This is a genomic window from Pedobacter suwonensis (assembly GCF_007833675.1).
In the GTDB taxonomy this organism is placed as follows: domain Bacteria; phylum Bacteroidota; class Bacteroidia; order Sphingobacteriales; family Sphingobacteriaceae; genus Pedobacter; species Pedobacter suwonensis.
In genome coordinates, this window is the sequence record NZ_CP031708.1 from 1902926 (window position 1) to 1960596 (window position 57671).

Annotated in this window: 30 protein-coding genes (2 of these 30 running past the window's edge); 24 read left to right on the forward strand and 6 right to left on the reverse strand. The window is 41.3% G+C overall.

The annotated features are described in order from the left end of the window. Together DV942_RS07770 and DV942_RS07775 are read right to left on the reverse strand one after the other, a co-directional pair. Positions 1 to 2648, reverse strand: partial view of a hybrid sensor histidine kinase/response regulator transcription factor gene (locus tag DV942_RS07770; protein WP_145856579.1) — the 5' portion only. Its footprint begins 1528 nt before the window's first position; 2648 of the gene's 4176 nt are visible here — the first part of the coding sequence; it begins with the start codon at positions 2646 to 2648; its stop codon lies off the left edge, out of view. Positions 2649 to 2857: 209 nt separating this feature from the next. Beyond that, the gene (locus DV942_RS07775) at positions 2858 to 3958 is read right to left on the reverse strand and encodes an endo-1,4-beta-xylanase (protein WP_145856582.1); all 1101 of its coding nucleotides are present in this window, start codon (positions 3956 to 3958) and stop codon (positions 2858 to 2860) included. A gap of 294 nt (positions 3959 to 4252) precedes the next feature. Between DV942_RS07775 and DV942_RS07780 the strand changes: the two genes are divergently transcribed. The 4 genes from DV942_RS07780 (at position 4253) to DV942_RS07795 (ending at position 11766) form a co-directional block, all read left to right on the forward strand. Continuing rightward, positions 4253 to 5341, forward strand: a complete 1089-nt coding sequence (locus DV942_RS07780) for an endo-1,4-beta-xylanase (protein ID WP_145856584.1) — start codon at positions 4253 to 4255, stop codon at positions 5339 to 5341. Between the two features lie 206 nt (positions 5342 to 5547). Then, positions 5548 to 8175, forward strand: a complete 2628-nt coding sequence (locus tag DV942_RS07785) for a glycoside hydrolase family 3 protein (protein ID WP_145856586.1) — start codon at positions 5548 to 5550, stop codon at positions 8173 to 8175. A 62-nt stretch (positions 8176 to 8237) separates the two neighbouring features. Then, a complete protein-coding gene (locus DV942_RS07790; protein WP_222431172.1) occupies positions 8238 to 9617 on the forward strand; it encodes a glycoside hydrolase family 43 protein in 1380 nt (459 codons plus the stop codon). Positions 9618 to 9693: 76 nt separating this feature from the next. Then, positions 9694 to 11766: an alpha-glucuronidase gene (locus DV942_RS07795; RefSeq protein WP_222431173.1), complete on the forward strand. Its 2073-nt coding sequence runs from the start codon at positions 9694 to 9696 to the stop codon at positions 11764 to 11766. Between the two features lie 409 nt (positions 11767 to 12175). Here DV942_RS07795 and DV942_RS07800 read toward each other — a convergent pair whose 3' ends face one another. Then, positions 12176 to 14638 carry a glycoside hydrolase family 95 protein gene (locus DV942_RS07800; protein ID WP_145856589.1) on the reverse strand — a complete coding sequence of 821 codons (2463 nt, stop codon included), beginning with the start codon at positions 14636 to 14638 and terminating at the stop codon, positions 12176 to 12178. Between the two features lie 19 nt (positions 14639 to 14657). Then, complete coding sequence (locus tag DV942_RS07805) at positions 14658 to 15533, reverse strand: alpha/beta hydrolase (RefSeq protein ID WP_145856591.1); 876 nt, start codon at positions 15531 to 15533, stop codon at positions 14658 to 14660. 477 nt (positions 15534 to 16010) lie between these two features. Here DV942_RS07805 and uxuA point away from each other — a divergent pair, with 477 nt between their 5' ends. Together uxuA and DV942_RS07815 are read left to right on the forward strand one after the other, a co-directional pair. Further along, positions 16011 to 17195, forward strand: coding sequence for a mannonate dehydratase (gene uxuA, locus DV942_RS07810; RefSeq protein ID WP_145856593.1), 1185 nt, complete (start codon positions 16011 to 16013; stop codon positions 17193 to 17195). A gap of 74 nt (positions 17196 to 17269) precedes the next feature. Next, entirely contained in the window at positions 17270 to 18934 is a 1665-nt protein-coding gene (locus DV942_RS07815) for a glycoside hydrolase family 43 protein (RefSeq protein WP_145856595.1), read from the forward strand. Between the two features lie 764 nt (positions 18935 to 19698). On the opposite strand, the gene DV942_RS07820 is transcribed toward DV942_RS07815, so the two are convergent. Beyond that, positions 19699 to 20799: a glycoside hydrolase family 43 protein gene (locus DV942_RS07820; protein ID WP_145856597.1), complete on the reverse strand. Its 1101-nt coding sequence runs from the start codon at positions 20797 to 20799 to the stop codon at positions 19699 to 19701. Positions 20800 to 21400: 601 nt separating this feature from the next. Here DV942_RS07820 and DV942_RS07825 point away from each other — a divergent pair. The 12 genes from DV942_RS07825 to DV942_RS07880 all read left to right on the forward strand — a co-directional run bounded on the left by DV942_RS07825 (position 21401) and on the right by DV942_RS07880 (position 40122). Then, complete coding sequence (locus tag DV942_RS07825) at positions 21401 to 22288, forward strand: sialate O-acetylesterase (RefSeq protein ID WP_145856600.1); 888 nt, start codon at positions 21401 to 21403, stop codon at positions 22286 to 22288. Between the two features lie 10 nt (positions 22289 to 22298). Beyond that, entirely contained in the window at positions 22299 to 23672 is a 1374-nt protein-coding gene (locus DV942_RS07830; protein ID WP_145856602.1) for a glycoside hydrolase family 43 protein, read from the forward strand. Between the two features lie 261 nt (positions 23673 to 23933). Then, positions 23934 to 25886 carry a glycoside hydrolase family 97 protein gene (locus tag DV942_RS07835; RefSeq protein WP_222431174.1) on the forward strand — a complete coding sequence of 651 codons (1953 nt, stop codon included), beginning with the start codon at positions 23934 to 23936 and terminating at the stop codon, positions 25884 to 25886. Positions 25887 to 25911: 25 nt separating this feature from the next. Continuing rightward, positions 25912 to 27669 carry a ligand-binding sensor domain-containing protein gene (locus DV942_RS07840; protein WP_186462446.1) on the forward strand — a complete coding sequence of 586 codons (1758 nt, stop codon included), beginning with the start codon at positions 25912 to 25914 and terminating at the stop codon, positions 27667 to 27669. Positions 27670 to 27851: 182 nt separating this feature from the next. Next, entirely contained in the window at positions 27852 to 29948 is a 2097-nt protein-coding gene (locus DV942_RS07845) for a hybrid sensor histidine kinase/response regulator transcription factor (RefSeq protein ID WP_145856606.1), read from the forward strand. A gap of 271 nt (positions 29949 to 30219) precedes the next feature. Then, a complete protein-coding gene (locus tag DV942_RS07850) occupies positions 30220 to 33351 on the forward strand; it encodes a SusC/RagA family TonB-linked outer membrane protein (protein WP_145856608.1) in 3132 nt (1043 codons plus the stop codon). 61 nt (positions 33352 to 33412) lie between these two features. Next, positions 33413 to 35245, forward strand: coding sequence for a RagB/SusD family nutrient uptake outer membrane protein (locus tag DV942_RS07855; protein WP_186462447.1), 1833 nt, complete (start codon positions 33413 to 33415; stop codon positions 35243 to 35245). An 8-nt stretch (positions 35246 to 35253) separates the two neighbouring features. Beyond that, positions 35254 to 35934: a DUF3823 domain-containing protein gene (locus tag DV942_RS07860; protein ID WP_090981682.1), complete on the forward strand. Its 681-nt coding sequence runs from the start codon at positions 35254 to 35256 to the stop codon at positions 35932 to 35934. Positions 35935 to 36007: 73 nt separating this feature from the next. Further along, positions 36008 to 37927, forward strand: coding sequence for a family 43 glycosylhydrolase (locus DV942_RS07865; protein ID WP_145856610.1), 1920 nt, complete (start codon positions 36008 to 36010; stop codon positions 37925 to 37927). An 852-nt stretch (positions 37928 to 38779) separates the two neighbouring features. After that, positions 38780 to 39361, forward strand: coding sequence for a hypothetical protein (locus DV942_RS07870; protein WP_145856612.1), 582 nt, complete (start codon positions 38780 to 38782; stop codon positions 39359 to 39361). A gap of 129 nt (positions 39362 to 39490) precedes the next feature. Next, complete coding sequence (locus DV942_RS07875) at positions 39491 to 39880, forward strand: hypothetical protein (protein ID WP_134204089.1); 390 nt, start codon at positions 39491 to 39493, stop codon at positions 39878 to 39880. A gap of 56 nt (positions 39881 to 39936) precedes the next feature. After that, a complete protein-coding gene (locus tag DV942_RS07880; RefSeq protein WP_134204090.1) occupies positions 39937 to 40122 on the forward strand; it encodes a CsbD family protein in 186 nt (61 codons plus the stop codon). A 326-nt stretch (positions 40123 to 40448) separates the two neighbouring features. Here the strand turns inward: DV942_RS07880 and DV942_RS07885 are convergent, their stop codons facing one another. After that, a complete protein-coding gene (locus tag DV942_RS07885) occupies positions 40449 to 43979 on the reverse strand; it encodes a family 43 glycosylhydrolase (RefSeq protein WP_145856614.1) in 3531 nt (1176 codons plus the stop codon). A 333-nt stretch (positions 43980 to 44312) separates the two neighbouring features. On the opposite strand from DV942_RS07885, the gene DV942_RS07890 reads away from it, so the two are divergent. The 6 genes from DV942_RS07890 to DV942_RS07915 all read left to right on the forward strand — a co-directional run. Then, positions 44313 to 47396: a beta-L-arabinofuranosidase domain-containing protein gene (locus DV942_RS07890; protein ID WP_145856616.1), complete on the forward strand. Its 3084-nt coding sequence runs from the start codon at positions 44313 to 44315 to the stop codon at positions 47394 to 47396. Between the two features lie 943 nt (positions 47397 to 48339). Continuing rightward, positions 48340 to 48951, forward strand: coding sequence for an RNA polymerase sigma factor (locus DV942_RS07895; RefSeq protein ID WP_090981668.1), 612 nt, complete (start codon positions 48340 to 48342; stop codon positions 48949 to 48951). Positions 48952 to 48990: 39 nt separating this feature from the next. Then, positions 48991 to 50181, forward strand: coding sequence for a FecR family protein (locus DV942_RS07900; RefSeq protein ID WP_145856618.1), 1191 nt, complete (start codon positions 48991 to 48993; stop codon positions 50179 to 50181). Between the two features lie 193 nt (positions 50182 to 50374). Beyond that, positions 50375 to 53608: a SusC/RagA family TonB-linked outer membrane protein gene (locus tag DV942_RS07905; protein WP_244950850.1), complete on the forward strand. Its 3234-nt coding sequence runs from the start codon at positions 50375 to 50377 to the stop codon at positions 53606 to 53608. A gap of 9 nt (positions 53609 to 53617) precedes the next feature. Next, positions 53618 to 55255, forward strand: coding sequence for a RagB/SusD family nutrient uptake outer membrane protein (locus DV942_RS07910; protein WP_145856621.1), 1638 nt, complete (start codon positions 53618 to 53620; stop codon positions 55253 to 55255). 226 nt (positions 55256 to 55481) lie between these two features. After that, positions 55482 to 57671: the 5' portion of a glycoside hydrolase family 31 protein gene (locus DV942_RS07915; RefSeq protein WP_244950851.1), read on the forward strand. The gene runs 144 nt beyond the window's last position; 2190 of the gene's 2334 nt are visible here — the first part of the coding sequence; it begins with the start codon at positions 55482 to 55484; its stop codon lies off the right edge, out of view.

Here is a 57671-nt window from a genome sequence, read left to right on the forward strand (position 1 = left end):
AGTGGTGTACGGAACTCATGGCTCAGGTTGGTCAGGAATTTAATTTTTAGCGAATCCAGCTCATGCAATCGCTCGGCCTCTTTTCTATCCTGCAAAATCTGCTGTTCAATTTTTGTTTTTTCCTGCACCAGCGCGAACTTTCTCTCCAAGTTTTTGATGCCCCGGTGACGGATATAAAGTAAAGTACTGGCAATAGCAACCAGGTAAAAAATATAAGCATAGATGGTTCTCCACCACGGTGGATGAACAATTATCTTTATCGAAGATTCGGTTGTATTCCAAACGCCATCATTGTTGCTTGCCCGTACATGGAAGATATATTCTCCCGGATCGAGATTGGTATAAGAAACCGTTTTAGCTGTACCGGCATCAATCCATTCCTTATTAAAACCTTCAAGCTTATAACTATAACGGTTTTGTTCCGGAGCCGTGTAGTTTACACTTACAAAGCTCAGTGAAAAATTCTGCTTATAATCCAGGTCGATTTTTTTGGCAACCGAAATATGGTCGGTTATCGGTCCGTCCTCGCTCGCCTCGATCACATTATTGGAAATTTTTAGCTCGGTAAAAAGTACAGCGGGAACATTTTTGTTTTTTCTGAATCCGGCCGGGTTGAAGTAATTCATCCCTTCTGCCCCACCAAAAAATATTTCACCGTCTTTGCATTTTAAGGCTGCTCCCCTGATAAAGCTATTGTTTTGCACGCCATTGTATATGCCGTAATTGCTAAATTTTTGTGTCTTTGGGTCGAAACGGCTGATCCCTTTGCTGGTACTCAACCAAATATTATGATTGTCGTCTTCAACAATGGCATCGATAACATCATTTGCCAAACCATTACGTTCGGTAAAATTGATGAACTTATTTGTCCTTTTATCCAATAGGTTTAAGCCGCCTCCAGCTGTACCGATCCAGATCCGCCCCTTTGAATCTTCCAGAAAGGCCTGAACAATATCGCCCTTAAGGCCTGAGTTAAGTTCGTTGTAATGTTTAATACTGGTCTTATCAGCACTAATCATGGCTACACCAGAACCATGAGAGCCTACCCAAATGTTTGCAAAACGGTCTTCTTTAATAAAACGGATATAATTATTAAGTGGAAATTTGCGGTCTGTGGGCGACTGTACCTTATCAACATACCTAAAAACAACCTTATGGTTAGCATCCATCACATTAATTCCCCCTCCATTGGTGCCAACCCATATCAGCCCGTTTTTATCCTGGGTAATGCAAAATACATCATCAGAATTAAGACCGGAATCCGTATTGCTTTTCCGGTAAGAGGCCGCTTTGCTTAGCGTTGAATCCAGCACGATCAAACCATAGCCAAAAGTACCCAGATAGAGTTTCTTGGCTGAACTGACAAATAGCGACATCAGGGTTAGACGCGGCGGCAAACCCAACTTTTCTAAATTAACTTTGTGGAACAGACCAGTATTTCTGTTGAAAATACTCAGTCCGCCGCCCTCTGTAGCTACATATATCTCCGTAAGGTTTTTCGGTGCAAATGAAGTTACTACAGGCGCGTTTAAACCATATACATCGAACACATTGCTCTTAATGAGGTTAAAGAGATTGAGGTTGCTATCAAATTTATTGATTCCCTCGCGGTATAAACCTAACCAGTATATACCCTCTTTATCTATATATACATATTTTACACTGGTGCCCCTTAAGCTGTAGGGATTGCGGGGATTTGGCCGGTATACCCTCACTTTTTTGGTACGGAGATCAAAAACGTTAAGACCATCTTCGGTACCCAGCCATAAGTGACCGTTTGGCGATACCGCAATACTTTGAACATTATTATCACTCAGTGAATTGGGATCGCCAGGAACGTGCTGATAGTTTTCAAATCCCATACCATCCGATTTGAGCATACTTAAGCCTGAGGTAGTACCAACCCAGATATTGCCATCACCATCTTCGGCTAAAGACTTCACTATAGTTCCTGCCAGTTGTACGGGTTTATCTGCTGCAGATCCGATCCGGATAAAAGAAGCATTTTTCCGGTTAAAAAGAAATAATCCATCCTCTGTTCCCACCCACATCCGATGTTTGCTATCTTCCATCAGGATGTTGATTATGGTTGGCGGAAGTTTACCCAACTGGCCGGCTGCAATTGGGAATTTAGACACTTTTTTGGTATCCGGATCAAAAAGATCAAGTCCGGTAAAGGTGGCCACCCATATTTTACCCAAATAATCACTGGTAATATACCTGATCAGGCTGTGACTGAAACCTGTTGGGCCATTTGAAGCACGATAATTAATGAAAGAATTTTTTCTTCTATCAAAAAGGGCCAGTGAACCTCCACTGGTACCAAACCAAAGGTTTCCCCTGCGGTCTTCATGAATGGCCTTAACCTCGTTAGCCTGAATACTTGTAGAATCGTTTGCCTGATATTTATAAGTGGTAAAGTTGGTACCGTCAAATTTATTTAATCCATCTTCTGTACCAAACCACATCAATCCGTACCGATCTTTAAAAATTACAGTTACATTGTTAGATGATAACCCGTTTTTAGAGGTCAGAGAGGTGAAACGCAATTCAGGCTGTTGCGTTTTAGGCTGTGCTATAATATCGCCCGCATTAAAAAGCAGGTAAACAAGTAGAACGAAGGATAGATAAGCAGAACCCCTGAGCATATTTAATGATTTTGCTGTATTAATAAAATTTCAACTTCAAAAGGTGTAGAAAAGCTAAACAATGCGCTAAAATCTAAGGAAGATTCAAAATTATCTGGATACATGATCTATTTGGCTTAGTGGCGGTAAGATAAAAAAACTAATTTAGTTCATTGCATCATTACCGCTTTCACAGTATTATTTTCTTCATTATCAGCTTAAAAAACTGATTATTTTCTGAAATCAACCACACTCCAATAGGCTTTTTTTCTTTGCAGGTTTTGATCAAAAAGCAAGGGATAGTTTTTTCTTCCGGGTACGGGGTATTGATCGAGCCATGTAGAACGATCAGAAAGATTCCAAAAAGTTACACTGCTGATTTCCTTTTTAAAACTTCTGAAAATAGAAAAAATCCGGGTGTATCGGTCAATTTGCTTTTTTTCGAGCGCTGCTGTGAAACGGTCCTGCTCATCTGGTTTCTTAGCCCTTAAGTTTTTCTCCCATGGATAGATGGACAGATCCAGTTCTGTGATCTGAATTTGCAGGCCAAGAGATGCATATAATTTTAATGACTCCCGTAATTCTGTATCACCAGGCTCAAAAACAGACCAATGCCCCTGCAGCCCTACCCCGTGAATAGGGACCTTGTTATCGACGAGTTTTTTCAGCATTTTATAAATCTTGGCTCTTTTTACAGGTCTCTCAGAATTATAGTCATTATAAAAAAGCAATGCATCAGGATCAGCCTCATGCGCATATTCGAAAGCCCTGGCAATAAACTCTTCTCCACAGATCTCATTCCATAAAGAAGGCCTTAAATACTGGTCATCTTCGTCGCCGATCACTTCATTAACAACGTCCCATGCATATACCTTTCCCTTATAACGGCCCACCACGGTTTTAATATGATCTTTAAGCCTTTTGAGCAATAGGGCTTTATCTACCCGGCCTCCGGAACTGTTTTTAAAAATCCATGCCGGCACCTGCTCATGCCAGCATAAGGTATGCCCCCTTATTTTAAGTCGGTTATCATGTGCAAAATTAACCAGCGCATCGGCATCCGCCCAGTTATAAACATCTTCGCGCGGATGAATAGGTTGCATCTTCATGGCGTTCTCCGGCGTTATGCTATTGAATTCCTTTAAAAGCAATGCGCCCTGCTCCCCTTTAATGGTTTGGGGCGAAACCGCTACGCCAATGTTGAAGTAAGACTGATAATAATCTTTCAGGCCTTGATTACTTTTTTTAACTTTAGGGTAACTGCCGCAACTGGCAAAAACCGCGAAAACAGCAATAGTAAAAATGGCAATATGAAATTTAGTTGTACGCATTTATATTTGGTTGAATGGCAAGGTCGATTTTATCCTCATCAGGGTAGCGGAAAAATCAAGTAAATTTAGACCTAAGTAAATACACCGGCAGTCATATTTGTCAAAACAATAAGAACAGATGTTCAAAAAAGCATCAAATCGCTCACAATTGGTTAAATTAATAACCCAATAAGCAGCGAGGCCATCATGTCATAAATTCATTACATGACATTTGTTTCCTTAAATTGACGATAAGAAGCTTGGTCAGCACAAAAAACCTGCGATTTTGCAACTTTATCGCTTACCTGATCAAATATGAGAAAACCGAAAATCTTCCCTTACCTGGCCGTTTTACTTTTGGTTACTGGCATCATGTTCAGTGCATATAAAACCAAGGAGTTTAACACCAAAGGATTAAAAGACTATTACCGAAAATATTTTCCCATAGGTGTGGCGGTTACCCCATGGGACCTTAGCGGTGATAAGCGGAATTTAATTCTTAACCAGTTCAACAGCATCACAGCTGAAAATGCAATGAAAATGGGACCGATCCATCCTATGGAAAACACCTATAACTGGAAAATGGCAGATTCTATCGCATCCTTCGCCAGGATAAATGGACTGAAGCTGCGTGGGCATTGTTTGGTATGGCATAATCAAACCCCTCGCTGGTTATTTAAAAATGAAGATGGAAGTGTGGTATCCAAAGAAACTTTGTTAAAAAGAATTCAAACGCACATTAACACTGTTGTAAGCAGATACAAAAAAGATATATATGCCTGGGATGTGGTTAACGAGGTTATAGCAGATGATTCTGCCTATTTCCGCAAATCGCCGCTATACCAGATCGCAGGCGAGGATTTTGTAGAAATGGCTTTCAGGTATGCCCACCAGGCTGATCCCAATGCCCAGTTGTTTTACAACGACTATAACACAGAACAGCCATCTAAACGTGAGAAAATTTACAAAATGCTAAAAGGTTTGCTGGCTAAGGGTGTGCCAATCCATGGTGTTGGATTACAGGGCCATTGGTCTGTAAATAATCCAAGTCGTTCTGAACTGGAAAAATCCATTGCCCTATTTTCCTCATTAGGACTTAAAATTCAGATTACAGAGCTGGATGTATCGGTTTATAGCGGCAATCAGGGCGGACGTTTAATCCAGGGCAATAAAAGTAGCAATACCGAACAGTTTACACCTGAAATGGAAGAAAAGCAGCGCCAGCAATATAAAATGATTTTTGAAGTGCTGCGTAAATATAAAGCTAACATCACGGGTGTAACTTTCTGGAATTTATCAGATCAATACAGCTGGCTGGACAACCGGGGCCGGAAAAATTTTCCGCTGTTATTTGATCAAAATCTGATGCCCAAAAAAGCATTTTATGAGGTGGTAAAATTTTAACTAACAGTTTTACCTTGAGGTGTTTGAACAAATAAAAAAAATGATTTTTACAGTCACACTGATAATATAAAATTTTAATTTAAAAACGCTTTACGTCTATATACAGGCACTATTAACCAGATCAATCTAAATCATCGAATCTTTTAATCTGCAATAACAAACAGATACAAAAAAATTCTTAGCAGTAAGCTTTTAGCAGCACAATTATGAGAAAACACAAGGACCTTAAAAAATTATTTCTTGCAATCTTGCTCTGCAGTTTCTGCGGTTTCGCCGACGCCCAGGAGTATCCATTTCAAGACTACAAACTTCCGTTTGAAAAGCGGGTAGATGATCTGGTTTCAAGACTTAGCCTGGATGAAAAGGTTATGCAAATGCTTAACTCGGCACCGGCAATTCCCCGTTTTAAGATTCCGGCATACGACTGGTGGAACGAAACTTTACATGGAGTGGCCAGAACGCCTTTCAAAGTCACTGTTTTTCCTCAGGCCATTGCCATGGCTGCAACTTTTGATCCATCTGCACTTTATAAAATGGCCGATTATTCTGCTTTAGAAGGTAGGGCTATTTACAATAAAGCGTTAGCACTGGGAAGAACAAATGAACGTTATCTTGGCCTGACCTACTGGACTCCGAACATTAATATTTTCCGTGATCCGCGCTGGGGAAGAGGCCAGGAAACCTACGGTGAAGATCCTTACCTGACAGGCACGCTCGGCGACGCTTTTGTAAGAGGCCTGCAAGGTGATGATCCAAAATACCTTAAAGCTGCTGCTTGCGCCAAGCATTATGCGGTACACAGCGGTCCGGAACCACTTCGGCATGTTTTTAATACCACAGTAAGCGCTTTCGATTTATGGGATACCTACCTGCCCGCATTTGAAAAACTGGTTACACAATCTAAAGTTGCGGGTGTAATGTGCGCTTATAACGCCTTTCAAGGTCAGCCTTGTTGCGCCAATGATCTTTTAATGACCGATATTCTACGCAGAAAATGGAACTTTAAAGGTTATGTTACCTCTGATTGCTGGGCGATAGACGACTTTTATAAAAACCATAAAACCCATCCAAATGCAGCATCGGCGGCAGCTGACGCTGTTTTTCACGGAACGGATCTGGATTGCGGTACCGAGGCCTACAAGGCGTTGATCACCGCAGTAAAAACGGGCATTATTAAAGAAAAAGACATTGATGTTTCGGTGAAAAGATTATTTATGATCCGATTCCGGTTGGGCATGTTTGATCCGCCTTCCATGGTTAAATATGCCAATACCCCTGCTACTGTGCTTGAAAATAGCGAACATAAAGCACATGCCCTTAAAATGGCCCGCGAATCGATGGTGTTACTCCGGAATGAATCACATACGCTGCCATTAAAAAAGAACCTCAGAAAAATTGTTGTATTGGGCCCTAATGCTGATAATTCAATTTCAGTATTGGGTAATTACAATGGAATTCCTTCAAAAATTACCACAGTTTTAGCGGGAATCAGGGAAAAGGTTGGCCAGCATACCAATGTAGTTTACCAGCAGGCCATTTCATTCACCAATGATACGCTTTTAAGTTACATTGATTTAGACAACGAATACAGAATAAACGGTGTTCAGGGATTTAAGTCAGAATATTTTAACAACACTACGCTTGAAGGAGAACCAGTATTAACCCGTACAGAACCCAGAATTGAAAACAATTGGCAGGAAGGTGAAAAAATTGCCGATAAATTAACAGCCAACCATTTTTCTGCCAGATACAGTACCACATTTAAACCATCCGCTTCAGGTTCGATCACTTTTGAATTGAATGCTGATGACGGCTATCGTTTTATGATTAACGGTAAAAATGTAATTGATGCCTGGTCGAGGAACCGATGGGGCGCTAAAACCTATAAACTAGAGACCGTAAAAGATTCGGTTTACAATCTGGTTGTAGAATACTGGCAAGGGGAAGGAAGTGCAAACATCCGCTTTAAGGCTGGCACCTTTGTAAAAACCGATTTCAATGCACTGACCAAAAGCCATGCAGATGCTGATGCCTTCGTATTTGTAGGCGGAATTTCTCCACAACTTGAAGGAGAGGAAATGAAAGTGGATTATCCTGGATTTAGCGGAGGGGACAGAACTTCTATCATGCTGCCTGCCGTTCAAACAGCCTTAATGAAATCGCTTAAAGAGACTGGAAAACCAGTTGCTTTCGTGATGATGACCGGTAGTGCCATCGCCATACCATGGGAAGCTGAAAACATTCCGGCTATTCTGAATGCGTGGTATGGTGGTCAGGCAACAGGTGAAGCCGTAGCGGATATTCTGTTCGGCGACTACAGCCCATCCGGGCGATTACCGGTTACCTTTTACGCAAGTGATCAGGACCTTGGTGATTTCAGCGATTACAGCATGAGCAACCGAACTTACCGTTATTTTAAAGGTAAACCACTCTATGGATTTGGCTATGGACTTAGCTATTCTTCTTTTTTATATGAAAATTGTGTTGCTCCTGCGGTATTAAAAGCTGGAAAAGGTATGGAGATATCGGTTCAGGTTAGTAATAAAGGAAGTTTCAAGAGCGACGAAGTTGTTCAATTGTACCAACTCAATAACCAAAAATCAATCAAATCAGCAGCTAAAGCTTTAAAAGGCTTCAAGCGGATCAGCCTTGAACCCGGAGAAAGTAAGCTGGTTAAATTCAGCTTAAAAGCCAATGATCTTGCTTATGTTGACCAGAATGGATCGAAACAATTTTACAAAGGCGGTATTACATTGGCAATCGGTGGTAGCCAACCAGATGAGCTAGCTGCCAAAAGCGGAAATATCATCAAAAAAGTTATCCGCGTAAACTAATCTGTACCTAAGATAACTCATTAATCCTTGCAATAAACCATTAACAATCTACAACAATGATAATGAAACAAGCAAACCAAAAATACCCTAAACTCACGCTCCTATTTTGTCTATTATTCATGCTGGCTAAAAATTCTTTTGCTGATGACCATCTTGCCAGCCATCGTCACCTTGCAGACCCGGCCACGCTGGTTTATAACGGAAGGGTTTACCTGTATGCCTCAAGCGATGATGACAATACCGATGATAAGGATAGTGGTTATAAAATGAAATCTATTGTTTGTATTTCCAGCAGTGATATGAAAAACTGGACCGACCATGGTGTGGTGTTTGAGGCGCCACGTGATGTAACCTGGGCCAGCAGAACCTGGGCGCCTTCAGTTATTGCCAGAAATGGTAAAATTTACCTGTATTTTGGTAATGGCGGCTCAGGAATTGGTGTAGCTACCTCCTCCTCCCCTATCGGACCATTTAAAGACCCATTGGGCAAAAAGTTAATTGATAATGAGACGCCTGGTGTACAGCCGGCAAAAAATATGTGGTTATTCGATCCGATGGCCTTTTTGGATGATGACGGACAGGCCTATCTATATTTCGGAGGCAATGGCGAAGACAATATGCGCGTAATTAAATTAAATGAAGATATGATCAGCGTGAATGGGCGCGCAACCTCATTTCATGTGCCTGCTTTTTTCGAAGCTTCATGGATGCACAAGCGAAACGGCAATTACTATTTTTCATATTCCTCTAATCCTAAGGCAGAAATGAGGATTGATTATATGATGAGTACAAATCCGACCACCGGATTTGTTTACAAAGGTGTTATTGGCGCACAACCACCCAACAATAACAATAATAATCACCATGGCATATTTGAATTTAAAGGAAAATGGTACCATGCTTATCATAACAGAGTTGTGGCTATTAAAAAAGGTATTCCTCCGGTTTACAAACGGAATCTGGCAATTGAAGAGTTAAATTATAAGCCGGATGGTTCGATTGTTCAAATCAATTATACTGCAAATGGCGTAACGCAAATTGGCGCAGTAAATCCTTACCAACGTAACGAAGCCGAAACCCTGCAGGATCAGGAGGGGATCATGACTAAAAATACAGCTGATGGCGGAATGCAGATTTCGGGCATGAAGAATAATAACTGGATCAAAATTCAAGGTGTAGACTTTGGCAAAAAAGGTCCAAAGTTATTTAGCGCACAAATCAGCGGCCTCTCACCGGGCACAAGCCTTGAGGTGCGCACAGGCAGTTTAGATGGAAAACCGATTGCAAAACTGGTTTCGACCGGAAAACAGGCAGCTGGCTTACAACTGCATACCGGAAAAGCAGAACTTATCAAGGGGAAACAAGATCTGTATCTGGTAGTATCTGGGGTTGATTCGGCTAACGGAATTGATATAGACTGGTGGCGTTTTCAACAGCGTTAAACATTCCGGCATTTATCTCAATAAAAGAAAAAGATTCGGCCTGAGCAGCTGAAAATTAGATCAAATATATCATAGCATGATTGTAAAAGGAAAAATGGCATATATTAAAAGGATCATTATCGTTGCATTGCTGATGCTAAACCAGGCCACAGTATTAAAAGCTGAAGATGGCCACGCCTTATGGCTTAGAAACCATACTGCTATCAAAGTTAATATTTCAAGCACAGTACGCTCCGCTACTGTAGATCTTGCCATAGCTGAGCTTAAAAATGGCTGGTTGGGTAAGGAAAATATGACCATTAAACTTAATTTAAGTAAAAATCCGTCGATCAAGCGTGATGGATTTCAATTGGAGGAAACAGCAATCAACGCCCGCACAGAACTGGGTTTATTATATGGCACCTACGAATTGTTAAGGCGCCAATACCTTAACCTGCCGCAACGCAACGTTATTTCAAATCCATCCTACTCCAGAAGAATCCTGAACCATTGGGATAACCTGGATGGCAGCATTGAAAGAGGTTATGCCGGAAGTTCGATATTTTGGGGCAATACGGCGAATGGATTAAATATTACAAATCAGGACCGAGAAAAATGGAAAGCTTATGCCAGGGCAAATGCATCAATTGGCATTAACGGTGCGGTTTTAAACAATGTAAATGCTTCTGCAAAAATCCTGTCTCCGGCTTACCTGGAAAAGGTAAAAGCCATTGCAGAAAGTTTGCGTCCTTATGGAATAAAAACCTATTTATCAGTTAATTTTTCATCACCGGTGCTTATTGGCAAATTAAAAAAGGCAGATCCATTGGATCCTTTGGTTAAACAATGGTGGAAAGATAAAGCAGCTGAAATTTATAAACTCATCCCTGATTTTGGAGGATTTCTGGTTAAAGCCAACAGTGAGGGGCAACCTGGTCCGCAGGATTACGGAAGAACCCATGTGGATGGTGCAAATATGCTGGCCGACGCCCTGGCTCCTTTTAACGGAATCGTGATGTGGCGTGCCTTTGTTTACAACCCATCACCAGAAGACAGGACCAAACAGGCTTATAAAGAATTTTTACCACTGGATGGAGCCTTTAAGAAAAATGTAATTTTGCAGGTAAAAAACGGACCGCTTGATTTTCAGCCCAGAGAACCCTTTAGCCCATTATTTGGCGCCATGTCGAACACGCCGGTGATGCCTGAATTCCAAATCACCCAGGAGTACCTGGGCGCTTCCAGGCAACTCGTTTTCCTCTCTACCTTATGGGAAGAATGTTTAAATAGCGACACTTACAAAAACGGAAAAGGCAGTACAGTAGCCGCCTGCACCGATGGCTCATTAAGCAAAACAGATTTTACCGCCATTGCTGGTGTGGCCAATATTGGCAACGATGTAAACTGGACCGGACATACTTTTGCCCAGGCAAACTGGTATGCTTTCGGACGCCTGGCCTGGAACAACAAACTCGAAAGCAAAACAATTGCTGAAGAATGGATAAAAGAGACTTTTCTGGATAATAAAGAAAATAAAACCGACGCCAACTTCATTAAAACCATCCAGGAAATCATGCTTGACAGCAGAGAAGCAGCCGTTGATTATATGATGCCATTAGGTTTACACCATATTTTTGCGGAAGGTCATCATTATGGACCGGCACCTTGGTTTTCCAATGATAAAATCCGCCCCGACTGGACCTCTGTTTATTACCATAAGGCAGATACAGCAGGAATAGGTTTTGACAGGACCAGAAGCGGAAGTGATGCGGTTGATCAGTATCATGAGCCATTAAGCTCAACCTTTAATAACCTTTCCAGCTGCCCGGAAATTTACCTGCTGTGGTTTCATCATGTACCCTGGTCTTACCGTTTAAAAAATGGCAGGGATTTGTGGACGGAACTATGCATCCGTTATGACCATGGCGTTCAACAGGTGAGGTCTTTTCAGAAAAACTGGGACAAAATAAAGGGATCGATAGACAGCGAACGTTTTGCAGAGGTGCAATCTAAACTCCGAACACAGAGCAGAGATGCCCAAATCTGGAAAGATGCCTGTCTACTTTATTTCCAGCAGTTTAGCAGAAGAGAAATTCCATTTGAAATTGAACGCCCGGTCCACGATCTTCAGGCGCTAAAAGAACTGACCAAAAGCCGGGATTATGAATAGGAATACAATGTTGAATCATGTCCCTAAAGATTTATTTCACACTTCGGGTTCGTCCTTTCGAGCGAAGTGGAGAAATCTATTTCAATAGATCTCTCCACTTCGCGTTGCTTCGGTCGAGAGGACGACTTTACTAATGGATTCTATCAATGAAAGTGCAACACAATCAATAACCCGAGTTTCAGCGAAGCTAAAGCCATTCAGTAATTCCTCCAAGATATCGTCACCCTGAACTCGTTTCAGGGTCTTTAGCAAGTAAAGATCTCTTCCCGCCTGTACGGGCGGCCATTTTAGTGCGTTTCAGTCGAGATGGCCATTAGTTTATTGTAATTAACAATCCGATTAACATACACACAGCTTTACCTCCTTCGCGTCAAAAACTTTGCGAACTTTGCGGTAAAACAGAGATTTTTTATTTTTTATACATCGTATAGGTTTTCCCAATAGCTGTTTTAATATCATACAATTGAGTTTCAGGCAAATCAATAGTTACAGCTGGCGCTAGCTTGGAAACTACCGGTTTTGGTGTCTCGTTAACGAAGAAAAAAGGATTTTCATTGTCACCAGTGGCCTTTTTAGCTTTAAGTTTGGATAAATTTAATTCATTAGGTACCCTGATCCTTAAATTTCCGCCTAAATGCGATTTAATCACCAATTTGGTAACCATACCGTTCACCCATTCCAGTTCAACAATCTCAAATCCACCTTTCGCTTTTAAGCCATTAACATGTCCGCTTGCCTTCCAGACATCGGGCAGTGCAGGTAAAAGTTGAATGGCGCCGTTATCTGATTGCATCAGCATTTCTGCAATACCCGAAGTACAACCAAAATTACCATCAATCTGAAAAGGCGGGTGCGCATCAAAAAGATTATTGTAAGTACCACCGCTTGCACGGTTTCCTCCCACAGGTGTTAACTGGCTCTGAATAAGCTGGTAGGCATGGTTTCCATCCAGCAGCCTTGCCCACCAGTTAACTTTCCATCCCATGCTCCAGCCAGTAGAAACATCGCCCCGTTGCAAGAGTGTTTTCCGGGCCGCTGCATACAAATCCGGTGTTAGGTATGGCGATATCTGAGCAGATGGGAATAAGCCATATAAATGAGATACATGCCGGTGATGATCATTTGGATCGTCGATATCATCAATCCATTCCTGCAACTGCCCATATTGTCCAACCTGCATTGGCGGGAGCTGGCTGCGCATCTTTTTCAACGTATCAACCAGTGCCTTATCTTCACCCAGAATTTCTCCCGCACGGATTACCGAACTAAAAACATCATATACAATTTGATTACTCATGGTTGTTCCGGCATCGAGCGAAGAGCCCTGATGCGCAGGAGGGGCATTTTCAGGAGACATATCCGGATTAATGACTAAAAACCCTCTTTTAGGGTCTTTAAACAGGAAATCAACATAAAACATAGCTGCCCCTTTTAAAGTTGGATAGGCTGATTTGAGAAATGACTGATCGCCACTGTAAAGATAGTGTTCCCAAAGGTGCTGACTCGCCCAACCACCACCATGAGTCCATGCGCCCCAGAATGCACCATCAACAGCGCCAGTTGTTCTCCAGATATCTGTATTGTGATGCGCCATCCATCCCCTCGCTCCGTACATATCATGGGCAGTCTGCTTTCCGGTTTCGCCCAGTTCCTGAACCATTTTTAAGAAAGGCTCATGCAACTCGGCCAGATTGGTTTTCTCGGCAGGCCAATAGTTCATTTCTGCGTTAATGTTGATGGTATACTTGCTGTCCCATGGCGGATATAATTTATTATTCCAGATGCCTTGCAGATTAGCAGGCTGTCCGCCCGGCTGAGAGCTCGAAATGAGCAGGTAGCGTCCATATTGAAAATAAAGAGCTGCAAACTGCGGATCATTAACCGAATTGAAATTTTTGAGTCTGATATCAGTAGGTACATGGTCAAAATCACTTTTCCCTAACGATAAATCTACCCGATCAAAATATTTGTGATATTGTAATTGATGCGCTTTTAAAACAGCCTCAAATTTTTTAGGCAACGCGCGGTTTAGCATCTCCCTAACCTTTAATTTTTCATCCCCGCTAATATCTTTGTAATTGATAAAGTTGGTGGCAATAGCTAAATAAATGGTTATCGCATTGGCATTTTCTACCACAATTGTACGCCCGGTACTGGAGATTTTACCGCCAATATGCTTAAATGCCGCAATCCCATTAAAGCGGACAAGCCCCGGTACGCCCTCATGAGAGGTAGCAGTTCCGGTAATTTCAATTTGTCCTGGCACCTGCGTATTCATTTTGGCACTGGGCTGCAGAGACGATAAAGAAGCCGTAAAGCTTAATGCACCCGGTTTACTCGAGCTAAGCTCAATCGCAATTACTCCATCGGCCAGCGAGGCCAGCACACGCCGGGTGTAAACAACATCTTTTACCTGGTAAGTAGTGGTGCTTACCGCATTACTGATGTCTAATTCGCGGTAAAAGTTTATATAGTCTTCATGACCAGCAAAATCCAGGTGCAAATCGGCAACAGGTTGAAAAATCTGTCCCTGAGATTTTTTGCTGATGATCACCTTATTGGCAAGCAGTTCTGCCTGTTTTTGTTTGCCATCAAAAATAAGCGCTCTGATGCGGGGCAATGAATCTAATGCCAAAGGATTATCATTTCTGTTGGGACTACCGCTCCAAAGGCTATGTTCATTTAGCTGAATAATTTCATTAACTACATTTCCATAAACCATTGCGCCAAGCCTGCCGTTACCCACAGGTAACGCATTTTCCCAAGTTTGGCCAGACGGGCTATTATACCATAGTTTTAACTTTGGTTTTTGCTGGGCAAGGCTTGATAGAACAACATTGGTAAACAGCAGCAGGGTTACAATTTTTTTCATGGAGCAGAATAATCACTCGTTAAGGATTTAGGCTATACTTTTGAAAGGCAGCCTGATCAACAGGTTTAAATAACAACTGACTAAACAGGTAAAGATCATTTTTCCATACTTTGAAATCATGCACACCTGGTTCAACATAATAAATATGGGGTACATTTTTTTCTACCAGGTATTCGTGGGTACGTTGAGAGAAATTAAGTAATCTATCGTTATCCCCGCAGGAGATCCAAAGCAACTTAAGCATGGTTTTAGCTTTGGCCGGATCTGGCAATAATTCAGCGGGCACTTTGGTATTTGGCGCAGAAGAAAAGCCGCCAACCCAGGCAAAAGTATCTAAATTACCCAATCCAAAATTTAAGGATTGACCACCGCCCATAGACAATCCGGCAAGCGCTCTGTGTTCCCTGTCTTTAAAAACAGGATAATTTTTTTCTACATATGGAATCAGATCCTGTAACAGATCTTTTTCAAAGGTTGCAAAAGCAGCAACTTTATCCGGAGCCATAATATTTCCGGTAGCACGGTCATCTTGCATCGCCCTTCCGTTCGGCATCACCACCAGCATCGGTGCAAGCTTTCCCGCAGCATACAGGTTATCAAAAATTACCTGAGGTTTACCACCGTTCAGCCATTCCTTTTCATCGCCACCAATCCCGTGGAGCAGATATAAAACCGGGTATTTTTTGGTTTTCAGGTAACCTGGCGGGAAATAAATAGTAGCTTTTCTGTTTGTCCCAACAGTTTTTGATGCATACTGGATCGTATCTATTTTGCCATGCGGAATGTTTTCCTGATTAACATCGAAATCTGCAGGCGCCGCAGGAATCTGCTTTTGTGCGAAAACTGCAATCTGAATAAAAATAAGTGTGGCGAAGATGGAGATTAATCGTTTCATTTGAATTGGTTAGCGGTGATTGGCGGCAATAATTGATAGCCTGCCTGAAATTAATTATTAATACAAACTTAAGCGCATCGCACATCAGGGTAATGGAACCATTGATTATTTTGAGTGCAAAAATGTTCAAAAATGCCTTTAAGCAGAACAAATCATCATTTATTTAAAAATCTTTAATGAACTTCGGTTTAGAGATACTTCTCGGAAAAAGGTATCTGACCGGAAGCATTTCGTAATTAACAGACTTTAAACATCAACTAAGCTAAGAAAAAATTAGCATGGTTAAGCTTTTTAGCAATCGATTGCAGAAAAAAATCCAAATGGTTGCGGGCATAACATTTTACAGAACCAAACCTAAAAACCAAATATGAAAAACAACCTTAAAGAGCGGCGATGTATTACTGCTCAGCGTAAAAAGCAGACAGGAAACGCGATGATCTGCAATCATAAAATCTTTGAAAACAATACCGTGATGCTATGAAAATGATCCAAACCATGCGCTGGTATGGCCCTGATGATATTGTTACGCTTGCCGATATCCTGCAGGCAGGCTGCACTGGAGTAGTAACGGCTTTACATCATATCGCCGTTGGAGAAATCTGGACTGAAAAGGAAATTATGACCCGGAAATCACTCATAGAATCTTCTGGTCTGGTTTGGGAAGTGGTAGAAAGTTTACCGGTACATGAAGACATAAAAAAGAGACAGGGCGAATATCAGCAGTGGATTGAAAATTATAAAATCAGTCTGAAAAATCTGGCCAGCTGCGGCATTAAAGTAATTACCTACAATTTCATGCCGGTGTTAGACTGGATGCGTACCGATTTAACATTTAAAACCAGTACCGGCGCACTTGCCTTACGATTTGAGAAAAAAGCGTTCATTGCGTTTGACCTTTATTTGCTAAACCGACCGGGTGCAAGTGCTGACTACACGGCGCAGGAACTGGAAGATGCCAAAAATTTCTTTATTAAACTCAATGCAAAAGAACAAAGCAATTTAATGAGCAACTGTTTGCAGGGCCTGCCGGGAAGTAAAGATCATTTTACCAAAGATCAGGTATTGAATTTATTAAAAGGATATCAAAACATTTCTGCAGAAATACTCAGCAATAATTTAATCAGTTTTTTAAAGGAAATTACGCCAACGGCCGATCAAAATGGATTACAACTCGCTATTCATCCGGATGATCCTCCCTACCCGATTTTGGGTCTGCCCAGAATTATGAGCACAGAAGAACATGCCCACAAAATATTACAGGCAGTACCTGCACCTTCCAATGGAATCTGTTTTTGTAGCGGGTCTTTCGGTGCCCGGCCAGATAATGATTTAAAAGGAATGATTGAACGTTTGGGCAACAAAATCTATTTTCTACATCTGCGCAGCGTTCAGCGAGAGGATAACGGCAATTTTTATGAAGCCAACCACCTGGAAGGAAATGCAGAGATGAGCATTTTGGTCAGGGCTATCCTAAAACTCATGTCCGAAGAAAACCGTTCGATCCCTATGCGCCCCGATCACGGGCACCAGATGCTCGATGATTTAGATAAAAATCCTTACCCTGGCTACTCTGCTATAGGAAGACTGAAAGGCCTTGCCGAACTACGCGGACTCGAACTGGACATCAGCGAAACTTTAAAGACAGAAAACATACTTCGCTAGATAAATCGCAAAAATCCTGTTTTAAAATTAACATCAAAAATCCGAGCATATTTCCTCAATAACCAAATACAATTATGAAAAAAATCCTTTATCTATTTTTATTATGCTTCACCACACAAGCATTTGCCCAAATAAAATTTACCAACCCCATTCTTGCCGGTTTTTATCCGGATCCCAGTATCACTAAAGTGGGATCTGATTATTACCTGGTTAATTCTACCTTTTCCTATTTTCCGGGCATTCCTGTTTTTCACAGCAAGGATTTAAAAAACTGGAAACAGATTGGAAATGTTATTGAGCGAAATTCGCAGATGACTTTTCTGGGCGACGGAACCTCACGCGGTCTGTTCGCGCCGTCTATCAATTACCATAACGGAACCTTTTATATGACTTGTACCAATATAGATAAGGGCGGAAATTTTGTGATGACGGCTAAAAATCCCGCAGGTCCATGGAGCGATCCGGTATGGCTTCGTGATGTACGCGGAATAGATCCATCATTATTTTTTGATCAGGATAAGGCCTATATTGTTTACAATAGTGATGCTCCTGACAACAAACCCCTTTATAGCGGCCACCGTACCATCCGCACCTATGAATTTGATCCTGCAACACTCAAAGTTAAAGGGGAAGAGCATTTGCTCGTAAATGGTGGTGTAGATATTTCTAAAAAACCGGTATGGATTGAAGGACCACACATTTTTAAACGTGGTGATTGGTATTATATCTGCGCTGCTGAAGGTGGCACGAGTGTAAACCATTCGCAGGTTATCCTTAGAAGTCGCTCGGCTACCGGCCCATATGTACCTTATGAAAAAAATCCGATTCTCACGCAACGGGATTTAGACCCTAACCGTGCAAATCCGATTACCTCGACCGGCCATGCCGAACTGGTTGAAGGACCTGATGGAAAAACTTACGCCATTTTTCTTGCAGTGCGTCCATATGAAGAAAATTTTTACAACACCGGAAGAGAAACTTTCATCGCGCCGGTTAAATGGACAGATGGATGGCCGGTAATCAATCCCGATTTCAAAGAAGTACAATATCAATATGAGGCGAATTTTAAAGAAGTTAAACAAAAGGGAACGCCACCACAAAGTGGTAATTTTTCTTATCGCACCACATTTGATAAAGTTTTAGATCCATCCCTGTTATTCTTAAGAAAAAACGACAGTTCATGGTACAAACTGGACAAGAAAAATGGGCTAACGATGAAACTTAAGCCAGAAACCTGCATGGAAAAAGGAAATCCAGCTTTTTTAGGCAAAAGGCAGCAACACATGTTCTCTTCAGCCAGTACATCACTACATTTTTTACCGAAATCTGAAAATGAAAAAGCAGGATTTATGATCTTTCAGGGGGAGTTTAATTTTTACTTCATGTGTAAATCCGTTAAAGAAAATAAAGACGTCATTCAGCTTTTTAAAGGCGATCAGGCGACAAAACAAATGTTGTTAATTACGGAATTGCCTTTGCCTGAGTCATCAGCCGATCTACAGCTGGCGATTGAAGCTAAAGGTGGCTTGTACGATTTCAAATATCGTCAGGGAAATGGCGACTGGCTGATTCTGAAAAAAGACGTTGATGGCAAATATTTAAGTACGCAGGCCGCCGGTGGATTTATCGGGTCTCTTTTCGCACTGTATGCTACATCGTCTGGTCAGCCAAGTGATAATACCGCGAGCTTTAAATGGATCGATTATAGCGGAAATGATAAAATTTATAATTCTAAATAGCTTAAACTCACGATAGTTTTTAAACGAGCGTTGATAATAATGGGTTTGCACAAAAAACGATAAAATCGTTAAGCTACCTACGCACTCGTTAAAAACGAGCGCAGGCTTTGAAATAACAAACTATAGATTTTCGTAAAAAATTCGTCATTGCGAGGAGGAACGACGAAGCAATCTTATTATTGAATAGATTGCTTCGTCTTTCGTCACCCTGAACTCGGTTCAGGGTCTTTTAGGCAAAAATTGATCTCGTACACAAAACTTCAGTACATGCTGTCGGCTGAAAAACCTTCGTAAAGCTACGATCACTCTTGCAGTTCGTCACCCTGAATTCATTTCAGGGTCTTTTATGCAAAAATTGATCTTGTGCAGGAATTTCAGAATGTACGGTCAGTTTGAAAAATCTTCGCGTAACTACGATGATTCTTACCGTTCGTCACCCTGAACTTGTTTCAGGGTCTTTTATACAAAGATAGGTCTTCATACCAAAGATTTCGAAAAAGACGACTCTCTACTAAAAAGCCTTTGCACAATTACGCCTCTTTAGTGTTTGATGTAAAGATAGAATTGTCAATCCTGAGGATAGGGAGTATTTTAATTAAATAATTATCGAGTTTAGGTTAACAGATAAATAGGGCAGATAATATCCCTCAGGGAATCGTCATTCCCAACTTGATTGGGAATCTTAAAACACTTGCTTGAAGATTTCCACCTGCGCGGGAATGACGAATGTATTGATGGATTTAGTATCTGAATTGCCGCCGGTATTAACCCTTATTTGGTTTTATCAGCTCAATCGTGCCATCTTCAAGATGCTTCAGCTCGGTTACTTTCACATTTCTTAAATGTGTTTTTCCGGAAAGCTGGGTATCATGATAAAAAATATACCACTTACCTTTAATTTCAACAATGGAGTGATGAGTAGTCCAGCCCTCTACAGGCGTCATAAAAGTGCCCTGGTATTTAAAAGGTCCCCAGGGGCTATCTGAAATGGCTGATGCCAGGTAATGGGTATCGCCTGTTGAATAGGTAAAATAATATTTACCATTATACTTATGCATCCAGGCACCTTCAAAAAACCTGCGATCGTGATCCTTTGTCAGAAGTGGTTTACCTTGCTGATCTAAAATAACCACATCTTTCACTTGACCGTCAAAAGCCATCATATCCTTACTTAGTTTCGCAACTTTTGCGGTTAAGGCAGGTTCGTTTTCTTTTTGAGAATCGGTTTTAGAACCATTCGGATCATATTTCCCATCTTTCCAGCGCTGAAGCTGTCCACCCCAGATCCCACCGAAATACATGTAGCTGCTGCCATCGGTATCGGTAAACACCGCCGGGTCAATACTAAAACTGCCTTCAATCGGTTCTTTAGCTGCTTTAAAAGGCCCGGCCGGATTTTTAGAGGTGGCCACCCCGATCCTGAAAACATCATTTTTATCCTTAACAGGAAAATAAAGATAATACGTACCATTTTTATAGGCTGCATCTGGCGCCCATAATTGCCTTCCTGCCCATGGAATATCACTTACAGATAGTGCAGTATCATGAATGGTAACCTTGCCACCAATGCTGTCCATACTCAGAATCCGATAATCTTTCATATCAAAATGATCGCCATTGTCATTTTCTTTTACGCCTGATTCGATATCATGCGACGGATAGATATAAATTTTACCGTTAAATACGTGTGCAGAAGGATCTGCAGTATAAATTTCTTTCACCAATGGCTCAGAAAGATATTGTTTCTTCTCTGTTTTTGAGGTTTCTTTTTCCTCAGCATCTTTCTTTTTTTCCTGACAGGAACTCCCTAAGGCAACCATCAGGGCAATGGCCAAAGCAGATTGGCTCTTAAATTTTAGATTCATTTTTATTCATTTTTGGTTAATAAGATTCCTGAAAATTTCATTCAAATCAGGATACAATCATTTACTTCGTTTTAAAATCCTATGGAATTACCTCCATCAACAAGCAAAACAACATTAGTTACATAAGAAGAAATGTCTGTGATATAGCTTCCATTTACCTGAATTATTTTTAATTGCTAATTATTTATCGCTCTCGATCATAAACTTTATGGACGAATAGTGACAGATCATTTTTTTGACATGCTTATTTGATCTTAATATTTATTTGGTTAAAATTTTGCCCCTGTTTTCAAATAAAATACATTTAAAAACTAAAGGTGAGGCAAAAGATAAAACTATGCTAAAAGAAGATTTTAGTATAGAAACTTTGAATAATATGTTAGCAGAAATGTTGATTTAATAAAAAAAAATCTACCTGACAACTACATATTATCATCTGCCAACAATATAAACCTATATTGAGGAAATGAAGCTGGTTGGCAACCAGCAATAGAATAATTCGGATCAATTTTAATCATATGAGCGTTTTTTATGACGAAAAATGCTACTGCTAATCTGTGGCATTTAATACTTTAGCGAGAGGTATAAATGATGAATGAGTATGAAAAAATTAACCGCAGACAGGCTAAAACAAGCCATAAGCTATTCAAAAAAATTGGGCTTAAGATTAGGAGTTATTGTGTTACTTGCATTAACGTTTTGCAATAGTGAAAAATCCTATGGTCAGGATCAGAAATTATATGTTTTTCTGAGCTTTGGTCAATCCAATATGGAAGGTAATGCGCCTTTCGAGCCTCAGGATACAGCAGTAAACAATAGATTCAGGGTGCTACAGGCGCTTGACTGTCCGGAATCAGGCCGTAAAAAAGACAATTGGTATACGGCTAAACCACCTTTGTGCCGATGCAAAACCGGCTTAACACCAATGGACTATTTTGGCAGAACGCTTTTAGATTCACTTCCTCAAGATGTGCGGATCGGCGTGATCAATGTAGCAGTTGGTGGTTGCAAAATTGAGTTATTTGATAAAGATTCTTATCAAACCTATACCGCTACCGCACCAGATTGGATGAAGTCAGCCCTAAATGCCTACGGCGGAAATCCATACGGTCGTTTGGTAGAATTAGCCAAAATTGCACAGCAATCAGGCGTAATAAAGGGCATTATGATGCACCAGGGCGAATCTAATACAGGAGATCAGGAGTGGCCAAAAAAAGTGAAGGCGGTTTATGAACACCTCATCAAGGACTTAAATTTAAATCCGTCAACTACACCCCTTCTTGCCGGTGAAGTGGTTAACGCAGATCAGGGAGGAACATGCGCATCAATGAATAAAATTATTGCAACCTTGCCAACCATAATTCCCAATGCACACATCATCTCATCAGCTGGCTGTACCGCAGCTGCCGATCACCTCCATTTCAATGCACAGGGCTATCGGATGCTTGGCGAACGTTATGCAAAAACAATGCTGTCCCTGTTAAAATAACATCAGAATAATGCAGAAAAAAATATTTGGAATAGCGCTGTTAACCTGTATATTATCAGCGCTGTACAGCTTCGCCCAAAACCCGATCATTCAGACTTATTATACCGCCGATCCGGCGCCAATGGTACACAATGGTACCGTTTACCTATACACTTCTCACGATGAAGATGTTACCGTAAAAAACTTTTTTACGATGAACGATTGGCGGTGTTATTCTTCAAAGGATATGGTTAACTGGACTGATCACGGTGCTATTTTATCATACAAAGATTTTAGCTGGTCGCGCGGTGATGCATGGGCAGGCCAATGTATCTCCAGAAACGGAAAATTTTACTATTACTTACCTGTAAACCAAAAAAATGGCGGAAATGCAATTGGCGTTGCGGTCTCCGACAGTCCGACATCGGGCTTTAAAGATGCCATTGGTAAACCATTACTAACAGGATTTGGGTATATTGATCCTACTGTTTTTATTGATGATGACGGACAGGCTTATTTATATTGGGGCAATCCAGAATTGTATTACGTAAAACTGAATAAGGACATGATCTCTTATGATGAAAAAGTTGGAATCGTAAAAGTGCCGCTAACCAAACAAGGCTTTAGTGTGAGGAAAAAAGATGCAGACAAGAGACCATCAGAATACGAAGAAGGACCATGGTTTTTTAAACGAAAAAGCAAATATTACCTGCTTTATCCGGCTGGTGGCGTACCAGAACATCTGGCTTATTCTACCAGCGATTGGCCTACCGGGCCCTGGTTGTATGGAGATACGATTATGAAAGTGATTGAAGATCGTGGTGCATTCACCAATCACCCCGGATACATCGATTTTAAAGGTCAGTCTTATTTGTTTTATCATGACGGGTCTTTACCGGGTGGTGGTGGTTTCAAACGTTCCGTTTGTATTGAACCGTTTAGTTTTAATGCCGATGGTTCGATTCCAAGAATTAACCGCACCAGATCAGGCGTATTGAAAAGCGCTGCAAATCTGGATCCTTTTAAACGTGTTGAAGCAGAAACCATTGCATGGTCTGAAGGTATAAAAACGTTCAAAGATAGCTTAACAGGTAATATTTATGTATCCAACATTGATAATGGGGATTACATCAAAATCCGTAGTGTAGATTTTGGCAAAGGTGCAGGTAGGTTTGAAGCTACTGTTGCTGCACAATCTTCAAAAGGAAATATAGAATTAAGGGCAGACAGTTTAAACGGAAAACTGCTGGGTAACCTGGAGGTAAAATCAACAAACAGCGCTCACGATTGGAAAGCCCAGCTTTGTAAAATCAATCAGATCGCTGGTGTACACGATCTGTATCTGGTATTTAAGGGCGAAGGTAGCAACCTCTTTAATTTTGACTCCTGGCGTTTGATCCGTTGATAGATAAGTGTTTTTATCGTCTGCAGTTCACCAATATCAAAAGCAGCTGTAACCTGCTTACAAATAAGGTTTTTAATAAATTGCTAACCTTTAATTGGGGTACATCATATCTGTATCTGGCAAAATAGATTTTGAAAAAACAATAAACGTTATCATAACATTTAAAATTTTTTCCTAATTTTCGGTTTTCAAATACTGATCCGATCAATCTAAACCAAATAAACTTATCCTGTTGTGATGAATATCCCCAAATCTTTAACCATGAATTATTGTAAAGGCATCTTATTAGCAATGGCGTTAGTTGCCCTCCACATTTTATCTTTCGCCCAGGACATGAAGGTTACCAGTCCGGATCAGAAATTAATGGTTAAGCTTTATTTAAATGAGGGTAAACTTTATTATAATGTAACACTACAGGGAAAAGAAATGATTGAGCGGTCTCCTTTGGGACTTCGTGGAAGCCAGATGGATTTGTCAACAGGGCTAAAATTGACCGGCCAGCAATTACGAAAAATAGATGAGCGGTACACTGAACCCAAAATTAAGATCAGCAGTGTAAACTACCAGGCAAATGAGCTCACCTGCAAGTTTGAAAATGCTTCAAAAAACCAGCTTGAAGTGGTATTCCGGGTGAGCAATAACGACATCGCCTTCAGGTATCAGGTTCCCCAGACCGGTGAGCCCGCAACCTTTGTTATTGAAGAAGAATTGAGCGGGTACAAATTCCCGGCAAATACCACCACATTTTTAACCCCGCAAGCTACCCCGATGATTGGCTGGATGAAAAGTAAGCCAAGTTATGAAGAAGAATATAATCCCGATCAGGCCATGGGCGTTCCGTCTAAATATGGTGTAGGCTACACTTTTCCTGCGCTTTTCCATCTGGGGAACGATGGTTGGGTACTGCTTTCTGAAACAGGGGTTAATTCGCTATACTGTGGATCAAAGCTGAGTGAAGGAACTAAAGATGGCCATTACAAAATTGCTTTTCCGGAGAAGGGTGAGAATAATGGCATTGGTAGTGCAAACCCAACCATATCCTTACCAGGCAATACCCCTTGGCGTACCATTACCATAGGGCGTACACTCAAACCCATTGTGGAAACGACTGTGCCATTCGATGTTGTAGAGCCACAATATCCGGCATCAAAAAATTATACCTTTGGCCGGTCTACCTGGAGCTGGCTGTTATGGCAAGATGAAAGCATCAATTTCGAAGACCAGAAAAAATTCATCGATCTTTCTTCAGCTATGGGTTATGAATTGGTACTGATCGATAACTGGTGGGACAGCCGGATCGGACGAAAAAAAATAGAGGAACTGGTTACGTATGGCAAAGAGAAAAATGTTGGTATTGCCTTGTGGTATAATTCTAATGGATTTTGGAACGATGCGCCGCAAACTCCTAAGTATAAAATGAATACGGCCTCTGCAAGAAAACAGGAAATGGCCTGGATGCAAAAAATCGGCATAAAAGGGATCAAAGTAGATTTTTTTGGTGGCGACAAACAGGAAACCATGAAACTTTATGAAGATATTTTAGCTGACGCCAATACTTTTGGCTTAACGGTGATTTTCCATGGCTGTACAATACCTCGAGGTTGGGAAAAAATGTATCCTAACTATGCGGGCAGTGAGGCCGTACTGGCATCAGAGAATCTGATATTTGGGCAACATGCCAATGATAAGGAAGCCTTCAATGCCAGTCTTCATCCCTTTATCCGAAATGCTGTAGGTGCAATGGATTTTGGTCCGGTTCTTTTAAACAAGCGCCATAACAGAAAAAATGACGGGGGAACGATAAGAAAAACAACAGAAACTTTCCAGATGGCCACTGCTATCCTTTTTCAAAATCCTGTACAAAATTTTGGCATTACGCCTAATAACCTTAGCGATGCTGCGCCTCATATCATCGACTTTATGAAAAAAGTGCCTACCACCTGGGACAATACGGTCTTTATTGACGGATATCCCGGGAAATATTGCGTACTTGCACGCCGCCATGGCGATACCTGGTATATTGCAGCGATAAACGCTGAAACGACTGAGAAAACGATAGACATTTCGCTCCCGATGTTATCGGGTACTGAAGCGACTTTGTACAATGATGCTGAGGACCGTTCGCCTCAGATAAAACAGGTGAAATTAAACAATTCAAAAAAACTGAAAGTAAAACTGTTACCGGGCGGGGCAAATGTAATCGTGGCAAAATAAGATAGTTCCACAGGAGGGGATGGTTATGAAATTGGGACTGAGGGTATTATTAACGCTTTTTTTATACAGCACTGTACTGGTGGCGCAAACCAATCAGGCTAAGTTTTTATCGCTTCAGGAAGGATTGTCGAGCGAGCAGGTAATAGATGTTGTACATGATAAGTATGGATTTATCTGGATTGCAACTGAATTGGGCCTTAACCGTTTTGCCAGCAATTCTTTTAAACAATTTTATAAATCAGAAAAGGCAGACGGCTCTTCGGTAAACAGTAATGAAATCAATACCTTATTATATGATAACGATCAGGTTTTTATAGGTACACGCGCAAACGGCTTAAATGTTTATGATTTAAAAACCAATTGTTTTTCATATTACGTTCATGACGATAAAAATCCGCAATCGCTAGCCACTAACGATATTACCGATATTATTAAATCACAGAGTGGCCACCTCTGGTTGGCCACCTATCACCAGGGCGTACAACGTTTCAACACCTCAACCAAAACATTTGAGCGTTTTAACAAAAAGAACCTTCCTAACCTGCCGGAAAACAGTACCTGGACACTCATTGAAGACAAAGACGGAACGCTTTACATTGGCCATGTAAATAAAGGAATTTCTATTCTGAACCCCAAAAACCGTAGCGTAACGGTTATCAATGTGAGTAATAGCAAGGGTTTGCTACCAGACAATGAGGTTAAATCGCTGTTTTGTGATCCATTTAACAACATCTGGATCGGAACCAGAAAAGGCCTGGCCATCTTTAACCCGAAAACAAAAAGCCTGAAAAAAATAAATCTCTTTTCAAAAAGCATTAATGGAAAGGAGCCATTTATCTACTCCATTAAAGCTATTAACGGCTCCATATGGCTCGGCACCGAGTCATCACAGCTATTTATGCTCAATCCCGAATACCTGGCTGATGGCACAATTTCGCAGATAAAAAAAATAACGTCTGCTAATTTAAACCGTGGCAAAACCTCATCGGTCCAAAGCATTGATCAAGATCAGTTTGGCAATGTGTGGATGGGGATTTACGGTGGTGGTATTGCCTTTACAAGCCATATTAAACCCTTTTTCTCTATCCTTTCCACACAGGCATTATTTCCCGGACAAGGAAAACCGGCAACCGTCATCAGCATTTTAAACGACCGCGATAATAGCATATGGCTGGGTACTGTTGGCGATGGGGTATTACATGTTCAACCTAATGGAAAGGTAAATAAAATTAACACGGGCAACAGCGCGATAGGTGACGATTTTCTTCTGTCGGGGTTACAGGACAGCGACAACAATAAATGGTTCGGTCTTCAAAATGGTGGGGTATCGTTTTTTAATGCACGCACACAGGCCTGGAAAAAGGTAGAAACCGGCGAAAAAATGTCGTCTGTTAGAGCAATCGTTGAAGATAAAGCAGGCAACATCGCTTTCGCTGCCCAGGAAGGGGTATTTATCCGTTCCAAAACCGGGGCGTTCAGCAAATTAACCACCCATAGCCCTGCACTCGGAGACTATGCTCCACGTACCATAGCAGAAGACCAAAATGGCAACAGATGGATAGGCACCTACGGTCAGGGAATTTATATTTTTAACTCTACCGGAAAGCTAATAAAAAAAATAATAAAAGGACAGGGAATCAACAGCAATACCATCAACCATTTATTTGCTGATCGTCAGCACAACATCTGGATTGCGACCAACGAAGGTTTAAGCCTCCAGCCGGCCACAAAAAAACAGGTGAGCTGGAAATCATTGTTCCACCGGATGGTAAAGCCTGGTTAACCATCAATGCTATTGCTGAAGACAAAAGTGGAAACATTTGGTGCTCTACACGTCAGGGGTTACTGCGCTACCTGATCAAACAGAAAAAATTTTTCAGATACGATCAGGCTTTCGGAATACCCCTTGGCGGTTTTACCATCAATAGTGTCGGTACTGATGCGCAGGGTTCTCTGTTTTTCGGGATGCCATCGGGAGCTGTATATTTTAATCCCCTGCAGGTTCCTCTGGTATTACCTAAATCGCCCATCAGGATTAGCAGTTTTGTGGTATTCAATGCTGGAGAAACAAATACACAAAGTGAAAAACACCCCGGCATTGCTGAAAAAATAGAACTTGAACATCAGGAAAACAGTTTTCGCGTAGAGCTTGCGGTAATGGATTATGCACTGAACGACATGGTGGAGTTTAGTTATCAGCTTCATGGACTGGATGATAAATGGGTTTTCCTGGGCGATGAAAAAAATGTTGATTTCAGAAATATCCCTCACGGCAACTATGAGCTTCGTATCCGTACCCGCCAGAAGAATGAAAACTGGTCTGATAGTGCTCAGCAAATGCGCATTGAAATTTCTCCTCCTTTTTACCTGAGTACATTTGCCTGGTTTTGTTATGTATTGGTGTTTGCCGGAATTATTGTTACACTGATATTTTTTCACATCAGGAAAGTATATGCAGAGGCAGAACTCCGCGTAAAAAAACTCCAAATGGTGCAGCATGAAAAACTAAACCTGGAGCGAATGAATTTTTACACCAATATTACCCATGAACTTCGCACTCCGCTCACGCTCATACTGGGGCCTTTAGAAGACCTATTACAAGAAGAAAAACTTGCGTCTAAATATAAAAATGGCATATTGATGGTGCAAAAGAATGCCAACAGGCTTTTCTCGCTTTTGAATCAGTTACTCGAATTCCGCAAGGTAGAATCGCAGTACAAACCCCTGGTTTTGGGCGAAGATTATCTGGGTGAACTGGTAAAACAAATTGTTCAGAAATATGCTGAAGCTAACACCAATACCGACCTGCAGATTAGCTGTACAATTGAACAACCAGACATTAAAACCACCTTTGATGGCGAAATTGTTCAATTAATTTTAGATAACCTGTTATCAAATTCCTGCAAACATACCGCTGAAGGAAAAATAGAGGTTCATCTTACCTACGAGCAAGACAACTTAACTACTTCTGCCCTGATCTGTGTTAAAGATACCGGATGTGGAATCGAGGCAGAACATCTTAATAAAATCTTTGAACGGTATTATCAGGTATCGAAAACAGTTAGCCATGGAACTGGTATTGGCCTGGCACTTGTAAAAGAACTGGTAGCCATACACCAGGGAAAAATTTCAGTAAAAAGCCAGCCGGGTAAAGGGAGTGAATTCTGCGTACGGTTGCTAACCAATGCGGTACCTGCTACACCACAAAATAATCTACACATTTCTTCATCTAATCCTATAGAAACCGCTAACGATTTACGTGCAGTTGTGCTTCTTATAGAAGATGAAAAAGATTTGAGGGAGTATCTAGCTACCGTGCTATCAGTAAATTATGAAGTAATTACTGCCGCCAACGGTTTGGAAGGATTTGAACTGGCTAAAAACCGCATTCCAGATTTAGTGGTAAGCGATGTAATGATGCCCGATATGGATGGCTTTACCATGCTCAAAAAGCTGAAAGAACTGCGTGAAACCAGCCACATTCCCAGCATATTCTTAACGGCAAAAGATACCAATACTGATAAAGAAATGGGATATGTTCTTGGTGTTGACTCATACCTCACCAAACCCATAAGTCCAAAGCTTCTCAACAGCCGCATCGAAAACCTGCTGCTAAAGCGAAAAACCTTATATACCGCAATGTTAAATCAGCTTTCTGGTGATAGAGATGACACGAAAGTTAATCAACCGGAAAACAACCCCGAGCTATGGCAGGAGAATGCGCTTGTACAGGAATTTGTAATGCTGGTGGAAGCATGTATCCAGGACGAGGTACTTGACGCAGCTACCCTTGCCGACAAAATGAACATGAGCCAATCTACACTGTATAGAAAATTAAAGGGGCTTACAGGTAAAAACATTAACCAGCTGGTACGTAAGATCAGGATACAAAAAGCAGCCAGACTTCTCCGTTCAGGGCAGTATAATATCACAGAAGTTTCTTTAATGGTAGGTATAAACAGTGCTATTTATTTTCGTCAGTGCTTTAAGGAAGAATTCGGCGAGCTCCCGTCCGAATATCAGAAAAAAGTAGCCCTGAAAACCAAAATAGCACCATTTTGACGAAAATACAAATCAAAATTGACGGTTTTGTATACTGCCCCACCTGTTTGAAACCTGTAGGTTTGGAACCAACTATTTATAGATCCAGCAACAGGTGAGTTCACCGACTCATTTTTCAATGAAGCTAACCAGGCAGATTTGAGGGGTACTACCTAAACGGGTATTCCATCAGATGACTACGGTGTTTACGCACCAGGCCAGGTTTTAACCCATCGGTAGTGTGGATCTATAACACTGGGCAAAAACACTTTTAAACAAAACCAAATATAACATGAGAATCCTGAAAATTTTCTTCTTATGCCTTATGGTATGGGGAATCCCCTATTACTCATTTGCGCAACGTAAGATTTCCGGACAAGTACTGAGTGAACTCAATGATCCGCTGGTAGGCGTAACCATTGTAGTTGAAGGTACTTTACCCAAAGAAATCACTACTACCGACGCCCAGGGACGTTTTACGCTCACCACGAGCAAAGGCGCATTTCTGGTTACTTACATCGGTTACAAAAACCAAACCATTGCCATTGGCGATAAAACGCAATTCACAATCAAAATGGAACCCGATAATCATGGATTGGAAGATGTGGTGGTAGTAGGTTACGGTAAACAATCTAAACGAAACATTACAGGTGCGGTAAGTAACCTGAAAGCCGAAGATGTGGTACGTACTTCTTCTACCAGTACGGCAGGTGCATTGGCGGGTAAAGTGCAGGGGGTTTCTGTACGCGCTAAAGATGCCCGTCCGGGACGCGGAGCCAGTATCGAAATCCGTAACATGGGGAACCCTTTATTTGTAATTGATGGGGTAGCTTATGGCGGCCAAACCGGAACCGACTGGGTGGGTACACAAAATGCATCAGGTGCTGATATTTTTAACTCACTGAACCTGGAAGATATTGAAAGTATATCTATTCTTAAAGATGCAGCTGCAGCAGTTTATGGTTTCAGAGCTTCAAAAGGAGTAGTTTTAATTACAACCAAAAAAGGTTCAAAAGACGAAAAGGTAAAAATTAATGTTAATGGTTATCTGGGCTGGCAAAACCTTACCCGTTTCCCTGAAATGGCAAACGCGGCACAATACACACGGGGTTTGGTAGAAGCAGCACAAAATGAAGGCCGCGACCCAAGCTCGGTATATACCCGAACAGAACTTGCCAAATGGCAGGCAGGTACTGAACCCGGTTATAAAAGTTATGATTATGCCGACATGGTGATCCGCAAGGATATTCCCCAGCAGTACATCAATGCCAACATTACCGGTGGCGGAAAAAACTCAAACTACTTCCTCTCGGTTGGTAACCTGAAACAGGATGCCATGATTAAGGATTTCAATTATAAACGCACCAACCTACAGGCCAACCTGGAAGCAACGGTACTTGAAGGACTTACCGTCGGCACCCAGATTTCTGCCCGTCAGGAAAAAACACAGGATGTGGGGTTACCGGGTGGAGACGGTTATTTTTCTTCCATTCTGGCCATTTTCAAAAACAGACCAACCGTTGGGCCATATGCCAATGATAATCCTTTATACCCAAATCAAACCAACGAGTTTGCCTATAATCCTGCAATCTTTAGCCGGGACATTGCTGGTTATAAAGACAACAGCTTTATGAGTGGTAATATTAATTTAACCGCTTCGTATAAAACAAAGTTTGGCCTCTCAGCAAAAGGTCTCGTTTCTTATAATTATACCAATAATAAGTTTGATGGATTTCAGTATACCTACGATGTTTACCGCTATGACAATGGCAACTACGTCCGCAGTAACGGAACCAATTCAAGATGGCGCTATAAAACCGACCGTGTCGCGGTAGCGAGGTCGGCACAATTCCAGTTAGATTATACCAAACAAATCGGAGACCATAATTTCTCGGTAATGGGTGGTTACGAGCGTTCAGACTGGGACAGGACACTGACCACAATAGGCTCAAATCCTACCAATAATTATATTCCGCTGGTAAACACCATTTCCGAATTGAGTGGTATAGGCGATGAATGGCTTTACGAAGCAAGAGCAGGTTTCATTGGTCGTTTCAACTATAATTACAAAGGAAAATATTTACTGGAAATATTAGGTCGTTATGATGGTTCTTACCTGTATTATTCGGGTAAAGAATGGGGACTTTTCCCAGGCGGAAGTTTAGGATGGCGGATCTCTGATGAGCCATTTTTCAAGCCATTAAAAGGGATCGTAAATGATATGAAACTTCGCGTTTCAGTTGGTCAAACCGGATTGGAAGAAGGCGTTGGCATGCATGGTTACTTATCAGGTTATAACTGGAATTCCGGAAATGCTGTATTAAACGGAGCATATTATCCGGGCATTCAACCTAAGGGGCTTCCTGTACGCAACCTTTCATGGGTAAAAAACACCAACTATAACGTAGGTATTGATGTTGGGATGTTTGATAATAAATTAACCCTTACAGCCGATGCGTTTAAAATTATTCGCACGGGCTATCCGGGTACAAAATACGACGTACTCCTACCATCTGAAATCGGTTATACGTTACCGAATGAGAACTTAAACAGCAATGGTTACTACGGAGCAGAAGGTATTATTACTTATGCCAGTAAAGTTGGCGAATTGAACTACACAGTGAGCGGAAACTTTACCTTTTCAAGATATAAAGTACTTGATTCATATAAGCCACGTTTCAGCAATTCGTATAACGAATATACCAATTCATCTGAAAACCGTTGGGGCGGCATTTGGTGGGGCTACGAGGTTGTAGGCCGTTTCCAGTCTGAAGAAGAAATCCGTAATTACCCGATTAACAACGATGGCAACAATAACAGAAATCAATTACCGGGAGATTTCATCTACAAAGATGTAAATGGAGATGGTGTGATCAATGACCTTGATCAGCGTCCGATTGGTTATCCTACCGGTTGGGCACCAATGATGTCTTTCGGAGGTCGCATTGGTTTATCATATAAAGGTATCGATCTGAATATTGATTTAGCCGGTGGTGCCATGCAGTCATGGAATCAGGACTATGAATTGAGAAATGCCTTTCATGGTGGTGGAAACTCACCTGCTTATCTACTGGAAGACAGGTGGCACAGGGCTGATCCTTACGACCCGACAAGTGCCTGGATTCCGGGCTATTACCCGGCAATCCGTAATGGTAATTCGGGGCCAAACAGCAGAAATAACAGTTTCTGGCTTAAAAATGTAAGATACTTACGTGTAAGAAATATGGAACTGGCTTATACCCTGCCTAAAACAATTGCCGACAAAATCAAAGCGCAAAAAATCCGCTTTTATGTAAACGGATCGAATATGATTTCTTTCGATAACGTAAAAGATTTCCAGATCGATCCGGAGATTGAAGCAGCAGCAGCAGTAGTGTATCCGCAGCAAAGGGTTTTTCTGGCAGGATTTAACATAACATTTTAAACAAAGGTAAATTCATATCAGCCTGCATCAGGCTGATCAATACCTTTAAAAATTGATTAAGATGAAAAAAATTTATATAGCGATTGCATTGTTTACGGGTTTAACCATGAACAGCTGCAAACACGATGACTGGTTTTACCGCGAATCTAAAACCACCATTACCGACGAACAATTGTGGAACGATCCAAATCTGATCACTTCACTTTTGGCAAATTACTATAACCGCCTGCCTTCTTTACATGGTGTTTTTAATACGGGCGGAATGACCGAGCTGGACGATGCCATGTGGTCGGGAACGCGCGATCAGAACGGCAAAAATGACTTTCAATATGGCAACGATTATGGTCGTTACTGGGATTATGGATTGATCAGGGACCTTAACCTTTCCATTGAAAACATCACTGCTCAGGGCGCAAAACTTACACCCGCTCAAAAAAGCCTCTATATAGGCGAAATGCGTTTTATGCGTGCCTTCGTTTACTTCGAAATGGTAAAACGCATGGGTGGCGTACCATTAGTAACAAAACAACTCATCTACGATTTTAGTGGCGACCCCAGTCCGCTACAGGTTCCGAGAGCAAAGGAATCAGAAGTTTACGATTTCATTTATAAAGAACTGGAAGAAATTAAAGCTGACCTGTCAGGCAATAACGGTATACCCACACGTGCCAATAAATATACAGCTTTAGCATTGGAAAGCAGGGCTATGCTTTATGCCGCTTCCATCGCTAAATACAATAGTTTAATGGCAGCTCCAATCAGCACCACTGGTGGCGAGGTGGGTATCCCAGCTTCAATGGCTACAGATTATTACAACAAATCGCTTGCAGCTTCGAAAGAAGTAATCGCTGGTCCGTATGCATTATACAATACCAATCCTGATAAAGGGGCGAACTTCTACGATATGCTGAACAAAAAACCTGTGAGTGAAGTCATCTTTGCAAAAGATTTTGCGCTTGGTACCAAGGTACATCGTTTTACTTATGATAACATCATCAAAAGCATGACGGAAGACAACGAAGCTTCATCAGCAATTTCACCTTCCTTAAGCCTGGTAGAGAGCTTCGATTATTTAGACGGAACAAAAGGTACTTTAAAAGATAAGGATGCCAGTGGCAATTACATTGCTTATGCTAACCCTGCTGATATTTTTGCCAACAAGGATGGTCGCTTATATGGAACTGTTATTTATCCCGGAACAACATTCAAAAACAATGCAGTAAGAATACAGGCCGGAGTAGCCGTATGGAATAACGGTAGTTATCAGTTAACTACTTCATCAGTACTCGGTGGAAATTACACGGATAATCAGGTTTGGACAGGTTTTGATGGACCTAAAGATGATGCCGTAGATGTAAGCAATACGGGTTTCTATATCCGTAAAATGGTGAGTGACGCCGCTGCGGCCAGTACACGTGGTACATCGGCTGTAAACTGGTGGCCTTGGTTCCGCCTTGGCGAAATCTACCTGAATGCTGCCGAAGCCGCTTTTGAGTTAGGCCGTCCGGAAGCTTTAGGATATGTTAATACAATCCGTGCACGTGCCGGATTTCCGGCAAATAGTTTAAGTGCCCTTACAAATGATATCATCCGTAATGAGCGCCGTATTGAGCTGGCTTTTGAAGATCACCGTTATTTCGACCTGAAAAGATGGCGCATTGCACACATCGTATGGGATGGTTCAGAAACCGACCCCAATGCAGTAGTAATGGGTTTATATTCTTACCGCGTAGTCAGACCTGGCCATCCGGATAATGGCAAATATATTTACGCACGCGTTCGCCCAACCCGCTTCCGCCGTGCCAGGTTCTTCCGTATGGCGAACTATTACTCTTCAATTGATCAAACGGTATTGAACAATAACCCTAAAATTGTTCGCAATCCATTCCATTAATTATTAAGATGATGAAATTTAGATTTTTAACAATCATAACAGCAGCCAGTATCTTTCTGGCCGGCTGCAGCGAATACGACAATTTCGACGCTCCGGAATTAACCTTATCCGGAAAAGTGGTTTATCAGGGAAAAGCAGTGAGTGTTCGTAACAATGGCCCCCAGTTAGAATTATGGCAGAATGGTTATCCGCTCAAATCACCTATTTATGTGTACATGAATCAGGATGGTAGTTTTTCCTCAAAATTATTTGCCGGTCAGTACAAATTGGTACGTCGGGCTGATGCACCCTGGTTGCAACAGGCCACTGACACGATCAGGGTAAATCTTACAGAAAACACCAATATTGATGTGCCAGTAACGCCTTACTTTACCATCACCAATGAAACCTTTCAAAAGTCCGGAAACACCATCAATGCAAATTTTGTTGTGAATAAGGTGGTTGCCACTGCCAATGTTGAACTGGTACGCCTCTACCTGGGAAAATCGGTTTTAACCGATCAGGTTCAGCGGGAAGTTCGGGTAGACGGAAGTGTTCCTTCACTTGTATTTGGCGCACAAACAACATTGTCGGCTGATATTCCCGACAACCTTAAATCGCTTGACTTTATTTACGCAAGAATTGGTGTAAAAACCACAATTGCCGGTGAGTATGTTTACTCACCTGTGCAAAAAATAGCTTTAAAATAATATAAACAGGGTGTGGTTTTAATTCACCACACCCTGTTTATTAAATACCAGTAATCAACTCAATCCTTTAAATATGAAAAGACTTCCATGTAAACGCCTGATCCTATTTTCTTTTTTACATTTTGCTTTTATTGGAAATTTATTCAGTCAGGAATATAAATCAGGACCTGCAGAAAAAGATTTTGCAGGATATCTATTTACCTATTTTAAAGGAAATGCAGTAAAAGACGAAGCCCTTTGCTTTGCCATCAGCACCGATGGTTACAATTACCGTGCATTGAATAACAATGAACCTGTTCTCGATTCGAAACAGATCAGTTCTACCGGTGGCATCCGCGATCCCCATATCTTACGTTCGGCAGATGGTCGTTCTTTTTATATGGTGGTAACTGATATGACATCATCAAAAGGCTGGGATTCTAACCGGGCGATGACTTTATTAAAGTCAGAAGACCTCATTAACTGGAAACACAGCATCATCAATATCCAGAAACGCTTTAAAGGCCACGACGACCTTAAACGCGTATGGGCACCCCAAACCATATTTGATCCCGCTAAAGGAAAGTACATGGTTTACTTCTCGATGCAGCATGGCACCGGCCCTGATATTATTTATTATGCCTATGCCAATAAAGACTTCACCGATTTTGAAGAGGAACCTAAAGTGTTGTTTAGTCCAAAAAATGGCAAATCGTGTATTGATGGCGATATCATCAACAAAAACGGAATCTTCCACCTGTTCTATAAAACTGAGGGCAATGGAAACGGAATTAAACTCGCCCTTACCGACTCCCTAACTTCAGGAAGATGGATTGAACAACCAGGCTATAAACAACAAACCCGCGATGCTGTTGAAGGTTCGGCAGTATTTAAGCTCAACAGATCAGATAAATATATTCTGATGTATGATGTGTATGGCAAGGGTAAATACCAGTTTTGCGAGAGTACAGATTTAGACCGCTTTAAAGTGATTGATCATGAGGTTAAAATGGATTTCCATCCCCGCCATGGTACCATAATTCCAATTTCGCGCAGTGAATTGCGAAACCTAACCGCTAAATGGGGAATCCCGTCAGGCATGGAACTAAAACTCGCTAAAAACCCGGTGCTCGACGGTTTTTATGCTGACCCAGATGTACTTTATGCCAACAAGACTAAAAAATACTACATCTACCCTACCAGCGATGGTTTCGACGGCTGGGGCGGATATTATTTCAAAACGTTCTCCTCTACCGACCTTATAAACTGGAAGGATGAAGGCGTTATCCTCGACCTGAAAAAAGATGTAAAATGGGGTAACCGCAATGCCTGGGCACCCACTATTGCCGAAAAAAAGGTAGGAAAAGACTATCAGTACTTTTACTATTTTACTGCAGCCCAAAAAATTGGTGTAGCTTCATCAGATCTCCCTACAGGCCCTTTTAAAGACTCCGGGAGGCCGCTGATTAACTTTAAACCTGAAGGAATTAAAGGCGGGCAAGAAATCGATCCTGCCGTATTTACCGATCCCAAAACAGGGAAAAGCTACCTCTACTGGGGGAACGGTTACCTGGCGGTAGCTGAACTAAATAAGGATATGATTTCTTTAAAACCTAATTCGACCAAGGTTTTAAAAACAGATGAAACTTTCAGAGAGGGTTGTTATGTATTTTATAGAAAAGGTACCTATTATTTTATGTGGTCAGAAGATGATACCCGAAGTGAGAATTACCGTGTACGTTATGGAACGTCAAAATCTCCATTAGGTCCAATCAGCATTCAGCAAAATAACCTCGTACTGCAGAAAAATCCCGAATCCGGTATTTTTGGAACGGGCCATAATTCTGTGCTGCAGATTCCGGGTAAAGACGAATGGTATATCATTTACCACAGATTCAATTATCCTGACGGCATAAACATGGGCGATGCAGCAGGGTTTAACCGTGAAGTTTGCATGGACCGCATGTATTTCGATAACGCAGGGAACATTATCCCCATAAAACCCACGCACTAAACAATATATTAGCTCAAATGGTGCTATTGCTGTAAAAGCTACTCGCGTAATGACAGGCGCTCCACCTCAAATCAGGGTAGCCAGTTATTTTGGTATTGCTAACAAACTGAAACCTATTCAAACCCGAAGGACTGAAAGAAGGCAAAAAATGGAGTTGCTTTACGGCATCAGCTGATTCCGAAATTTTAAGCCGGATTTAAGATGATTTTAAGGAATTGCATAGTGCCGGATATCGTCAACTCCACAGCGTAAACGCGCGAAGGCTCTGCGAAGCAATCTTTTAAATTCAATTTAGATAATTTGGTCTAAAACGCTGTGCTTCGTGTTGCTCCGTCGAGATCAAGACCATCCGATCTGAGTCTTTCAATAGCAGCCCGGTTTAAAAATCTTTTAGCCAACCAATCTGGTCAAGAAAAGTAAATTAATGCTAACATAAGTAGCAATCGCTGTAATTTGTCTACACCCATTACATCGCAAAACTGGTTAAATACGTAATCAATTCCTATTTGGAAGCCAAACAAGCCACTCCTTTTAGGAGTATTTTTATGTAACAAAACCGAAACATTCATATTGTCCCTCTGTTATTCCATCTATAAAAATGAACAGTATGAATAATAATTTTACAAAATTTACGATGTTAATCACCTTGATAAGTTTATTAACTCAGCTGTTTGTGCAGGAAACGGCAACGACTTCAGAAAGATTTGTAAACAATCTCTAAGAACCTGGAGTCATTGAGGCAACAGGTTATGGTCCATGTCAACCGATAGCAAGCAATAAAACTGCTACGGGCCGTCAGGAAAACCGTCGAGTAGAATTCACCTTATATTAATCAATAATAAATTATCAATCATGAAAAAATTTTTAGTAACAGCAATTATCTCTGCAACTACCATTTTTGCGGCAAATGCCCAAATCCAAAAAGGCAATGTAATGGTTGGAGGCAACTTAACCAACATCAACCTTGGTTTAGATGATCCAAAAATATTCAGTGTAGACATCACTCCAAAAGCAGCCTGGTTTATACAGGATAATGTAGCGGTGGGTGGTTATGTAAATTTCGGTTTAAAAACGGCTAAAAACTCCAGCACAACCACCAGTTACGGAGTTGGTGCATTAGGCCGCTATTATACCGGAAAAGATGTTGAAGTGTTACGCCATGGCCGTTTATTTGCAGAAGCTACTGTTGGTATTGGCGGTGTTAATGTAAGCAATGGCGGTGGCAACACAAATGGCTTAAACTTAAGCGTTGGACCGGGTTTTGCCTATTTCATTACACCAAACATTGGCCTCGAAACCTTATTAAAATACAATGGGCTGGTTGGTTTTGGAAGTGCAACAACCCAAAATAACCTGAACCTGTCTTTCGGATTTCAGATTTATTTGCCGGGACAGAGAACGGCAAACAAAGTTAAAAGAGACGTTGCAAATTAAGTCTAAAAATCAGAAGCTGCTTTCTATAGGAAGCAGTTTCTTTTCTAAAGTAAAGACGATGGTCTCAGGGTTTTCTAAATCCACTATACGCTCTTTACATGAGAACAACTTAACAAAATGATTTAAGCAATGACTACAGGAAAAAAAATCGGAACCATTGCAGCAGTAGTTGGCATTGTGCTGGTTTCCGGCCTGATTTATTATCATTACTTCTTTGTATTTGGTGAAGGAGTGAAAGCCGGAGAGCTGAATTACATCGTTAAAAAAGGATATATTTTCAAAACCAATGAGGGAAAACTGATTCAAAGTGGCGTTCGTTCCAGACAAATGGGGACGTTGGAAAACAATGAGTTCGAATTTTCTGTAACCGATGAAAATATTGCGAAACAAATGATGGGAAACAGTGGCAAGTTTTATGAACTGCATTACAAGGAATATAAGAGTAGCCTACCCTGGAGGGGATTTAGCAGATATGTGGTAGATAGCATATATGCCGCTAAAGATGTTCAGAGCAAGTAAGCAACAGCCAATTTTCAAAAAAAATAAACTGAAATACTAAATCTTAAATAAAAAAAATGGACAAATTAGAACTTAAAGGTACCTGGAATGAACTTAAAGGAAAAGTTAAACAGGCCTATGCAGATTTAACCGAAGATGATTTAAAGTATGAGGAGGGAAAAGATGATGAACTTTATGGCAAACTGCAGCAAAAAACAGGCAAAACCCGCGAACAGGTTGTAGATTGGCTAAAATCTTTGTAGTTAACAATCACACACATCTTCGTTTCAACCAAAGTGAGGTAATATGATTATTGGTATAAATGTCATCCAGAAGAATCATTTATTCTGAAAAAATCAAAAGGAATGGTAGATAAATTTAAGTGAATAGTATCCGCCAAGAGGTCGTCATTCCAGCTTGATCCAATAGTCATCGTACGGGAATCTTAAAAGGCTTGCATTAAGATTCCCGCATGCGCGAGAATGACGACCTTACCAGTGGATCCTCTAAATGGTCGTTTTCCGCAAATTTTGGGCAAGCAGTCAAATCCAAAATCAACCGATTAATACGAAATAAGTGAGAAGCAGTATCATTCTTTTTTCTTTTGGATAACCTTAAAATCACTAAATGATGCATAACCCGAAATGTCTCCGTAAGTAGCATGATAAACACCAACCTCTAAAACACTGCTCATATCATCCCTTTTTATCGGACTGCCGGGAAGATCTACCCATGCCTTTCCATCATGGCTGCCACGCAAAAAGAATAGATTTCCCTGCCGCTGTATCTGCAAATGACGACAAAAATTCCATGCCGCCAGGTTATTCACCTGTTTGCGTTCGCCGGCAATTAAATCCGTTATAATGTTTCCAATGCCCCAGCCAGGCATTACCCCATTTTGTAAAAGTTTTTTGGCATTAGATGGCTCTTTAACCATTATACCGGCTTCGTTTGCGCCATAAGCTTTCTTCTGGTTAAATCCTAACATATCAGACAGCAACACCTCTGCAACAAAATCGCCTTCCACCTGATGGTAGGCAAAAGGTCCGGCCGGCATTGATCCATCCCAGAATGTATGGTGCGACACCAATTTTAACACGCCGGCTTGCTGGGCTACAGTGTCAGCATTTCCCGTAAAACCATCCCAGGAAGTACCCTTTAAAGCATCCGCTCCTGCCGGAATTGATATGGCCGATCCGCGTTGTTTTCTGATGATAAAAAGTGTAGAATCTGTTGTAACCATAGCCGGCGAGGAGTTCAGGCTAATATTGCCAAAGTTATCTCTAACCTTTACGGTATAAGCGTAGCGCATTTGAGGTGAAACAGAGAAATCTGTATAAGCTGAAGATTTTAGCCATTTGGGGGTGTTTTTATCTCCATCTTGTTGAAAAAGATACTCAAAACTGGTACCTGGTAGCATTGGTTTATTCGCAGCCATATACACCATATTGGGTGTAACCGCTGCTGGTTTTAAAGCAAATGACGCATTAACGAGGTTGCTGTTTTGTGTCTGTTTCCAAAAATCAAACTCCTGCTTACAGGCATTATCATCAAGCGCGTAATTATATGCAGCCATAGCAGATATGGCTACCGGATCCGCTGTAGTTGCTGCTCCGATTAAAACACGCTGATTTTTTGGCTGGCCTGGTAAATCGATATTTTCAACCCTTTTACCATTGATAACAACCTTAAATTTTCCTTTATTGCAGGTGCAGATTACCTGCTGCCACTTTCCGGTGCCTACTATGCTTGTCGTTTTATGGCCAAAAAATAAATCTGTTTTTGCACCAGCCTGCGCGTACAGTGAAAAAATAGCACTAAAAGGTTTTGAAAAATCTAGTTTTTTCGCCAGTTCACTTCCTAAAAGTAACTGTCCTCCACGATCTAATTTCACTGCTATTTTTCCGTTTACATCCGCAACTTCTGCTTTACTCTCAATTACAAGTTTTCCTAAAGCAGCTCCGTTATTGGTCCACTGATCCAACCTGCCATAGGCGAGATTTTTAGCTTCAACATACAGCGGGGTGTTATTTGGCAGCCCTTTTTTATAGGCAGTTTTAACCTGCTCATGGCTTAGCGGAATATCATAAATTTTTAAGGACGCCAATGCCCCAGAAAATCCTGCGGTTCCATCTTCATTTCCACCAATCAGAAAATGTTTAAGGTTATTGATGAAAAGCATTCTTCTCTCGGTTCTGTCCAATTCCCCATCTACATAAATCCGTTCCATTGTCCCATCAAAAACAACGCTGATCAGGTGCCATTCGTTGGCTTTCGGAACATGTTTATAGCCTAAATCTGCCCAACCTAAATGGTTGATGGCAGCGGCAGTTTTACTGTTCCCATAACCAACTGCTGCATTACTTAAATCAACACCGCCCCGCCCTGTCCAGGATACAATGGTTTCTTCTTTATCAATTTCCGGATTTAAAACCCACATACTCACACTATAGCTGCTGTTTCCAAGCAGCGATTTTGGTGCAGGTGCTGTTGAGGATAAGCGCTCACGGCCAGTAAAAAACAACGCTTTTTTACCACCAATCATCGAGGTAAGGGGTTTAATCGGTCCGACAGCCGAAAAATACCCACCCAACTTCCCCTTATTTTGAACATTGGTTACCACGGCGTTTGCGCGGAGATGATCTAACGACAGATTCACTAACAAACCTTTTGGTTCAAAAGCATTTAAAGGTTCCCATTTTTTAATTTTGGTATGCATTACAGGTTGGTATTCTGCATGATCGAAAACCTTGATATTCCATATGGCTTTATTCAATCCCGGATATTCTGTGTGTAAAACCATTGTACGGAGGTATCGTGCCTTAACATCGGCAAAATCAATCATCGGGCTTCCATGCCGGGTATTTTTGCTGCGATCAGCATAAACTTTCCACTTTTTTCCATCAGCCGAATACATGATTTTATACTGATAATACCAGGTCGCATATTCAAACTGTGTATGAATGCTTTTAACAGGATATACTTTTCCCAGATCTACCTGCACCCAGGCAGGCCCTACATTGCTTTTACCTTTCCATAAGGTTCCGTTATTATCATCAAAGGCAAATTCCGCTTTAAAATTCTCATCATAGCTGGAAGATGCAGAGACCTTTTTACCTAGAGCTAAATTTGGATGTGGATTGACATCTTTGGCGAGGTAGCCGATTCCGGTATGGGTAGGCACAATCTTAAGTATATTTCTTTCCTCATCAAACTGTATTTGATCTGCAGCTACCTGCCTGTGGTAACCGCCGTCATTATGCGGGTTATTATGCCGGTGGTACACCAGGTAAAAATCATCACCCTGCTGCAATACAGATTGGTGGCCCGGCCCATGCACCGTTCCATCTTGATTTGTAGCTAAAATAGGATTGTTTTTACCATATTTAAACGGGCCCATCGGATTAGTTGCTGTGGCATACTGAACCCGGTACGTACCATCTTCACAATATCCTGATGAATAAGTCAGATAATAAATCCCTTTTCTTTTAAACACAAACGGAGCTTCAAAAAATTCTTTTGCATCAGTATTGGGAATCTGGCCCAGCTTGGCAAATGACTTCATGTCTGCGTTCAAAAGGCCGACACCACAGCCGTGGTTAGGATAAATCCCCCAGGTACCCCAGTACATATAATATTGGCCATCGTCATCTTTGAAAGTCTGGCCATCAAGTGTAATCACATTTGGCACCATGTAATTAGACACAATCGGTTTGCCTTTAGGCAACAGCGAGGTCCACGGGCCAACGGGGCTCAGAGATGAGGCACCGAAAATCTCTACGGGTTGACAGTAATACAGGTAAAATTTGCCATCGGCGCCCTGTGTTACATCCGGCGCCCAATAGTGGTGTGTGGTTGGCCAGTTCATATCCTGCATGGTCCAGTTTACAAAGTCTTTGGATGTCCATACCTGAGAGGGACCGAAACCACCGCCATTCCCATCGGTTGTGGCATATATATAATAAGTATCTCCGAATTTTTTGACAGTTGGGTCTGCAAAATACCCTGGTATAATCGGATTTCCATGCACCATAGCCTCGCTCGCATATTGAGCCATTGCAGCCTGAACAGTAAAACATAAGTGCAATAAAATGAATAACTTTATGTATTTTTTCTTCATTGATTAAAGATTATACCGGGGCCGTATAAACCAGCCATTATAAAAATATGCCTGTAAATATAACTGATGTACAAACTAAATTTCCGTTGCATATTAATACATTGTATCAATATTTTAACCGTTCATTCTCCGAATGCAGATTTTAAACATCATCTTAAACGATAGCTTACCATCGATAAGCCTACTAAGTGCGGTTCAGGTTGACGACGGCTTTAAATCAAAAGCAGATAATAGTTATTTCACCTATTCATCCTCTAATAAGGTTAAAATATGCACAATACCTGCAACTTATAAGGCTTTACCACTCATACTTTTTGTCTAATTTTACCTGTTATGAAGAGTCCGCTAAATATTAAAATTCATAAATTAAGCCGTTACACTATTCCATGTCTTGCTATTTTTATATTTGCAAGCAACATCGCGCTGGCCCAAAACGGCGATCAGATCCTGGATGGTATTGGAGAAACGGCCATGAGTGCCAGGTATGAACTTAAAGGCGATTTAAAAGATTGGTCAAGAAATCGCTTTAATGCAAACCTCATTGGAGGTGAACCCGAATTTGTACAAGACAGTCGCTTCGGAAAAGTGCTTTCTCTGCCGGGAACTAACGGAACTTATGTAAGTATACCTGACGGAGCATTAACCGATGTTGAATCCATCAGCGTAACCGCTTGGGTTTTGCTTAAAAGTGAGCGTGCGGAACAGTGCTTTTTCGACTTCGGTCAAAATTCGGAAAGGCATTTTGCCTCACAATTTAATCTTAAACAGAATGACCAGGGTTTTCTTGCTGTTATCCAAAATGGAAAACAATCGAATATCACAAAGGCGGCTGCTCCTGCTCTTAACCAATGGGCACATCTGGCCATTGTTGTCGATATTGCTTCAAAATCGATGACTAGTTACCTTAACGGTAAAAAAGTTGCTGAAGAAAAAGATATCAATTTTGACCTGACATCAATTTTGGGTGAGCACAAACCAGATAAGAAATCACTGGTCCTTGGCAATGCCTTGTCAGCCAAAAATAAAGCGCTGAATGCTTTAATCCATGATTTCAGGATTTATAGGGTCGCCTTAAATGCAAAACAAATTGTTTCGGTTTATCAGCACGGACAAAACCAAACTAATGAAACGGCAGTTAACACATCGGCAAAAACGGATGATGACCTGCAACATTTCCCTGCAGATGCCGCTCAGTTATACACCAAATACCTCACTGGGGTAGATCATATTGAAGTGACAACAAGTGTTGGTGATCTTCCCCGGTTACCCGGGGCCATTGCCGGAACTTATCAAACCGGTAAAACCGGCCCAATAGTAAAAGTAATCTGGCCCAATCCAACAGATAATTCAGCTGTTAGCCAACCGGGAAATTATACCATTACCGGTTATGTACCAGGAACAAACTTTAAGCCAAAAGCACTGGTAACCGTAACTGGCAGCGACAAAAGTGCAACACCAGATATTAAGCTACTACCTTTTGCCTTGAACCAGGTAACCCTGAAAGCTGACCACGAAGGCCATGACACAAAATTTATTGAAAACAGGAATAAGTTTATCCGTACATTGGCTAAAACAGACCCTAATTCATTCCTGTATATGTTTCGCCATGCCTTTGGTCAGAAACAGCCTGCTGGTGCGAAACCGCTTGGCGTTTGGGACAGCGAAGATACTAAGTTGCGGGGCCATGCCACGGGACATTATTTGAGCGCTATTGCACAGGCTTATGCCGGCTCAGGTGGTGATCAAACATTGCAGAAAATTTTCGCCGATAAAATGGCGTATATGGTAAATACACTTTATGCCTTATCTCAACTATCCGGAAAACCTCAAAAAGCGGGAGGTGCATTTATTGCCGATCCTTTGGCTATTCCTTACGGTCCGGGAAAAACTGCTTATGATTCTGATATCAGCGAAAAGGGAATCAGAAGGGATTACTGGAATTGGGGAAAAGGTTTTATAAGTGCTTATCCGCCAGATCAGTTTATCATGCTTGAAAATGGTGCTAAATATGGTGGTCAAAATAATCAGATTTGGGCTCCCTATTATACTTTACATAAAATATTAGCCGGACTAATTGATATTTACGAGGTTAGCGGGAATAAAAAAGCACTTGAAATTGCCACCAATATGGCTGATTGGGTACAAATCCGACTAAGTGCCTTACCACAACAAACCTTAACCAGAATGTGGAATACCTACATTGCCGGTGAGTTTGGCGGCATGAATGAATCAATGGCACATCTTTACCGAATCACCGGAAAGGAAAAATACCTAAAAACGGCACAGCTTTTCGATAATATCCGCTTATTTTATGGCGATGATGCGCACAGCAGTGGCTTAGCTAAAAATGTAGATCTTTTTCGTGGCCTTCACGCCAATCAGCATATTCCACAGATTGTTGGCAGTATGGAACTTTATCGGGTATCCCAACAGTCAGATTACTTTAAAATTGCAGATAACTTCTGGCATAAAGTTGTAAACAATTACATGTATAGCATAGGTGGTGTTGCTGGAGCAAGAAATCCGGCCAATGCAGAATGTTTTATTGCACAGCCAGGAAGTTTATATGAAAACGGCTTTTCTGAAGGTGGGCAAAATGAAACCTGCGCCACTTACAACATGCTTAAACTTACAGGCGATTTGTTTCTTTTTGAACAAAAAGCGGAATTAATGGACTACTACGAACGCGCTTTATATAATGATATTTTAGCTTCCGTAGCAAAAGACAATCCCGGAAATACTTATCATATCTCACTTAGACCAGGTTCTGCAAAACAGTTCAGCAATGGAGACATGAGCGGCTTTACCTGCTGCAATGGTACCGCATTAGAAAGCAGTACCAAGCTACAGAATTCGATTTATTTTAAAAGCAAAGATGATGATGCACTTTATGTAAACCTTTATATCCCCTCTACATTAGATTGGAAAGCGCGAAAGATAAGAATAGAACAGACAACAGATTTCCCGAAAGAAGACCATACCAAACTAACGGTTCATGGAAATGGAAAATTCGACATCAATGTGCGTGTGCCAGGATGGGCAAACAAAGGTTTTTTTGTTAAAATCAATGGCATTATACAAAAGCTTGTGGCCAGCCCGGGCAGTTATCTTAAAATAAGCCGCGATTGGAAAGATGGAGATGTTGTGGAATTGAAAATGCCTTTCACATTCCACCTCGATCCGGTAATGGACCAGCAGAATATTGCCAGCTTATTTTACGGCCCCATATTGCTTGCTGCCCAGGAACCTGAAGCGCGAAAAGACTGGCGTAAAATTACCTTAGATGCACAAGACATCAGCAAGAGCATTAAAGGTGATCCGAAGCAGCTACAGTTCACCATCGATAATGTGGCTTTCAAACCATTTTACGAAACATACGGCCGCCATTCGGTTTACCTGGATGTAACCTTAAAATAACTCTTTCGGATTGGGGCAAAACGCCCCAATCCGAAAGAGAAATCAGATGCCTCACAGCATTACCTGTCTGTCCGGAGGACTCTACCGGCTAATAATTGAAAAGAGTCTGTGACTCGTTTTGCTCCGACACAGATATAAATCAACAATACCTTAAGATAACTTTCCCTCTACCTTTTATTTAGCTATTGTTAGCTTGCCAACCGAAAGCGCGTCAGATATTTGGTCTATCTGATCGCTGACAGTACCATTACTCAACCAATGCAAGTACTAAGCAATGCGCCAGCAGTGTGCTAGCAGGTACGAAGCAAACCTGGCCGGAAGGTGGCATAAATGTGGGGTAAACGTGGCGTAAAGGTGGACATGGAATATTTTTTGGGAGATTTTTAATCAGACAGATTAATTTGGGTGATCATCCCTTGTGATTTTCTAATATACCAAAATATGGTGAAGTGGACAAAAAAAGAGCTTCGTATTTTTGTCACGGGTAGCAGAAATGCGATTTATCCGTGTCTTTCTTTAGTATTCTGAAGGGCCCGACGCTTCAATAACTGGAAAGGTTTGCGACTAAGTTTATCAATTCAATTTTATCGTTATAAACCAAAGAGACACTCTGCTTAACGCTACGGACAGAGCTAGCTATCTTCGTGTATTAAGAACCAACATCTAGCTTAATAACACCAATCAATCTACAATATTCCTTCCGGCTGGAAAAAGGCCTTAATAACCGTTTTGGAAGCCTGTTTTTTAGGCACCAGAAAAACTCAAAAAAATAAGCGTTATAAATACGTTAAAAATAACATCACTTTATTTTTTTATTTAATAAGTGTTGTTACATTCGTGCGGACGTTAGATGAAATTAGCTGCTGGTAAATTAACCGAACCGGATTAACAGCTAAACTTCTTTGAACGCAAATGCCCTTAATTCCACAACTGAGGGGTTTTTATGCTAACCAAATTCATAAAGCAGATGAAAGATGTTTCAGAGGAACTAGAACTTTTGTTGCGCGTAGCTGATGGTGATCGCCCCGCGTTTAACTTGTTGTATAGGAAATATCTTCAAAATTTGCGAAAATTCGTCGCTTCAATTTCCGGTAATACCGATCTGGCGGATGAACTTGTGCAGGACATCTTTGTTAAAATATGGCTTAACAGAAAAAACCTTCCACTTATCGGGTCTTTCAAACCTTACCTCTACCGCTGCGCACGCAACCTTTTAATCGATCATATCAGAAAATCAAAAACACAGATCAGGATAAAGGAAGTTTCAAAAAACCTGGAAGAAGATTATGCCATTGGCACAGATGATCATTTAATTTATACACAAACGCTGAGCCACCTGCATAGTGGCATTAACCTGCTTCCAGAAAAACGAAAAAAAATTGTGGAACTCAAAATCCATGAAGACCTTTCTCTTGATGAAATTGCTCTGCAGCTAAAAATATCAAAATCGGTAGTTAAAAAACAGCTCTATACCGGCATGGCTTTTCTCAGAAATTACCTGAAACATTTTTACAGGATTGCACCCTTTATTTCATTTCTATATTTTTTTCTTTAAGGAGGGGTTCTTTTTCTTTTCGCACACGTCTTAGCAGATATGGAACGAAAGGATGCTGAGCAACTCCAGCAAAAATTAATTCAAGGTGAATTGACAGAGACTGAACAGCAGGACTTTTTTAATTGGTTAAAACAATTAGATGAGCCTGAGTTAAGTGCATTCCTGAAAGAATATAGCGCATCATTCGAACAAAAACCCGATAGTTTAACAGGAGAACAGCATGAAGATTTGACAAACAAAATCGAAATGCGGTTAGATGCATTAGGCGTTCCCAAAACACAGTACCGGAGACATATGCCATTTAAAATCATGGCCGCAGCGGCCGTATTGGTTTTGGTATGTTCCACTATATTTTGGTACTATGCGAACTTAAACGCGAACAAACAAGCCACAATTTCCAAAAACACGACCATCCCGCGCGCAACACCAATTTATGGTGGAAATGATAAAGTCGTGCTTATTCTTTCCAACGGCAAGCGTGTTGAAGTAAATAATTTCACCAAAGGGCAACTGGCTGTAGAAAACGGCTATTCGATTGAAAAAGAGAGTAATAGCCTGTTAAAATACAGGAAAATCAATACCGCTACCGCTCCGGCATCTGGCAATACCAACACGATTGTAACACCCCGGGGCGGACAATACTGCGTTAATCTTCCTGATGGAAGTAAAGTTTGGCTGAATGCAGAGAGTAAACTCACCTATCCGGTAGTTTTTTCGGGCAATACCAGAAAAATTGCCTTAAAAGGCGAAGCGTATTTTGAGGTCACCCATAATCCGGATAAACCCTTTATCGTTGATTTTGAGGGTTCGAATGTTAAAGTATTGGGTACCCATTTTAATATCTGCGCATATGGCGATGGCGAAACGCCCAAAACCACCCTGCTTCAGGGTTCTGTACAGGTAAGTACCGGCGATAGCAAAAAAATAATCTTACCAGGTCAGCAGGCCATTTCCAGCAAAAAAATCTGCATTGTAAATGTTGATACCAACCATGTTTTGGGCTGGAAGAATGGCAATTTCTCATTTGAGCACGAACGCATCGGCACGGTGATGGGAAAAATATCACGATGGTATGATGTTGATATAAAATACCAGGGTAAAGTAACACAAGAGGAATTTGTCGGTTCGATTCCAAAATCAAAAAATTTGGAAGAAGTACTCCACAGGCTGGAGTTGACCGGATTGTTACACTTTAAAATTAAAGGAAGGAGCGTTACCATTATGCCATAACCTTACCGAACAGGCTGGCCCATCCATGGAACAAAAGCCAGAGTGCTAGGAACACTCTGACCTGATGTTTGGATCGCCACCAAGTAATCTACACAATAGTATAAGCCAAGTATAAACCCAAACATTCAAATATATGAATTATTATGCACGCGTAAGTAGGCTTTTGGCCTATCTGCGTAAACCGCTAATGGTTATGAAATTAACATGCCTACTTTTAGTTTCCTTAATGCTACAGCTCTCTTTGGCCTCCAGCGGTCAAACGGTAACGCTTTCGAAAAAGAACGCGGCTGTTGAAAAAATTTTCAAGGAAATTGAGCGCCAAACCGGATATCAGTTTTTGTATACCAGACAAATGCTTAACGGAACTCATCCGGTAAGTATAGAAGTAAATAAAATCAGCTTAGCAGAGGCATTGGACCTCTCGCTGAAATCACAACCCATCAGCTACAAGCTCGAAGACAACATTATCATTATTCAGCGTAGGGCAATTATTGAACCCGCCATAAATAAAGCAGCCGAAATTGTTGTTACCGGAAAAGTTACTGATGAGGCCGGCCTTCCCATCCCTTCTGTGAGCATTAAAATCAAAGGCACCAGTACGGGCGTGCAAACAGCACCAAACGGAACCTATAGCCTTAAAGTTCCAACCGGTAATGAAACTTTGGTTTTTACTTCAATAGGTTTTGCTTCGCAGGAAATAGCAGTTAACAACCGAACTGAAATTAATGTTAAGTTGAAGGCAGAAGCCAATAATTTAACAGATGTAGTGGTAATCGGATATGGATTGCAACGTAAAGGCGATGTAACCAGTTCGGTAGCGAGTGTTAAAGCCGAAAATTTTGTAAAATCGCCTGTATTAGATGCAGGACAATTAATCCAGGGTAAAGTAGCTGGACTTACAATTAATACACCAAGCGGCGACCCTACAGCGGGAAGCAAAATCAGGCTTCGTGGCAATAATACACTTTTTGGTGCCAATGCCGATCCACTTGTGATTGTAGATGGTGTACCAAGCAGTCTTAAACTGGTAGCACCAGAAGATATTGAATCGATAGATGTGTTAAAAGATGGTTCTGCTGCAGCTATTTATGGTGTGCGCGGTACCAACGGCGTAATTATTATTACCACTAAACGATCTTCAGGTAAGAACAGCAACGTAGTAGAATATAGTGGTTCCGTAAGTACACAAACTATTGCCCGAAAACTCAATATGCTTACTGCTGATGACTATCGCAGGCAGATTGCAGAAGGAACACGCCTTCCATCATACGATCTTGGTGCAACTACGGATTGGTTAAAAGAGATTTCGAATAAAACACCGATTACCAATATACATAACATTACTTTTCGCGGGGGCAACAGCCAAACCAATTACCTGGCTACTTTAAACTACCGTTATTTTAACGGGCTATTTAAAAAGTCTGATAATTCTACACTTACGGCAAGGGCAGATATTAACCATTCCATGTTTGATAATAAGGTAAAAATTAACATGGGTGTTTTGGTACAGAACAATAAATATACCCAAACCCAGGATGGTAACAGTTTCAATGGCGCTGTTTACCGACAGGCCCTGATCCGCAACCCAACATCTCCCCTTTTTGGCAGTGACGGACATTATTTTGAAGAACCGAACAACTTTGAATACGATAACCCTGTTGCACGCCTTTTTGAAAGTACAGGTCTGAACCAAAACACTACCCAACGCTTAAATTCTCAGATTACTTATAACCCCATAGCAGATCTTAAGTTGAGTGCTTTGGGTTCATATACCAAATATGTTTCAAATGGCGGTTATTCAGAATCTAAATTCCACATTTCCAACATCAGAGATAAACTGAACGGCTATGCTTCACTGGGTTCTACTCAAAGTATAGACAGGTTGCTGGAGCTTACGGCTCAATATTCCAAAAAATTGGGCGATCACAGTTTCACTTTATTGGGTGGATACAGTTATCAGGATAATTCTTACCTGAATTTCTATGAACGCAATTATGATTTCCCTACAGATGCTTTTGGGTATTACAATATCCAGCAAGGCCGTGGTGCAAACCGCGCTTTAGATGCGCTGTTGGGAAGTGGCTATTCGGAAACGAACCTGATTGGATTTTTTAGCAGGCTAACCTATAGCTATAAAGAACGCTACCTGTTAATGGCTTCTTTAAGGAGAGAGGGTGCCAGCCAGCTTTATGGTGCTGAAAAACCCTATGGTAATTTCCCTTCCGTATCTGTTGGATGGAAAATCACCAACGAAGCATTTATGAAAGATCAAACCATTTTTGATGACTTAAAGCTTCGTGCAGGATATGGTGTAACCGGAAACCAGCCGAGCGATGGATTCCGGGCCGTTGCCTTATTGGGTTATGGCGACAATGTGTATTCTAACGGCAACTGGATCCAGACACTTGTTCCTACGCAAAACCCGAATCCTGCTTTACGCTGGGAAGAAAAAAGAGAAACAAATATTGGTCTTGATTTTAGCCTGTATAAAGGAAGAGTTACCGGTACATTTGATGTTTACAATAGAAATTATAATGGCTTACTATTTGATTACCAGGTACCCAGTCCACCAAACCTCTTCCCAAGCACAAGGGCAAATGTGGGCACCATGCAAAACAGAGGTCTTGAGGCTTTATTGAATATTGTGGCCATACAACATCAGGATTTTGAATGGACAACCAGCTTCAACTTTTCGACCAACCGAAATAAACTCGTTAGCTTATCTAACGATTTATATCAGGCCACAAACGATTTTTTCACTACCGGAGGAACAGGTCCGCCAGCAACCACTTTTACCAATATCGTTCGCGTTGGCGATAACATCGGAGATTTTTACGGCTTTAAAGTTAAAGGTGTAACGGCCGACGGTCAATGGATTTATGAAGGTAAAAACGGGGAAGATGTTTCCTATAGCCAGTTTAATCATGCCTTTGAAGATAAAAAAGTACTCGGAAACGGGATTCCTAAATTTACCGGCGGATGGAACAATAACTTCAGGTATAAAGACTTGGATTTAAGCATTACCATGCGGGGTGCATTTGGTTTCCAGATTCTGAACTTCCAGAGAATGTATTATGAAAACACAGGTATTCAAAACTATAACCGACTGGTATCAGCTTACGATCCTGTTTTTGGTACAGCTGTGCTTAATAAAAATATGCCAGTAGAATTTAACAGTTATTATGTAGAGAACGGCGATTTCTGGAAAATTGACAATATTGTATTGGGTTACACTTTTAACAAGCTAAAAACCAAATATCTTAAAGGTGCAAGAGTGTATGTTTCTTCATTAAACACTTTTACCATTACCGGCTATAAGGGCTTAGACCCTGAAGTAGACTGGAGTGGTTTGGCACCTGGTAATGATAACCGGGACAAGTATCCTACCGCCCGTACATTTACATTAGGTTTTTCTCTTAATCTTTAATCCAACATCATGAAAACAAGATATATATTGGGTACTTGTACCGTGGCATTTATGGTACTGATTATAAGTTTAACATCCTGCACGAAATTAAAGGACGAAAACTACTCCAGATTTATTCAAAATAATTTTATCCCGAATACCTCTGATGTAGCGGCGCTGGTTGGCGCCGGTTATACCTATTGGAGGCCTTTAATGCTCGGAAGAAGCAACAACTCTATTTTTCGTACCAATGAGATTTCCAGTGATGAAGCCGTAATACCCGCACGTCCTAACGGCTGGGTTGATAATGGGATCTATCGACGCATGCACGAACATAGATGGACATCTGACGAAGACAACAGCTACCAGATCTGGAACAATGCCTATGGAGGTATCACTTCATGTAACCGTGTACTTTATCAGATTCAGTCCAATCTGATCCCCATTACCACTGGAAAAGACGCTACCATAGCCGAATTACGTGCCTTAAGGGCATCATATTATTATGCCCTATGCGATTTCTTTGGTGGTGTGCCTATTGTAGATAAATTTGATGTACCATCCGGATTTCTTCCACAACAGAATACGCGTGCGCAGGTATATGCTTTTATTGTGAAAGAGCTTACAGAAAGTCTTCCGAACCTGAGCAAAGCCAATAACCAGGCCACCTATGGCAAGTTCAATTACTGGGCCGCCACTGCCCTGCTGGCTAAAGTTTACCTGAATGCCAACGTATATATTGGTACCCCAGCCTATACGCAATGTATTGCCGCTTGTAATGAAATCATTGCATCAAACGTATATACACTGGAAGCCAATCAGAAATCTATTTTTCTTGATGCAAATGAAGGCAGCAGAGAAACCATTTTTGCGATACCTTTTGATGAAAAGTTTACTGCAGATGGTGCTAACGCCTTTACCCTGCACATGGAAACACTTCAGCCAGAAAACCAGGCAACTTACAACTTCAAAAACTCGCCATGGGGCGGTATCTGTGCCACACCACAGTTTGTAAGCACGTTTGACCCGGAAGACAACAGGTTAAAAGACAATTATGTACAAGGACAGCAATATACTGCTTCAGGTGCTGTTTTATTGGGAACCATTGGTGCCAGTAATGGTAAACCACTAATCTACATTAATGAGCTTCCGGGAGTTGATCAATCGGATGAAGTACATGGTTTCAGGTTAGGAAAATTTGAATTTAAGCCAGGTGCCCTGGTGGGGATGAACAACGATTTCCCTTTGCTCAGGTATGCAGATGTTCTGATGATGAAGGCCGAATGCCTGTTAAGAACAGGAGATGCTGCGGGTGCTGCTGCGCTGGTCACACAGGTTCGACAGCGATCTTTCTCAAGCAATCCTTCAAAAGCAACCGTAACCGGTAGCCAGCTGTTGCAGGGTAGTGTGTATAACTATGGCCTTCGCAACCACTTAACTTCTACGGTAGAAGGTGGTGCCGATATCCAATACGGAAGGTTCCTGGATGAACTGGGCTGGGAATTTAATACCGAGGGACGACGCAGGCAGGACATGATCAGGTTTGGCGTATTTACCAAAAAATCATGGTTGTCACATTCGCCAAATGGAGATTACCGTACACTGTTACCTATTCCGCGTGCGGAGTTAGCTAAAAACCCGAATATAAAACAAAACCCGGGATACTAATTTAAGGAGGTTGTATTGTAAAACAGATTTCTTATCTGGAAATCGTCATTGCGAGAAGGCTTTTTCAGCCGACAAAGCAATCTTTATAGCAAGGATCACTAGCATGAGAGATTGCTTCGTCGTACCTCCTCGCAATGACGATATTTCTGAGATCTTGGGAATTGATGATATTCAATAACAAAATCAGGATAAAAAATATCTTATAAAACAACCTCAAATGATATAAATGATGAAAAGAAAATTTATTGCCGTAATTACATTATTGCTTGGCTACCAGATTTCCGTACAAGCTCAATCTTTTCAAAAAACGCCACAGGGCATCCACACCGTTATCCAATCGATGGATGTAGAGATTAGTTTTTACTCACCCAATATTGTTCGTGTTTTTAAAAAGCCAGAAGGGAGCCAGCAGAAAAAAGAAAGCCTCGCTGTTATAAAACGTCCTGAGAAGTTAAAGCTCGATATTAAAAACAACGGGCAAACGGTAACCATCAGCAGTAGCGTAATAGCTGCAACGGTTAACTTGAAAACGGGAAAAGTTTCATTCGATGCTCAAAATGGAACGAAGTTATTTACAGAAAAAGACAATAGCACCAGATTTACCGCAATAAATGATGCCGGGAACCCAACTTATGCGGTTAAACAGGCCTATTTATTAGACAAGGAAGAAATTATCTATGGCCTTGGCCAGCAACAGAATGGAAAGTTAAACCAAAGGGGACAAAAATTACTCCTTAAACAGGAAAACACAAAAGTTGCCATCCCTTTCTTCCAGTCGGTAAAAGGTTATGGTGTTTTTTGGGACAACTATTCACCAACCACCTTTACTGATAATGCTCAGGAAACTTCATTTGATTCGCAGGTGGGCAACTTTGCCGATTATTATTTTATGTTTGGCGGAGGTGCTGACGGTGTGGTTGCTCAAATGCGTGCACTTACAGGGCAATCTCCTATGATGCCTTTATGGTCATTTGGTTTCAGCCAATCGCGCGAACGCTACAAAACGCAGTTTGAGCTTGTTGATGTAGTTAAAAAGTACAGAGCGTTAAATATCCCACTTGATGGTATTGTACAAGACTGGCAATATTGGGGAAAAGACGACAACTGGAATGCCATGAGTTTCGATCCCACTATTTTCCCAAAACCACAAGCCATGGTAGATAGTGTACATCAACTCAATGCCCATCTTTTTATCGTTTCATGGCCTGGTTTTGCACCAAAAACCCCACAATATCAAGAATTTAAATCAAAGAATATGCTCCTGAACTTTGATACATGGCCGCCGGGCGCAAATACAAAACCTTATGATGTTTATAATCCTGCTGCGCGCAATATTTACTGGAATTACCTCAGCAAAGGCATATTCTCTTTAGGTATTGATGCCTGGTGGCTCGATTCTACAGAGCCAGACCATATTAATGTGAAGGAACAGGATTTCGATCAGCCTACCTATTTGGGAAGTTACCGGAGCGTAGAGAACGCTTTCCCGCTTCAACACACCGGAGGAGTTTATGACCACCAAAGAGCAGCAAGCAGTAAGAAACGCGTACTGCTGTTAACCCGTTCAGCATTTGCAGGCCAGCAACGATACGCAACCAATACCTGGAGTGGCGATGTTGGTTCTAACTGGCCTACCCTACAAAAACAGATACCCGCAGCATTGAACTTTTCATTAAGTGGCCTGCCTTATTGGAATGGCGATATTGGTGGCTTTTTCGCCGGTGATTTTGTGAAAGGCGGCGGTGCAAAAAATCCCGATTTCCAGGAGTTATATAACCGTTGGATGCAGTTTGCAACCTTTACTCCTTTGATGCGTTCGCATGGTACCGATATACCGAGAGAAATATATCAGTTTGGCAAAAAAGGAGAGCAGGCATTTGATATCCAGGAGAAGTTTATCAACCTCCGCTACCGCTTACTTCCGTATAATTATGCAACGGCCTGGTCGGTAACTCATCATGCCGGATCATTTATGCGTCCATTGTACTCACAGTTTCCCAATGATCCTGCAGGCTTCGAAAATAGCTCCGAATACATGTTCGGAAGGGCTTTTCTCGTAGCGCCGGTTACCGATAAGGGGATGACAAGTAAAGAAATATATCTTCCATCCGGCAGTAAATGGTTCGATTTCTGGACAGGCGAAGTCGTTAAAGGCGGACAAACGATAAAACGTGAGACGCCTATGGAAATTGTACCGCTTTATGTAAAGGCAGGCTCAATTGTTCCCTGGGGGCCAAAAGTGCAATATTCAACAGAAAAAAAATGGGATGATCTGGAGATCCGCATCTATCCTGGGGATAATGGCGATTTTGTTTTATATGAAGATGAAAACGACAGTTATAACTATGAGAAGGGCGCATTTTCAGAAATCCACTTCAAATGGAACGACGCTACAAAAACACTTACTGTTGAGGAT

Coding starts and splice junctions, on each gene's coding strand:
- DV942_RS07800 (WP_145856589.1), bottom strand. CDS start 14,638: ATGAAAAAAATTGTAACCCTGCTGCTGTTTACCAATGTTGTTCTATCA.
- DV942_RS07870 (WP_145856612.1), top strand. CDS start 38,780: ATGAAAAAATTTTTAGTAACAGCAATTATCTCTGCAACTACCATTTTT.
- DV942_RS07830 (WP_145856602.1), top strand. CDS start 22,299: ATGCAGAAAAAAATATTTGGAATAGCGCTGTTAACCTGTATATTATCA.
- DV942_RS07900 (WP_145856618.1), top strand. CDS start 48,991: ATGGAACGAAAGGATGCTGAGCAACTCCAGCAAAAATTAATTCAAGGT.
- DV942_RS07880 (WP_134204090.1), top strand. CDS start 39,937: ATGGACAAATTAGAACTTAAAGGTACCTGGAATGAACTTAAAGGAAAA.
- DV942_RS07790 (WP_222431172.1), top strand. CDS start 8,238: ATGAAACAAGCAAACCAAAAATACCCTAAACTCACGCTCCTATTTTGT.
- DV942_RS07825 (WP_145856600.1), top strand. CDS start 21,401: ATGAAAAAATTAACCGCAGACAGGCTAAAACAAGCCATAAGCTATTCA.
- DV942_RS07855 (WP_186462447.1), top strand. CDS start 33,413: ATGAAAAAAATTTATATAGCGATTGCATTGTTTACGGGTTTAACCATG.
- DV942_RS07845 (WP_145856606.1), top strand. CDS start 27,852: ATGCCATCGGGAGCTGTATATTTTAATCCCCTGCAGGTTCCTCTGGTA.
- uxuA (WP_145856593.1), top strand. CDS start 16,011: ATGAAAATGATCCAAACCATGCGCTGGTATGGCCCTGATGATATTGTT.
- DV942_RS07815 (WP_145856595.1), top strand. CDS start 17,270: ATGAAAAAAATCCTTTATCTATTTTTATTATGCTTCACCACACAAGCA.
- DV942_RS07890 (WP_145856616.1), top strand. CDS start 44,313: ATGAAGAGTCCGCTAAATATTAAAATTCATAAATTAAGCCGTTACACT.
- DV942_RS07905 (WP_244950850.1), top strand. CDS start 50,375: ATGAAATTAACATGCCTACTTTTAGTTTCCTTAATGCTACAGCTCTCT.
- DV942_RS07885 (WP_145856614.1), bottom strand. CDS start 43,979: ATGAAGAAAAAATACATAAAGTTATTCATTTTATTGCACTTATGTTTT.
- DV942_RS07850 (WP_145856608.1), top strand. CDS start 30,220: ATGAGAATCCTGAAAATTTTCTTCTTATGCCTTATGGTATGGGGAATC.
- DV942_RS07795 (WP_222431173.1), top strand. CDS start 9,694: ATGATTGTAAAAGGAAAAATGGCATATATTAAAAGGATCATTATCGTT.
- DV942_RS07775 (WP_145856582.1), bottom strand. CDS start 3,958: ATGCGTACAACTAAATTTCATATTGCCATTTTTACTATTGCTGTTTTC.
- DV942_RS07875 (WP_134204089.1), top strand. CDS start 39,491: ATGACTACAGGAAAAAAAATCGGAACCATTGCAGCAGTAGTTGGCATT.
- DV942_RS07910 (WP_145856621.1), top strand. CDS start 53,618: ATGAAAACAAGATATATATTGGGTACTTGTACCGTGGCATTTATGGTA.
- DV942_RS07805 (WP_145856591.1), bottom strand. CDS start 15,533: ATGAAACGATTAATCTCCATCTTCGCCACACTTATTTTTATTCAGATT.
- DV942_RS07860 (WP_090981682.1), top strand. CDS start 35,254: ATGATGAAATTTAGATTTTTAACAATCATAACAGCAGCCAGTATCTTT.
- DV942_RS07865 (WP_145856610.1), top strand. CDS start 36,008: ATGAAAAGACTTCCATGTAAACGCCTGATCCTATTTTCTTTTTTACAT.
- DV942_RS07780 (WP_145856584.1), top strand. CDS start 4,253: ATGAGAAAACCGAAAATCTTCCCTTACCTGGCCGTTTTACTTTTGGTT.
- DV942_RS07785 (WP_145856586.1), top strand. CDS start 5,548: ATGAGAAAACACAAGGACCTTAAAAAATTATTTCTTGCAATCTTGCTC.
- DV942_RS07835 (WP_222431174.1), top strand. CDS start 23,934: ATGAATTATTGTAAAGGCATCTTATTAGCAATGGCGTTAGTTGCCCTC.
- DV942_RS07895 (WP_090981668.1), top strand. CDS start 48,340: ATGCTAACCAAATTCATAAAGCAGATGAAAGATGTTTCAGAGGAACTA.
- DV942_RS07820 (WP_145856597.1), bottom strand. CDS start 20,799: ATGAATCTAAAATTTAAGAGCCAATCTGCTTTGGCCATTGCCCTGATG.
- DV942_RS07840 (WP_186462446.1), top strand. CDS start 25,912: ATGAAATTGGGACTGAGGGTATTATTAACGCTTTTTTTATACAGCACT.